This window comes from Pseudanabaena sp. PCC 6802, assembly GCF_000332175.1.
Classification (GTDB): Bacteria; Cyanobacteriota; Cyanobacteriia; order Pseudanabaenales; family Pseudanabaenaceae; genus PCC-6802.
In genome coordinates, this window is the sequence record NZ_KB235914.1 from 3,430,822 (window position 1) to 3,486,755 (window position 55,934).

Consider the following 55,934-nt stretch of genomic DNA (forward strand, 5'->3'; position numbering starts at 1 on the left):
TTCAATTTCGCCATGTTTCCTATGGGGTGAAACAACAGCAAATTCTGCGCAACTTGCATCTGCATGTTTATGAGGGCGAAATGCTGGTTTTGTTGGGGACTAGCGGTTGTGGCAAAACTACGACTTTGAAACTAATCAATCGTTCGATCGAGCCATCGGATGGCGAAGTGATAGTTGAGGGGCGCTCTACGCAACAGTGGCAGCCAATCGCACTCCGCCGTCGCATCGGCTACACGATCCAGGAAACTGGGCTATTTCCCCATTTCAGCGTGGCGCGTAATATTGCACTGGTGCCGACATTAGAAGGCTGGCATCGCGATCGCATTGTCAAGCGCGTGCGCGAATTACTTGAGTTAGTGGGACTAGAACCCCAAAAATTTGCCCAACGCTATCCCCACGAGCTATCGGGCGGGCAGAAGCAACGGGTTGGTGTAGCGCGAGCGCTCGCTGCCGATCCTCCTATCGTGCTGATGGACGAACCATTTGGAGCGCTGGATTTGCTGACGCGATTGGAGATCCAGAAGGAATTTCGCCAACTGCAACAACAACTGGGCAAGACAGTGGTTTTTGTCACCCACGATATCCAGGAAGCATTTTTTCTGGCCGAGCGCATCGGTCTGATGCATGAGGGACAATTAGTAGAGCTAGGTTCTAAACAAGAATTTCTGCGATCGCCCGTTCCAGAAGTACGCGCTTTTGTGCAATGTCTGGAAACACTAAAGCAATCTCTTATATTGCCTGGAGAGTAGAATGATAGTTTATGAGTTGGTGGATGGAGCCTAGTGAACTTTCTAGAATTTTTCTCTCGCTTTGGTGCAGAAATACTCCAACGCAGTTGGGAGCATCTATTTTTAGTTGGGATATCCAGTGGCATGGCAATTCTAATTGGCATACCGCTAGGTATTCTCATTACACGCCAACCTGCTTTGCGGAAAACAGTTATTGGCTTTGCTAATGTCGTACAGACAATTCCTAGTTTGGCATTATTTGGTTTCTTGATTCCCATTCCCTTCATTGGTGGAATTGGTTCGCGCACGGCAATTATTGCTCTATTTCTTTATGCTCTCCTCCCAATTATCCGTAACACATACGTGGGCATCACCAGCGTCGATCCTGCCATTCGCGAAGCAGGCAAGGCGATGGGTATGACTGACTGGCAGCTATTGACGCAAGTGGAAATACCGCTATCCTTGGGAGTAATTCTGGCTGGCGTGCGAGTAGCTGTAGTGATTTCTGTCGGTATTGCTCCCATTGCTGCTGCGATCGGAGCGGGAGGTTTGGGTGAATTTATTTTTAGGGGAGTGGCTGTGGTCGATAATCAACAGATTTTAGCGGGTGCAATTCCGGCTGCGTTGATGGCATTGCTAATCGATCTAGGTTTGGGACAGATCGAACGCCGATTTATCGCTCCTATTTCCAATAAAGTCTAGTGCTCGTCCCGTTTTGCTTTATCCTGCGATCGCGCAATCCGACGCTCCGTGCCATCAACGACAAACTCTAACCCCGGACAGGCTGCCAACACTTGCTTCAGGCGATACGCTCTGCGTTCTGGCAACAGTTGCTCATATCCGAGTGCCTGATTCAACACTCCTGTTAAGCGATGTATCCATTCATGCGCTTGCGCTTGCCCAATCCCAAACAAATATCCTTGCACTGCTTGCGTGGGATACTGCCGAAAGTAAAACAGAATGAACAACAGCTTGTCTTGCGTTTCGAGCAGTTCTGCCTTGCGCCCTCCTCCATATCTGCGCAGGCGATTGTCTCGCTTCTTGTAATGCTGGGTTAGATAGTCTTGCCATGCCCGCTCAAAGCTGACTAGTAATTGCGCAAATTCCGATCTACTCAGTCCGGTTAAGCTCTGTAATATGCGTGGTTTGTTTTGTAATTCTTTGTAGCTCAGCATTGCTTTTGCGACCATTAAGTCAGCAACCTATCTTATCAGCTTCTGACTATTTATTTCCGATTAAGTCTAGTGATAAAAATCGCATCCCCAATCTACAAAACGAAAACTGGCGATCGCTCCCATCTCGATTTCCATCTTGAAATAGCGATCGCCAGAGATTACCACTTTGCCTTAACTACTAGCACTTAGAGTTACTCAGCGATGAGTACTCGCTATTAATCTGTTTGGTTAGCTCGGGTGGGAGTTGCTTTGACTTATCCAGAGCTTGGCGATACTCTTTCTTGGCGGCTTCTACACCGCTACATCCCTTCATCCACAGAATTTGCCCCTTGAGATAACGCAGTTCGGGGTTCTCGGGAGCGGCAGCTAGTGCTTTGTCAACCGCATCAAGTGCTTCTGTGGGCTTTTTAGCATCGCGATATCCCAGAGCGATACCGCGATACTTTAAGTAGTCCGGTGCCGCATTGCGGAGGCTAGATAAAGCTTTTTCCAAATCGGATGGAAAAACAGAGGCAATCAGCATATCCATGTAGCCCTTAATCAGATTCAGTTCCGGATCGTTGGGGTCGATATCCTGGGCGGTTTCGATTTCTTTAAGTAGCTTATCTACCAAGCCCAAGGCTGCGGGCGCACCACTGACCACACCCTGGGAAGTGACTATGTAACCTGCTTCCAGCAGGTAACTCACGCCAGTGTAGAGGTGACCGCGCAGCTTATCAGTGCCCAACAGTTTCTGGGCAGCAGCACGGGTTTTGTTGGTGTAGATCTGCATGCTAGCCAGGTCTTTTTCGATGTAAGCCATCGATGCCCGCATCCCCTGTGCTAAAGGATCGTCAGCCTCATTGCGTAAGGCTTTATTTAATTGTCTAGCAGCAGCATTATAGTCGCCTTGCTTAAACATCAGTTCAAAGGCGGCTTGCGTATCAGACCCGATTGGTTTTGGGTTTCTAGTACGGAAAGGATCGCCGGCTGAGGCGGGTAAGGCGATCGCAGAGGCAAGCAAGGCAGCCAGCAGGGGAGTCGAGACTATTGGCAGAAATCGCTTCATACACTTCATAGAATTTACCTGTTTATACGTTCGGCTAGGGCAATATGTACAGTAGATAGTTTGAGTAGTGATAGGCTGTCTTGAGTCGTGCATACTAAACTAGCCACCCTAGCCTATGCACCCAGTCGCAAGACGCAACCTATTTGTGGGGGTTCCTTTATATTTTATGCTGTCAATTCAAAATCTGATTTACCACCCTCCGGCTACCCCCGAGCCGATTTTAAAAGGAATTTCCCTCGAATTAGCACCGCAGGAGTTGGGGTTAGTTGTCGGTCCTAGCGGTTCGGGTAAAAGTACCCTACTAGAAATTTTAGCTGGTTTTGTGGAGTGGCACAGTGGGGGGATTTATTGGCGCAGTCAAGACTTAACGCCAGATCGCCTGCAACAGTTATGCGGGTTGGTGTTTCAGTTCCCCGAGCGCCATTTCTGCGGCAATACAGTCCTGGAAGAACTGCGGCTGGGGCATATCGACCTGGAGGGCGATCGCCTCGATGCAGCATTGCAAGCGGTTGGTTTAGAGCAGATACCGCTGAGTACGTCTCCAAACTCGCTGAGTGGCGGCCAGCAACGCCGCCTGGCTCTGGCAGTACAGCTAATTCGGCAACCAGCGTTGTTGTTGCTAGACGAACCAACCGCAGGCTTAGATTGGTCGATGCGCCGCCAATTAATCAAATTATTAGAAAAACTTAAGAAAGACTGGACTTTATTAGTAGTCAGCCACGAACCAGAGGAACTGAAGTCTCTGGCAGATCGCAGTTGGCGGATCTCGCATGGCAGCGTTACGCCTTTGGTTGGTAATTCTTAATGTAGGTTTAACATGGGCAAACTGCGGTCTCTGGTATAGAGTTAAATCATGACCCTTTAAGATGAGCAAATTATGACATCCAGCACTGAAACCATGGTAGATACTGGAGCCTCGATTGATTCAGCCAATATTTTCAACCATGCTGAAACAATTCAAACCGTTATTTCCTCGCTAGATACGGAGAAAACCGCCGTAGTTAACCAAACCGGAGATACCTGGAAATTCCAGTACGGCACTGTTGAGGTGATTGTCAATATTACGGGAGAGAGCAACTCAGATATATTTACGGTATTGGCAACCGTACTCACCTACCCGGTAAAGGATGAAGCCAAACTGATGAAGACGTTGTTAGAAAAGAATGCGGCGGAAACCTTTGAGGCAAGGTATGCCATCCAGGGCGATCGCGTCATCGTCATTGCCGCTCGTTCGGTTGAGGACTTATCGCCTAAGGAAATTGCCCGCATTATTAGTATCGTGGCAGCGATCGCCGATGAGAATGACGAGCCTCTGAAGGCGGAATTCGGCGCTTAGGTTCTGTTAAATCCTATCTGAGCCGATGCCAACAAATATCTGGCGACTATTGCCGCAAATTCATGCACCTGGAGCTAGCCAGATGGCTCTGGATAGTTGGTTGCTAGATCGACATTGCCAAGAAGATTTGCCCCAGTCGGTGCTGCGATTTTATCACTGGTCGCCAGGGGCAATTTCTTTGGGCTATCACCAGAGAGAAATTCCCGATCGCTGGCACGATCTAGCGATCGCGTACGGCTTAGATATCGTGCGCCGTCCCAGTGGCGGTCGCGCTGTCTTGCATGGGGGCGATCTAACCTACGCTGTGATTACCAATGTTAATTCTAAAAACCGTCGTGCTGTCTACGCCCATATCAGCGAGTTTTTAGTTAAAGGATTGGCAAGCCTGGGTGTTCGACTCAGTTACGGCCAGCCCAGCTACAACCAGCCCGAACGGGTTTATATTCGCGATCGCAATTGCTTCGCCACCGCTACCAGCGCCGATCTAGTTGCATCCGATGGTCGAAAACTAATTGGTAGCGCCCAGTTATACCGCCATAATTCCGTATTGCAGCACGGGTCGATCGCGATCGCGCCCAACTACGAACTACTCGAACAAATATTTGAATCAAATACCTCTGTGGTGGGCTTAGCGGAGTTGCTCGATGGGACAGCGAACGTAGATGAAAGTGATGTAGAGAATCTGAGCGATCGCTTAATTTCTGCTCTCACCGATGCCGCCGCGCAGCATTTCGATGTTGAGTTTGTGGATATGCTTCCGCCAGCTAAGGGATTAGCGCTTTAATAATGTACCAATCTTGAACCTAGCAATGATGCGTTACGGCTTTCGCCTAACACATCCTACAAATGGTATTTTATTTGCGAGCAAATCCCTAACCTATGCTTTCAGGAGCGCATTCGCGAAGAAATCTAACACGCGCTTAGCATATTCGGCTGGATGCTTTGCTAGCCCTTCGCCATGTCCGACATCTGGAATTTCCCATAGCTGCTTTGGCGCGATCGCGACGGAGTAATACCATCCCACTTGCTGAAGCTCCCGTCCTCGACCAGTTTGTCCAGTTGAAATAAATAAAATTGGATGTTTTGACTGTTGCGATAGGGCGCTGACGACGGACGTAGGTGCTGAGACCTGCAAACGTTGTGCTAAGAACCAATCGGTCATCCGATCGTTCAACCAGTCAGCGATAAAGCGCGGCCATTGACCTGGGTTCTGAGGTGGGAAAAGATCTGCTGAAACTGCGGCACTGGCACCATCTGCCACAATTGCCCGTAGATCGTCAAATTTTGCTGAGGCTCGCAATGCAACCTGCCCTCCCATCGAAAATCCCAAAATCCCAATTCGATCGCGATCGATATCAGGTTGTTGCCGAACATAGGCAAGCATAGTTCCCACATCATCGACCTCCAGCCATCCCCAAGAGCGGTAGTCGCCCGTACTTTCTCCGTGGGCGCGGCGATCGCAGGCAAGTACGCCATAACCCGCCTTCACTAGCATTTTGACGTGCGGCAGCATTGCCAAGCGATTCCCGCCTTCGCCGTGCAGGACGATGATGGCGGCGCGATTGCGAGACGGCATATACCAGCAAGCTAGCTGGACTTTGTCTTGAGTGGTGAGCCGCAGCACCTTATGCGGCAGATTGCGATCTGTTGGTACGGTGCAGCAACCTGGCGATCGCGCCGGCGCAGTAATTTCTGGGATGCGCTTGTAAACATTGATGGCTATACTGGTCAAGCCAATACCTAACAGTCCAAGACTGCCGATCGCAAACCACCATAGGCGCTTGCGCCATCTCCGAACTCGTGTATTTATTGGCATAGCTAACCAGAGGTATCTACAAACGTTTGCCAGTTAATGTTACAGCGATCGCCTGAAAGCAAACTAAGATAGAAATGATTATTTTAGGTGTTAATCGTAGGTAGCGCTGTGACTGAGTTACTGCAAGGTGCAAGAAAATATTGGCGACGGGAAATGCTGCCGTTGCTGGCTAATTTGAAAGTGGCGATCGTGCTTTTGCTTCTAATCGCCTTCTTCAGCATGTCCGGTACGGTAATCGAGCAGGGACAAACGCTGGATTTCTATCGCGAAAACTATCCCGAACACCCAGCTCTGTTTGGATTTCTCACCTATAAAGTTATTTTAGGAATTGGGCTGGATCGAGTTTATGGTAGCTGGTGGTTTTTATCTCTGCTGATCCTCTTTGGTGCCAGTTTAACTGCCTGCACGTTTTATCGACAGTTCCCCATTCTCAAAGCCGCCAAACGATGGAGTTTTTACACCAAGCCACAAAGCTTTTCTAAGCTGGCGATCGCGGTGGAATTAGCAGGGCGATCGCTAAGCGAACTAGAACAACCGCTCAAACAAAAAGGCTATCAAATTTTTCAGGAAAATGAGAAGCTCTATGCTCGTAAAGGCTTAATGGGACGAGTTGGCCCCATTCTCGTCCATGCCAGCATGTTACTGATTCTGGCTGGTTCCATCGGTGGTGCCTTGACTGGATTTATCGCTCAAGAGATGGTGCCCAGTGGCGAAACATTCTCCATCAGCAATATCACGGAAGCAGGTATATGGGCAAAACCACAGATACCCAAGGATTGGTCGGTAAAAGTGAATCGATTTTGGATCGACTACACGCCGAGCGGAGTCATCGATCAATTCTATTCCGATCTATCGGTTTTGGATAAATCTGGGCAAGAAGTAGATCGCCAGACTATTCATGTAAATAAGCCTCTTCGCTATCATGGCGTGACGCTCTATCAAGCCAACTGGGATATCGCAGCGGTGAGATTTACGCTCAATCAAAGCCCAGTTTTGCAGTTGCCCATGTCTAAACTGCAAGCTCGCAGTAACGGCAGCCAGGTGTGGGGAACCTGGATTCCCACCAAGCCCGATCTCAGTGCTGGCGTGACATTGATTACGCCAGATTTGCAAGGTACTTTTCTCATTTATGGCGAGGACGGTCAATTACTTACTACGGTTCGCACCAATGGCAGCACGGAGGTCAATGGCGTAACTCTAACGATTAAGGAAGTAGTGGGTAGTACGGGGCTTCAGATTAAGGCCGATCCCGGTATTCCGATTGTCTATACTGGCTTTGGCTTGCTGATGCTAGGCGTAATGATGAGCTACGTTAGCCATTCTCAAGTGTGGGCACTTCGAGTTGGCAATACTCTCTATGTTGGCGGTAAAACCAACCGTGCCAAGGTTGCCTTTGAATCAGAAATCGTCCAGATTTTGGAGAATTTGCCGAAGCAGGACTTATCTATTGCTACATAAACTTGGCAATATACAAGTTGAAATAGCAGGCTAGAATGTGATGTGAAAAGATTCTCTTACTTTCTGGCGACTAATTTTCCCGGACTCAGTTTTGGGTAGAGCATCTACTAAATACAGAAGGCGCGGCAGTTTGTAGCGAGCGAGTTGATGGGAAGTACAAAATTCTTGCAACTCATTCAGCGCGATCGCCTGCCTGGTGACAGCAACAGCCGTAACTATCTGTCCCCATTCCATATCGTCTGTCCCGATCGCACAAACTTCTACAATCGCTGGATGCATTTGCAAAACCGCTTCTATTTCTGCGGGATAGATATTCTCACCGCCGCTGATAATGAGATCGGTGCGGCGACTGACTACATACAAAAATCCTTCAGAATCGATATAGCCCAAATCCCCTGTGCAAAGCCAGCCAGACTGAATTGTATCTTGAGATTGATGAATGTATCCTTTCATCATATTCGCGCCCCGTACCAGAATTTGCCCGACTTCACCGATCGCGACTTCAGCATGAATATCCTCGATCGCCGTGATTTTAATGCGATCGCACAGCAGAGGCTGTCCCGACGAGCCTGGCTTCCTTGCTAGATCCTTTGGTAATAGAGTCGTCACCTGAGAAGCTGCTTCTGTCAAGCCATAGGTGGGCATAATCGGCAGGTTTAGTTTCAAACATCGCTCGACTAGTAACCGATGGGGAGCCGCCCCGCCGAGTAAAATACCCCGTAGATTTTGCCAATAAGGTAGGGAAGTTGAGAACTCCTCGCAGTCGAGAATGCGCGCCAGCATGGTCGGTACCAGCGAAATCGTAGTTATGGAGTCGGTAGAGATCGCCCGTATAATTGCCTCCGGTTCAAATCTCTGATGCAGAACTACACTCGTTCCTGCGATCGCGCTGCGCCAAACGATCGCTAAACCGCCCACATGATAAAGTGGCAGGCACAACAACCAGCGATCGCTCCTCTCAATGCCCAGGTTAAAAGCGGAGGCAACCGCGCTGTGCCAGTGATTCCCGTAGGTGAGTTGTACGCCTTTAGGATTTCCCGTAGTACCGGAAGTATAGATAATTGACTGAATGGCATCTAGATCGATATCGTTTTGTAGTGGGTAATGGATATTTGTAGTAAATGGATGCTTGAGATCTTCTATGTCGAGCGATCGCCATTTCCGACCTACGCTGTCAGAAGGGATTAGGGTTGCGGTGGTGCGATCGTAAATTAGTAATTCTGCCTGACAGTCTTGCAGTTGCCATGCAATTTCGCGCGGGTTCAGGCGAGTGTTGATTAATGCCGCGATCGCACCTAACCTGGTTAAAGCATGAAGTAGGATTACATAATCCGGACAATTGGACATCAATATGCCTGCGCAGGTGGAGCAAGTAACTCCATGCTGCGCGATCGCGATTGCCATCTCGCTAGCGAGCGCGTCTAACTCTGCATACGTCCATTTCTGCTGGGCAAAATAAAGAGCAGGGCGATCGCCTTTAGTTAAGGCTTGATATGATAACCAATTGGGTATTGATGACATGGATTTAGAAGATTTCCATTAGCCCATATCTTTGAGCATGGTGTACTCCAACGCCATGAAGTCGGGTTGAATTGTAATTTCTTCGTCTGGGGCTAGACTGGAAATATCGATTTGAGAAGATTGTGCGTTGGTATCATAGCGATCGTACTCGATATTTTTGAGATATTCCGGCAATCCCCATTGTTGCAGTTCTTCCCAAGAGAGTTTGTCTCGCGACTCAATATATCCATTCGCGATCGCGTCGTAATGCCCTGCCTCAAGTGCATCTGCATATTGTTCTAAGTATGCCAAATACGATGGGGCAATGACTTGAGACTGACAGGCTTCGGCATCGATCTCGATGACCTGTCCCATAATGCCGCCTTGCGGCGGATCGAAGTCGAGGAAGCGGACGACATCGCCATTTGCATCAGCAAAAGGGAACCACTTGGGCGATCCGATTAGGGGCTTCACCGCTCCCTTAATAAAGATAATGCCATCTTCCACCTGCGACTTCCATTGGGTTGGAGTGTCATCGGTACCGAACAACTCAGCCGCAAGGTCTTTAAGTTGTGCCCAAGCCTCATACGCCTGTTCCAAGGGCATCAACCAAAATCCGTCCGCTAAAACGCCTGGTGGATAGTTATGCTCTTCGCCATCGTGAAGCTGGTAGCTGACTTTCAGAGCTTCTGGCAGCTTCATTTGGATGCGGGATTCAATCGAGGCGATCGCCTCATCGCTAGCAGGCGCGCGCAAATTATCCAAACCTTCAGGGAAATTTTCGCTCAGCCATTTCTCTAGCCGTTGCCATACCGCTTTTGTTCGTTGTGCTTCACTCATATAGATTTGTTGAAATTTTGCTCTAATTTAGCAGTTTTTACTAAATCTGATTCTTAACCCACTGACGGAACGCACCGATTAAGTCTAGATAATCGGCTGTTGTTGCTTGCTCTAAAAAACTCTGAATTTCTAGTAAAGGTAGATTTGGGAACGCTAAACTCTGCGTACAAGCAATATATGCGCGATCGCGTAATTGATAAATCGTAAAAGTTTGACCGTTATAACGCCAGATTTCCGGTACGCCCATATCGGCATAAATAGCGAACCTATTTCTAGAACCACTTGTAATATCAATTTCCACTACTAGATCGGGAGGCGGATCTAAGTCTAGATCCAATCTTTTTTTTCCCTGGATAGCTCTTAAGTTTTTGATGTAAAAGCACTCATCAGGCTCTGCTCCAATAGCTTCTGGCAGTTTGAAAGTGGTCGAGCCAAGCGGGACGATCTTGATTTCTAGTTCCTCAGCTAGAGTTTCTACAAATCTGCCGACTACTTTTTTATAGAACTCATGTTCTGGTAATGGAGCCATAATTTCCAGGTTGCCATGATAGTAAGTAAGGCGCAGTCGGCGATCGCGCAATTCATCGAGCAAAGTTTCATAAGTCTGCCAGCTAATCCCAGATAGCTCAACCTGAGGGAGTGTTTGAGTTGTCATAGAGACTCCAGTTGCCATTCGATCGTAGCTACTCCCTAGTCTACTGCCAAATTTAAACTTTAAGCCCCAAAATCAATTTCTTTAGTAGTAGCGATCGGCTCCTGAATTTATTTCTTAAGGTGGAGATATTGCATAAGTACTTTTGCGCATAATAATTATTACCAACGCATTTGCGAGATCTGGGTGTGAGGAGTGGACGATATACATATGTGCAACAAGCAGTTATCGTGCTTGCAGCTTTTGGTGGCCTGCCGATTTTTTAACGAACTGGTCTTATGAGTCGGCAGTTAACTAATTTACTGCGAGCGATCGCAATTACCTTAGTAGTTGCGATTCATGCCTCTAATAGTTGGTACTTTGGGGCTAATGGGGATGTCTCGCTCGCGCATCTAAATCCGGTGGTTTTCCTAGATACGGCGATCAATCAGGCAGGACGATTTACGGTGCCGCTGTTTGTAATTTTGTCTGGCTTTGGTTTAACCATGTCAGAGACATCGCGCCCTTTTTGTTTTGTGGGATTCTGGCAGCGGCGATCGCTCAGGATTATTCCACCCTACATTTTTTTCTCGCTAGTCAGCATTGCGAGTCAGCCGTTATTCCAATCCGCAAGTTTGCCGGATAAGCTCAACCATCTCTGGCAGGTCAGTCAAGACGGTGCCGCTGACTATCACCTCTACTTCTTGGCAATTATCATCCAATGCTATATTGCCTATCCATTGCTCAGACAGATTCCCTTCTCTACTCGTAATCTTGCCCTGCTTGGCAGTTTTACAATTTGCCTGTTTACATTGCGCTGGTCTGTTTCCCTATTCGATCTATTTCCCGCGATCGCCCCATATCTGTCAGACTCAAATCATTGCATTTTCTGGCTGCCATATTTCCTATTAGGTATGTGGCTGGCGAAAGCTCCCGATTGGTTCGCCAGCCAGGTACGACGGCTAGCCTCCAGGCAATGGGGATGGATATGGGCGATCGCATCTACTATTGAAGTTTCAGAATTCTACTTCGCTGCCCTGAAGATGGGATCTGCGGATGCGGCAGGTCACTACGGACGACCGACCGTGTTGTTAATGACGATCGCTTTTTTATTATGGGCAATGTCCTGGCAGTATCGTCAGCGATCGTGGAGCACTCATCTAAATCTCTCGCACCGTCATAGAGAGATAGCTGCTACTATAATTGGTATCCTGGGAAGTGCAAGTTTTAGTATCTTTTTAACCCATGTCTGGGTATTGCGGCTGATATCTCCCCTGGAGGTAGCTGGCGGTATTGCCTATCTATTCATTGCCGCGATCGCCTCGTGGGGAATAGGTCTTTCGATCTGGCAACGGGTGCGATCGGTCAAGGTCTTGAATCTGATTCTGGGAGCTTAGCCAGCGTTATTGAAATTGCATTTATCATCAGCCCAGGAGCGAAATTCTCCTTGATAGTCTTCGGGAGTATAGGGAGGAGTGGCTTGTTGTGGAGTAATTTTTTTGAGGCAGACCAAGCGATAAATCTCGCGTTTACCATATCTGGAGATTGGATTGAGTTCGTTTTCGTGTTGCTTGCCTTCGATCGCCATTTTCTTGTACCAAAACAAAGCTTGAGGAATATTTGGTGCCGTACCAATCCCTTGCTCGTACATTTCACCAACTTTCTTCCACGTATAGGGGTTATTGCTATCTTGCCACACCTTTAACGCCTCAGCATAACGCTTGGCATCATACAGCGAACTGCCGTAATAATCTGATACTGATGTGTTTTTAGGATTCAAGCTATAAGCCTGTTGGAGATAATTGAGGTGAGCGGTAATATTCCTTGGAATTGATGGGAAAGACACATCGGAATTAGAAGTATTGGGATTACTATAGCGAGCGAACTCCAGCAGAATATCGCTTTTGGCTTTGCCAGCGGACACTTCCAAAGACTTATGCAGCCATTTGGCCGACTCCGTGTAGTCGGCCTTAATGCCCATAAAACCCCAGCGATAGGAATGATACAGGAATTGGATTGCAGGTAGATAATTTAACTCTGCCGCTCGGCGATACCATTTCAACGCCATCGGTCGATCGCTATCCTTCCCTATTCCAAATTCGTACCAATCGTAGGTTTTAGCCAGCCAGTAAGCAGCCACTGGGTCATTGACATCCGCAAGGGGTTGCAGTTTTGCTCGCAGAGCGATCGCCTTTTGAGGATCGAATTTACCAAACTGAAATACCTGCTCGAATGCACGAATCTGAGTAGGTGAGATTTGCGTTTTCAGGGGATAGGCAGTGGCTTGATCGTCAACCGGATAAACAGTTTGAGCAAGACATGGCTGGATAAAGATTATGCCAGCAGCGATCGCGAAAGAAGAGAATAGATGTTTCATAGAATTGCTGTTGTAGGGGCGAACAGCCCGTTCGCCCACTGTTAATCTCCTATGCTCCCTCGCGCAACTTATCGAGAATCGTGCGATCCTCAAGCGTAGAAGTGTCGCTGGTAATTTCTTCGCCAGCCGCCAGCGTACGCAGGAGACGGCGCATAATCTTTCCAGAGCGCGTCTTGGGCAAAGCTTCCGCAAAGCGAATTTCAGCCGGACGGGCGATGATGCCGATTTCCGACACGACATGCTGCTTCAGTTCCTTAGCAAGATCTTCGGTGGGATGCTGTATCCCTTCTAATGTTACGAATGCAACGATCTCTTCGCCCTTGATTTCATCTGGTTTGCCTACTACCGCTGCCTCTGCCACGGCGGGATGCGATACGAGGGCGGATTCAATTTCCATCGTGCCCAGACGGTGACCGGCGACGCTAATCACGTCATCGACGCGACCCATTACCCAGAAGTAGCCGTCATCATCGCGACGCGCTCCATCCCCAGCGAAATAGACGTACTGTCCATCCTTGGGTGGGATATGTTCCCAATAGCTCTTGCGAAAGCGATCGGGATCGCCGTATACAGTACGCATCATCCCTGGCCAGGGATGCTTGACCACTAGATATCCTCCCTCGTTATCGGCTGCGGCATTGCCATTGAGATCGACCACATCGGGAATGATGCCAGGGAAAGGTAGAGTTGCAGAGCCTGGTTTTGTCGGAATCGCACCTGGTAGAGGCGTAATCATAATCCCGCCCGTTTCGGTTTGCCACCAGGTATCGACAATCGGACATCTACTGCCACCAATTACGCGCTGATACCACATCCAGGCTTCGGGATTGATTGGTTCTCCCACCGTTCCCAAGAGTCGCAGCGAAGAGAGGTCGCGGGATTGGGGATGTTGCTCGCCCATTTTAATAAAGGCACGGATTGCCGTCGGTGCGGTGTAAAATATATTCACGCCGTACTTCTGAATTACATCCCAAAAACAGCCAGGGTTAGAAGGTCGCGGCGCGCCCTCGTACATGAGAGAAGTAGCACCATTGGATAGAGGGCCGTAAACGATATAGCTGTGACCTGTAATCCAGCCTACATCGGCGGTACACCAGTAAACATCCGTATCCTGGAGATCGAAAATCCATTTGGTAGTCATGTGGGAATAGAGATTGTAACCACCCGTGGTATGTACGACTCCCTTCGGTTTCCCCGTGCTGCCGCTGGTATAGAGAATGAACAGCATATCTTCGGCATCCATCGGTTCTGCCGGACAGTCTGATGAGACTCCGCGCTGTAATTCGTGCCACCAATGGTCTCGCCCAGGCTGCATGTGGATTTCCTGCTTGCTGCGCTGCACTACCAGTACATTTTGCACAGTGGGAACGGCTCCATCGGCAAGTGCTTTATCTACTTGATCCTTGAGGTGCACGATCGCATCTTTACGCCAACCCCCATCAGCGGTAATTACCAATTTAGCTTTACCATCAACCAGGCGATCGTGCAAAGCCTCGGCACTAAACCCACCAAACACGACACTATGGGGTGCACCAATGCGGGCGCAGGCCAGCATCGCGATCGCTGCCTCGGGAATCATAGGCATGTAAATACCCACAACATCACCCTTCTGGATGCCTAATTGCTTGAGGACATTGGCAAACTGACAGACTTCGCGGTGCAGTTGGGCGTAGGTGAGGGTGCGCGAGTCACCTGGCTCGCCCTCCCAGATTAAAGCAGCTTTGTTGCGCCGCCAGGTCGTGAGGTGGCGATCGAGGCAGTTATAGGTAATGTTGATCTTGCCGCCATCAAACCACTTAGCAAAAGGCGGTTGCCAGTCCAGCACCGTGTGCCATTTTTGAAACCAATGCAGTTCGGTTTCGGCCAATTCAGCCCAAAATTGCTGCGGATCTGACTTGGCCTTAGCATAAATTTGCTGATAGGCTTCTAAGCTTTTGATCTGAGCTTGCTGGGAAAACGCCTCGGAGGGGTAAAATAAACGCTTTTCCTGAAGAATAGATTCAATCGTAGGTTGTGCTTGTACCATAGGACAAAGAGGGGATAATGTATAGCTTTCAGCGGTCAGCTTTTGCAGAGCCTGTGCTGTAAGTGTTCCAGTACTTTAATAGAGGTTAGATTCAGGCGGATGTAATTGCTGACTTGAAAACTGGTGTACTAAATATCCCCTCAACTTGTCACACAACGGCTCAAATGTTAAGGATAAAAATCTTAAATGTGTTACCTATCATCTAAAAGCCATGTATAGCAATCCTATCTGAGTTGTAAAATTTCTTCGCTGACTGCTGACTGCTGACCGCTTAACTTGCACAAATTATTTCGGATTGCTATAGCAGTTTTCACTTGAGAACGGGTTTTATTTTTGGGGTGAAGGGGTTCCACACCTTCACCCCGTTCGATCTCTCGTGTTTACCGTTCAAATTGGTATCAGATCCATAGGTGTTAATCTTGATGAAATTTAATAGGGTGGGCATTGCCCACCCTACAAGTGATTGGGAGTCGTTTTACTCAGGCATTTGCATTACAAGTCCTGACGCTTAGGCATTTATTCGAAGTCATCGTCGTCGCCATCCTCAAATTCATCCTCAAATTCATCTTCATATTCGGCATCATCGTCTACCAACTCATCATCGTAGTCGCCGCTAGGAGGACTGGGGATGGGATAAGTGGGCAGGCTGCGGGCGATGTTGTCGTCGATTACGACATTCTCGTCTTCTTCGTCATAGGCGATCGCCGAGTCATAGGCAGGTTCCATATCGTTGGAGACATTATCGTAGGCATTAAAGCCAGTCCCTGCTGGGATCAGGCGACCGATAATTACGTTCTCCTTCAAACCGCGCAACCAGTCTGATTTACCCTCGATCGCAGCTTCGGTAAGTACTCTAGTGGTTTCTTGGAAACTAGCAGCAGAGATGAAGCTATCGGTGTTCAAACTCGCTTTGGTAATACCCATGAGAATGGGCGTGTATTCGGCGGGGATGCTACCCGTAATTTCCATCGCCTCATTGATTTGTTCCACCTGATGCAGATCTACTAGCTCGCCTGGTAAGCGAGTAGTATCGCCGCCATCGTCAATTCGCACCTTTGAGGTCATCTGTTTGACAACCACCTCAATATGCTTATCGGAAATGTCAACCCCCTGAGATTGATATACTGATTGGACTTCGTTCACTAGAAACTCCTGTACCTGTTGCAGGCTCAGCAGCGCGGATTCTCTCACACCTTTAGTCTCGCGGTGTAATCTAAAGAAGATATCTAGAATATCGTGGGGATTGGCAGGGCCGTCAGTGAGCGGTTCCGCAGCATTCACCATTTGCCCATCGGCTACGATTAAACTTTGGCCGGGGTTAATGGGATAGTCGCTGACATTACCATCTTCCTCTACGATCTTGACTTCAGCATTGTCGTCGGAGTCGTAAACGACCTGGACGCGACCTGCTTTTTGAGCCAGAACGCACATTTCCTTAGGCTTGCGACCCTCTAGTAATTCTTCAATCCGAGGCAAACCCTGGATAATATCCCCGGTTTTGGCTCGTTCAAATACCAGTAGTGCCAGGTTATCGCCCCGTTGCACTAGATCGGAACGATCGATTTGCAACACTGCACCTGGGGAAACTAAGTACGGACGACCGATGCGGATCGTAACATTGCCACTCTCGATCGCTACGACTTGCCCGGATTCGGGTACGGTCACCCCAGAACCTATCGTATCGCCCGAACGCAGCAGATCGTTAACTGCTACATTGGGCTTAGCACAGGGAATTGTCAGGCGATCGGCATCGGTCATGACGAGCACGCGACGTACCAGTTCTGCCCCTTCACGAATACCGCGCACTTCGCCTGCTTGCTTGCAGAGGATTTCGGTGCGCGCCACCACTGCACCTGGCTCGATCTTATCGCCCTCAGAGACGAGAATACGGGTGCGGGTGCTGCCTTGGGTGAGATCGGCTGCAATATCCTGACGAATAACTAGGGATTCCAGAATAACGAGCTGTAAGAGCCAGTTATTCGGATCGGATTTATCAAACTCAATGTCTGCTGCCAGTTGAGGCGCGTCCGTATCAATTTCTAAAATCAATTGCGTCCGCAATAGCTCCAGCCCGTCAATTGACTTGACGCGCTCGCCATCTTTATAAGAGACGCGCTGCACGGCTCTCAAACGAATCGATCTACCCATTTGATTGGTAGACTCCTGGCTGGGTACAGTTGGGCTGTCGGGTACGGCAAATTCCTCGACGGGGCGCAACAGCAAGGCCGATCCTTCTGGGGTTTCCACATATTCAACATAGCGTAGCTCGTTGGCTACAACCCCTGGAATTACTTCCTGGCCGGGATAGGCAAACGTGTCGTGCTTCTGCATGGCTGCTTCCGGGTCATCCACCAGATGTAGATCCCCAGGTTTAATCGCAATTTCCCGTAAAATGTCGTTTTTCTGCGTGACTTCTACTACGCCCGCACTTTGGCAAAAGATGTCTTTCACCACTTCCGTACCAGCTTCGAGATATTGCCCGTCTTCGACCATCAGTAACGAGATATCTTTATTGACCTCGTGAGCTTCTTCGGGTATCCAGAGGAGCGTACCGCCACCGATCACTTCATAGCCTTGCTTGGCTTTGCTACGCTTCGCCACCTCCACGCCGGAATACTTAATGATGCCGCCACTATTGGTGTGATAAGTGTCGTCGATGAGTTCTGCAATTACTTGATTGTTGACTACCTTTGTACCTGGAGCGGCTCTGAGCATGAATCTCTGACCGCCCTGAGCTTCCAGGATATAGTGCTCGCGTCCTTGCGAAACCTCTTCCTCAATCCTGGCTCGATCCAGCACGACAGAAGCAGTAATAATCTCTACTTCGCGGGAGTTACGGGAGTCAGTGGGACTGAGCCGCACCACGCCGCCGTGTTCCGTAATCAATCTGGTTTCAGCCAGGACACCGCCTGCTTCAACGCGATCGCCGTTTCTTACTACGGGTTCAGCACCTGTAGGCAAGTTATAAACTTCACCGGATAGAATCCAGATTAAGCCCCCTCTAGGTGCAATATAGGAGGTATTGCCCTGTCTGTCTTTTTTCTCTTCTGGGACGAGGTTGTCAAAGAGAACTTCACCTGCTAAGTCCGTATTTACATCCTTAGTAGCCTTCTCCGTAGTCTTGCGCGCCGTACGACCAGTCGCAGCAACTTCTGCTAATAACTGGTTCTCAGATACTTTTTGTCCATCTTTCACCAACAAGGTCGAGCCTTGGGTGATGGGAAATGTCTCCTTCTTCCCTTCACTGCCTTCCAGGCTAAATTCGCCATTTGCCTCCACAATAAAGGCATCATCGCCATGACGAGTGCGCATCGGACGCAGGCGCAGCTTTTTCGGCAGCTTGATCGTTCCATTAAAAGCAGCACGGCGCTGCTGCGCTACCTCTCCGGTAAATACACCGCCAGTGTGGAAAGTACGCATGGTTAGCTGGGTACCTGGCTCGCCAATTGATTGGGCCGCAATAATTCCCACCGCTTCACCAATATCTACGATTTTGCCGTGGGCGAGGCTCCAACCATAGCAAGTTTGACAGACGGAACGGGTAGACTCGCAGGTGAGAGCAGAACGCACAGTGACTTCCTCAATTCCTGCTTTGACCACCTTTTTCGCTAGCTCGTCGCTAATCTCCTGGTTGCGTTCCAGGATGACTTCGCCAGTTTGCGGGTCGATCGCTGCCTCGGCAGCAACGCGGCCAAAGAGACGGTCTTCCAGTTTAATTAAGGTGCGATCGCCATCGCGCATGGCTTTAAGCTTAATGCCACGCGAAGTACCGCAGTCCGTCTCGCGAATAATCACATCCTGGGAAACGTCCACCAAGCGCCGCGTTAAGTAACCGGAGTCCGCCGTGCGCAAGGCGGTATCCACCAGACCTTTACGCGCACCGTAGGAAGAAATGATGTATTCAGTAACTGTTAAGCCTTCACGGAAGTTAGTCTTAATGGGCTGGTCGATAATTTGTCCTTGCGGATCTGCCATCAATCCCCGCATACCGACTAACTGACGCACCTGCGAAATATTACCTCTAGCGCCCGAGAACGCCATCATATAAACCGAGTTGAGCGGGTTGCTGCTCTTAAAATTGCGTACCACTTCATCCTTGAGGTTTTCATTCGTCAAGTTCCAAGTGTCGATTACTTTCTGGAACCTCTCTACCTCAGTAATTTCACCACGGGTATAGCGCGACTCCGTCAGTTCGATTTCCTCTTCGGCTGCTGCCAGTAGATTTTTCTTCTCAGGCGGTACTTGTAAATCGTCAACGCTAATGGAAACACCTGCCTGGGTGGCAAATCGAAATCCCAAAGATTTCAATTCATCTGCCATATGGGCGGCACGCGATGTCCCGTAGTGGGTAAAAGCCCAAGCAATCAGTTTCTTAAGTTGCCCCTTATCGACAGTACTGTTGATGAATTTCTTAGGTTGGGGTTTAGGATTAAGTGCTGAACCGTTAACTGTTAGATCTGCCATGGTGTGATTCAGTAGTTAATTGATTGGATATTAGTAATTAATCGATTAGCGATCCGTTATCCTGGCTGCTTTGCGATTGATGGCGACTAAAACAAATAACGCCCGCTAACTAGCTGCCCTAACTGGCTAACGAATGATGAATTGCCTGATTAAAGATGATCCGACCGGGAGTAGTGAGAACGTATTGAGCCAATACGTTGCCATCGGAGTCTTCACGCACCCGTCGCGCCGGATAAACTCTGATCTTAAAGCCGCTTTCATCTACTTTCTCCTCGATTAAGTCATCCCCGTCAGCGCCTTCACCTTCGATTTCACCCTCAAAGCGCAGCCAAATTTGGGAATGCAAACTGACCAGGTTTTGCTCGTAGGCCATGATCGCATCGTCAAAGCTAGCAAAATAACGACCAGCACCGCGCTGTACCTCAGGATTATGGGCGGTGAGGTAGTAGCAGCCCAAAACCATATCCTGGCTGGGCGCGACGATGGGACGACCAGTGGCGGGGGAGAGGATGTTATTCGATGCTAACATCAGCAATCTGGCTTCCGCCTGGGCTTCTAGAGACAGAGGGACGTGTACTGCCATTTGGTCGCCGTCAAAGTCAGCGTTAAAAGCCGGACAAACTAAAGGATGCAGTTGGATCGCTCTTCCTTCTACTAAAATTGGCTCAAATGCCTGAATCCCAAGTCTGTGTAGTGTCGGTGCCCGATTCAGCATGACAGGGTGATCGCGAATGACATCTTCCAGTACGTCCCAGACGGTTGGATCGTTCCGTTGAATCAGCTTTTTAGCTGCCTTGATGTTATTGACCAGACCGGCACGAATCAGGCGGTTAATTACGAATGGCTGAAATAATTCGATCGCCATTTCTCTCGGCAACCCACACTGGTGAATCTTGAGGTTTGGCCCCACCACGATCACCGAACGACCGGAGTAGTCTACGCGCTTGCCGAGCAGGTTCTGACGGAAGCGTCCTTGCTTACCTTCAATAATGTCAGAGAGCGACTTTAGCGGGCGATTATTCGCTCCCACCACAGTCCGACCGCGCCTACCATTATCGATGAGGGCATCGACAGCCTCCTGCAACATGCGCTTTTCATTCCGCACGATAATTTCCGGTGCCAGAATCTCCTGCAATCGAGCAAGGCGGTTGTTACGGTTAATCACACGGCGATATAAATCGTTCAGGTCGCTGGTAGCAAAACGACCGCCATCTAACTGCACCATAGGACGCAAATCGGGAGGTATGACAGGAATTACATCCAGTACCATCCACTCTGGCTTAGAGCCAGTGGCAACAAAGTTATCGACAACGCGCAGGCGCTTAATTAGCTTCGCTCGCTTTTGTCCCTTAGAGTTGGCAATTTCCTCGCGCAGTCTTTCTGCTTCTTCTTCGAGGTTGATGTTGGATAGCATTTTTTGGACTGCCTCGGCCCCAATCATTGCCCAATCCTTTGGCAACTCCAGACCAGAGCCTTCCTCATAGCTCTTGTCTTCAATTTCCATGAACTGGTCTTCGTTCAACAGTTGCTTGTAGGTCAGAGGCGACTCGTTGGGCATCAAATGCTTTAGTGCCGGATCGGCAGCATTGCCCGGGTCTATGACCACGTAAGCATTGAAGTAGACGATCTGCTCCACATCGCGCAGTGGCATGTCTAATAGCGTTGCCATGTAACTGGGAATACCCTTGAGATACCAGACATGGGTGACGGGTGCCGCCAGTTTAATAAAGCCCATGCGATGGCGACGCACGCGAGACTCGGTTACCTCAACGCCGCAACGCTCGCAGACAATCCCGCGATGGCGGACGCGCTTGTACTTACCGCAGTGACATTCCCAATCTTTAGCGGGGCCAAAGATACGCTCGCAAAACAGGCCGTCCATCTCGGGCTTGAGGGTTCGGTAGTTAATGGTTTCAGGCTTGGTAACCTCACCTACTACCTGCATGTTGGGCAGAGTGCGCTCTCCCCATTGACGAATGCGCTCTGGCGATGCTAAACCGATCTTGACGTAATCAAACCGCTGTTCCACTTTTGTCATCAGTAAAACGTCCTAAAATTGTTTTATATGCTTTTGTTATGTGCGATCGATCGCGAGTTGCAAGCAGCTAATTACTGCGAACAGAAGCTAGCGCGAGCAAACTGACTCTAGTCGCTAGCTTCTTGTACTTAATCACCCTATGACTCAGTCGTCTTCAAAGTCCTCATCGTCTTCTCTATAGATAGATTCGTAGGTCGGGCGCGATGGCGTACGACGGGTACCGACATCAACCATTAGATCGACTTCAGTATCCTGATTGTTACCATCTTCGCGAGACTCTAGCTTGTGTACCGAGACATCCAGGCACAGAGACTGTAGCTCGCGTACCAATACCTTAAACGACTCGGGCGTACCAGGACGTGGGATGGCATGACCTTTGACGATCGCATTAAGTGCTTCATTACGTCCGGTCATATCATCGGATTTGACGGTTAGCAGTTCCTGCAGCGTGTAGGCAGCACCAAAGGCTTCCAGCGCCCACACTTCCATTTCGCCAAAGCGCTGACCGCCCTGCTGTGCCTTACCGCCCAAAGGTTGTTGCGTCACCAACGAGTAGGGTCCCGTAGAACGGGCGTGAATCTTATCGTCAACCAGGTGAACTAGCTTCAGCATGTAGGCTTTACCAACGGTGATGGGTTGATCGAATGGCTCCCCAGTACGCCCGTCAAATACCTGCAACTTACCTGGATTGACTGGATCGAACAACCAGTCGTCACCCGTCGCGCGCTGCGATTCTTTCAGCTTGGCATGTACCAGGGCGCGAGATGCCTCCTCGCCATACATTTCATCAAATGGCACCACTTTGAACCGCACGTCCAGGTTTTCGCCCGCCCAGGCTAATAGACACTCAAACACCTGCCCCACATTCATCCGTGAAGGTACGCCCAATGGGTTCAAGACAATATCAATTGGGGTGCCATCGGGGAGAAAAGGCATATCTTCCTTAGGCAAAATGCGGGAAATAATCCCCTTATTGCCGTGGCGGCCTGCCATTTTGTCGCCTACCTGGATTTTGCGCTTTTGGGCGACGTACACCCTTACCACCATATTGGCTCCAGGCGGCAGCTCGTCGCCCTGCTCGCGGGTAAAAATGCGCACGTCCACCACGCGTCCCTTTTCACCATTAGGTACGCGCAGGGAGTTGTCGCGCACATCTCGGGCTTTTTCACCGAAAATAGCGCGCAATAGCTTTTCTTCCGGCGGCTGATCCGATTCGCCTTTAGGAGTTACCTTGCCAACTAGAATGTCACCTGCTTCCACCCAAGCACCAGTGCGAATGATGCCCTGTTCGTCGAGTTGACGCAGCGAATCTTCGCTGACATTGGGAATTTCGCGGGTAATTTCCTCGGGACCTAGTTTGGTCTGACGCGCCTCAATTTCGTATTTTTCAATGTGAATGGAGGTATAAACGTCGTCGTAGACCAGACGCTCGTTGATCAAGATGGCATCTTCATAGTTGTAACCTTCCCAAGGCATGTAGGCAACCAGAATATTTTGCCCCAAAGCTAGCTCTCCACCCTCGGTAGCGGAGCCATCCGCCAGAATTTGACCTGGAATTACTTTATCGCCCACAAAAGCGATCGGACGTTGATTCAAACACGTGTCCTGATTAGATCGCTGGTACTTTTGCAGGTAATAGCGAGTTTCCGAACCATCTTCTGCTCGGACGCGAATTTCATCCGCCGAAACGTAGGTCACTTCGCCATCGGTGCGCGATACGATCACCATGCCTGAGTCGCGTGCTGCCTGTGCTTCTAAGCCAGTTCCTACTAGAGGACGCTCTGGTTTGAGCAGGGGCACTGCCTGGCGTTGCATGTTAGATCCCATCAGGGCGCGGTTAGCGTCATCGTGTTCGAGAAAAGGAATCAAAGAAGTCGCCACCGAAATAATTTGCACGGGCGATACTGCTACGTAGTCAACTTCGTCCGGTGCTGCCGTGCCAAATTCCTGCCGATATCTTACCGGGACAAGCTCGCTGGTAATCGTTCCTGCCTCATCCATCGAGATGTCACCGGGGGCGACGCGAAATTCATCTTCCTCATCGGCAGTCATGTAAACCGGAGCCAAATCGCGTCGCACGCGACCGTTGTCAACTGGATAGTAGGGTGTTTCGATAAAACCATACTGGTTGACCCGCGCGTGGGTGGCAAGGGAACCGATCAAGCCAGCATTAGGTCCTTCTGGCGTTTCAATCGGGCAAACGCGACCGTAGTGGCTGGGGTGAATGTCGCGCACGGCAAAGCCAGCCCGCTCGCGGGTGAGACCGCCAGGACCTAGGGCGCTGAGACGGCGTTTGTGAGTTAGTTCTGCCAATGGATTGGTTTGATCCATGAACTGAGATAGTTGGCTGGAGCCAAAAAATTCCTTAATCGCTGCCACTAGAGGTTTCGGGTTAACCAGAGAAGCTGGAGTGAGGGCATCAGCATCGGAAACCGTCATGCGCTCGCGAATGATGCGCTCCAGGCGATTTAGACCCACGCGCACCTGGTTTTGCAATAGTTCGCCCACGGAACGCACGCGACGGTTACCCAGATGGTCGATGTCATCGGTTTGCCCAACATCAAATTCCAGGTTGATCAGGTAGTTAATCGCTGCCAGAATATCTTCTGGAGTAAGGACGCGCGTAGTTTCTGGTACGGTCAAGCGCAGTTTTTTGTTTAGCTTGTAGCGACCAACTCGACCGAGATCGTAGCGCTTTGGATCGAAAAAGCGAGACTCCAGGAGTTGCTGACCGCCAGTGACGGTCGGAGGCTCTCCAGGTCTGAGCTTGCGATACAACTCCATCAGGGCTTCTTCTTCGCCAAATTGCCCTTCCTTTTCAATTGTCTTCTGGAAGTATTCGGGGTGACGTAGGGAGTCAAAGATTTCCGCATCGCTCAACCCTAATGCTTTCAGCAGGATCTGAGCTGATAGCTTGCGCGTCTTGTCAATGCGCACCCACACCAGGTCATTTTTATCGGTTTCAAACTTAAGCCATGCTCCACGGTTAGGTATGAGACTAGCGTTGTAGGTGCGACGACTATTCTTATCGGTCTCCGATTTGTAGTAAACCCCAGGACTGCGGACAATTTGGTTAACAATGACCCGCTCGGCACCATTAATGATAAACGTACCCCGATCTGTCATCAGGGGAAGGTCGCCAATAAAGACTTCTTGCTCTTTGATTTCTCCGGTTTCTTTATTAATTAGACGGGTGGGCACGTACATTTGGACTGCATAGGTGGCATCCCGCCGTTTTGCTTCATCAACCGCGTATTTAGGGCTTTTAAGCTTGTAATCTTTACCAACAAAATGCAACTCCATTTTGCCGGTATAGTCAGTGATTGGCGAAAAACTACTCAGTTCCTCAATCAAACCCTCTTCTAGGAACCATCGGAAACTCTCCCGCTGAATTTCTACTAAGTCTGGTAGAGCAAAAGCAGGAGTTATGGGTGTTGGTTTGTTCATGCACTAATGACTGCAGTTCTAGTGACAAAATGTATCTCGCCTAGCAAGACATAAGCATTCAATCATATCCGAGTTATTCTTTCTGTGTCAATATTAATTCAGTGGATTAAGCGGATTAAGTATAAATACTAGATCGGATCGCGATGCAGGCTTTGGTTTGCGATCGCCTTTGCAATAGATCTATACTTAATTAGGTCTGCAAGGTTTTATGGGGCTGTGGCTCAGTTGGATAGAGCAAGCGCCTCCTAAGCGCTAGGTCGGCGGTTCAAATCCGCCCAGTCCCGTTCGATATAGCTGTCGCCACCAGGTTGTAGGAGGGGGTGCAGCCAGTTTGTCACAAATTTAGCAGTTAAATAAGTTTTCTAACCTTAATCTTAAATTTTATGTACTTAAGGCTTTAAACTTAACATTGAGCTGTGGCAAGGCTAGGAGTACTGCGAATATTGACTGAGATTTCACAAGCAATTCTAGAAAAAATTTCATTGGTACTGGTAATGATTATCATTCTCGAAGTTATAGTTGCTGACAACAAACCAAAATTTCCTAAATTTCCTACAAGAGGTTTTAGTTAGGGGGAGCGGGTAAAGTGCTGAGACTGAGAAAATTTGGCATAAAAAATTGGCTGTACAGGATCGCGATCGCGCTAACAGCCATGCTGGTTGCGGTGGGCTGGAGTCACTGGAGTAAAGATTCTGCCATCGCGCAAGTAGCCCTAAAGCGTACTGAAGTTAATTCTCCCGAACTGGTTGCAGTTAGATCCGGTTTCTGTCAAAGCTCTTTGGAAGCAGCGATCGAATCAATTATTGGGAGTCCGGAGTTTACAAGAGCTCGATGGGGAATTCAAATTGAACCGCTATCCGACCCTACTGTACTCTATAGCCACAATGGCGATCTCCCCCTAATTCCAGCTTCTAATGTCAAACTGTTGACCACAGCGGCAGCGTTACGGATTATCGACATTCGCACTCCTCAGGATCTTTCGACTGTGGATAATTTGGTTACGGAGATCAATCGCGAGAGTGACAATGAATTAGCTGACTACCTACTACGTCATATCGGTGGTCGAAACGTGGTTAAGCAGCTTCTGGCTTCCATAGGGGTAAGTGCAAATAGCTACGAGCAGGTGGATGGCTCTGGCTTATCTCGCAGCAACCGAGCCGAACCATCCACCTTCATAGCGCTGTTGAAAGCGATGCACGCTCAGAACTTATACAGTGGGATGTTTTACCACTCTTTGTCTGTAGCGGGAGTAAATGGAACCTTGCGAAATCGCTTTCGGAATACCTTCATTCAAGGCAGAGTCCATGCTAAGACAGGAACCTTGAACGGGGTGAGAGCGTTATCCGGCTATTTAGACAATCTCGACTACGGCGCGCTCGCTTTTAGTATTATGGTCAACCAGCCCGGACAGTCTGGGCAAGTAATGGTAGATGCGATCGATCGAATAGTCCTCAATGCCGCCCAGGTAAGTCGTTGTAGTTAGCTGCCTAGTCCTTTTACAGCGTCTTGTGTATTTGCGCCATGCCATAACACTACTTTTCGCTTAATTTGCGCCACCGTTTAAGTCCCAGATATATAACCGTCCAGGCTAGGCAGACAGGGGAAAGCCATTGCAGGTCTGGCAAAGGCAAGCCAAAATTGGGTAGAGCCAGGACAAGCAAATCGTCAACAAAACTGAGGGCAATGGGTAGAGCCTTTTCAACTAGATCTTCTACTACAAAAACTTCAAAGAAGGGTTCCATTTTGCCACATCCTCTAATAGATGTATTTGCTGACTTACAAACTGCTATGTAACAATTAGACTCTGTTAGTCTGAGGTTATCCTGAGAGAAAAATGAGCGTCCTGTAAACTTTACATGTAATCTTGCTTAAGACAGATAGATGATTGTCCAGTATGATTGTTGCTCTAACGTTAAATTACCCCTTACAAGCACTGGAACACTTCACCTTTTTTGACTAACCGCTAGGGTGATTTCCATTTCACCCGCATTGTCAAATTACCGTTGTTGCGTTATAGCGTTTTCACTTGAGAACAGGTTTTATTTTTGGGGTGAAGGGGTAGAACCACTTCTTGGGGGCAACGCCCCCAAACCCCCTACTCTTACCGATCTGAAAAGCGCTATAAACATTGGATTTCGATCGGGTTCAGCTTGGTACGACTGTACTGATAATCAGGAGAGCTGCTGTCGAGATCAGGCAATATTCAACTGTGAACAGAAAGCTTTTGTAGATACTCATGGTCGATCGCAGAATTAATAAAGTATCCGAATCAGGTTAATAGTTGAGCGAGTAGTTAACTTTAGCGAGCAGTTAAAGCGCTAGTTGCCAGCAAAGCAAAGAGGGACACACCATAGAGTTTGAAAATAAAATTAGCAATCTTGTAAATACTCATATCAAATTCCTCTCTCTCATCTGCACTAAATCTAACCTGGCTGCACTTACTAACCAGCGATCGCGATCGCCCCCACTTGTGATTTCGATCGCAGGTGAATTTCCAGCAGATTTTGTTGCCGCTAAAGCTCAAGTCAAGCTTGCCGCCATTCCCCGCCAATCGTGCCAACCCCGAACATAATGTTAAGCTAGTGCACGTAATGTAAGCATACCCACAAAAACTATGTCTACAGACAACAAATACATTTCTTCCGAGCACTATCGCCAAATGCTAGTGCGCGATGGCGATCGCCGCTTCCAAGAATGGCACAGCAAATTTCTGCAATATCAACAGGAATTTATCAACCGCCCCCGCGTTGAGTCCGGCAAGGTTGACATGCCTAGAGATTCCGAAGCATACCGCCAGATGCTAGTGCGCGATGGCGATCGCCGTTACCGCGAATGGCATACCAAATTCCTGCAATCGCAAAAGGAGTTTTTGAATCGCTAGTGGAGTTCTGGCAGTGGTACGAGCGATCTCGCCAGGCGGCAATCGCAGCCAACATTGACAGTCTTGAACTGGACTGGTTGCTAGAGCGAGTGGCTGGTATTGATAAGCTGGCTCTGCGCTTAAGGCAGATAGAGCCGGATGTGTCCGTGCAATTAAAATTAGATAGCTTATGGCAGCAACGTTTGTGCGATCGCTTACCCGTGCAATATTTAGCAGGTGAAACGACCTGGCGCGATTTAGATTTATACGTCACCCCAGCCGTTCTGATTCCACGTCCCGAAACCGAGCTGTTAATCGATTTAGCGTGGGATTATTGCGATCGCACTAAGGCCGATACAGGTGAGTGGGTCGATTTGGGTACGGGTAGCGGCGCGATCGCGCTTGGCTTAGCAAAGGCTTTACCAAAAGCAAATATTCATGCCGTCGATCGCAGTGCCGAAGCATTGGCGATCGCCAAACAAAATGCCTTGAGACATGGTTTGGAGAGTCAGATTAGGTTTTATCAGGGTAATTGGTTTGAGCCTTTAGAAGCAATTAGGGGCAAAGTCGCGGGTATGGTCTCCAATCCCCCTTACATTCCCACTGCAGAGGTCGAGCAACTGCAACCGGAGGTAAGAGATTGCGAGCCGCGCCTTGCCCTTGATGGCGGTAGTGACGGTCTGGAGGCAATTAGATATCTCATCGCTACAGCACCCTTTTATCTGGCGATCGGAGGATATTGGATTGTGGAAGTCATGGTAGGGCAAGCCCCCACCGTAGCAGAGATGCTTGCGCGATCTGGTTTATACGCGCAAATCGAGATTCACCAGGATCGATCCGGCATAGAGCGGTTTGTGGCAGCGATAGTATCGGTAAGATAAGATCGCTTTGCTGCAAGCAATCTCCACACCAAATCCAGTTCTGCACCATCTTCAAAACGATCCTGACGAATTTACCGTCGATCGCTTTAGGGAGCGACTTCAGAAGGTAGTAGAGTTTAAGTCGCAGAGAAATACTCAAATGCTACAATCTAACAGTAGTAACAAATCCACGTTCATTACCCTAATATTGCCTGTATGAAGGCTGCTTTAGCGCGTCATTGAAAAACGCTATATTACCGCAATTGGCTCATGAGGTTTTCGGGAAGCTGGCGATACTCGGCAAACTCCATTGTGAAAGTTGCCATCCCTTGCGAAAGCGATCGCAATTCTGTAGCATAGCCAAACATCTCTGCTAGCGGCACTTCAGCGCGGACGATCGTGTAATGGTTCCTGGTTTCCGTACCCAGTAACAAGGCGCGGCGAGATAAGAGTTTCCCCTGAATCTTGCCCCAAAACTCGCTTGGTGTCTCTACTTCTAGTAGCATCATTGGTTCTAAAATCGTTGGTTTGGCGCGAGCGAAGCCTTGCTCGAAGCCTTGCCTGGCAGCATAACGGAATGCTATCTCAGAAGAATCAATAGCATGGTAAGAACCTCCTGAAAGGATGACTTTGACACCGACGATCGGATAGCCTTTAAGCCATCCTGTTTTCAAGGCATCGCGGCATCCCTGTTCGCAAGCAGGAACGAACTGTGCCGGAATCGCACCGCCACTAATGCGGTTCTCAAACAGAAATGGTTCCGTGCAGGGTTCCAAACTGCCTACAACGTGGGCGTACTGTCCTGCACCGCCCGTTTGCTTCTTGAACGTGTAGTCAAACCCCGATTTGCCAGTAATCGTTTCTCGATAGGCAACCGCAGGCGCGCTGACATAGGCTTCCGCGTGATATTCCCGCTTCATGCGCTCCAAGTAGATATCTAAATGCAGCTCGCCCATACCTGCCATCAAGGTTTTATGCGACTCCGGATCGGTACTGACATGCAAAGTGGGATCTTCCCGCTCGAATCGGTGCAATGCCTTCGAGATGCGATCGATATCCTCCCGACTCTTTGGCGTAATCGCAATGGAGATTACTGGCTCCGGTACGAATATGCCTTCGAGCGCAAGGTTGGTTCCTACGGAACACAGCGTATCGCCAGAGGCGCAGTTAACTCCTACCAATCCGACAATTTCCCCTGCTGAGGCGAACTCAAGTTCCTGTCGTTTATCGACTTCAATTCGCACCAGGCGGTTGACGCGCACCGTTTTCTTGGTGCGGCTATTGAAGAGGCGATCGCCGCGATGTAGGGTCCCGGCATAGAGGCGCGTGTAGGTAAGCTGTCCGAACTCATCTTCAATGAGTTTGAATGCTAGCGCTACAAACGGATCGGATGGTTCGGGAGAAATCTGCACTTCCCGTGCCATAGCGACATCAGTGGCTGTCACGGCTTCCCGTTCGAGTGGAGATGGCAAGTAGAGCGCGATCGCGTCGAGTAAGTTCTGGATGCCCTTATTTTTAAAGGCCGATCCCATCAGGACTGGTACAAATTCGCGACTTAGAGTCAACTGGCGAATGGTGTCCCAGATCGTTTGCTTGGGAATTTCGAGACCATCGAGCAGCTTCGCCATCATCTCTTCTGAGTGAATGGATATGCGATCGAGCAGTCGATCTCGGGCTGCTTGCGCTTCTACCTGTAAATGTGGGGGAATGGACTGGCTCAGAACGCGCTCGCCATTCTCCCCTTCAAAGTAGTTGGCAGTCATTTCGATTAGATCGATAACTCCCACAAATTTATCCTCCATCCCAATGGGATATTGCAGGAGGATGGGATTGAGATCGAGTTTCTCCTTGAGAGTATCGAACACGCGGAAGGGATCGGCTCCCACTCGATCCAGTTTGTTAATAAATACCAATCGCGGTACCTGATAGCGTCGCATCTGCCGATCCACCGTATAGGTTTGAGACTGCACGCCTGCTACTCCATCCAGCACCATAATTGCGCCATCCAGAACGCGCAGCGATCGCTCGACTTCAATTGTAAAATCTACGTGACCCGGAGTGTCGATCAGGTTAATTTGCGTGTCTTTCCAGAAACAGGTAATTGCCGCCGAAGTGATAGTAATGCCCTTTTCGCGCTCCAATTCCATGTAGTCCATCGTGGCACCATCGCCATCGCCCCCGACCTCTTCGATTTTGTGGATCTTACCCGTGTAGAAAAGGATGCGCTCGGAAATCGTCGTCTTCCCAGCGTCGATGTGTGCGGAAATCCCTATGTTGCGTATTTTATCCCGAGGAGTCATGGCAGGCAGTTAGTCTGAGCTTAATTATCCACATGGTACTACCCACAAGCGTACTTGCTACCTGTACGGGTTACCTCTCTGTCGTTTTTCTGGCTTTGCAACGATCTGTAATTAGTCGGCTATCATATGTAATGGACGTACGTTCGTTAAAAATATCGTATGTTGAAATTATTTTAATTTATAATCTCACCTTACGCGGAAGATCCCGAAATCCTCACCCCTAGCCCCTCTCCCTCAGGGAGAGGGAAAACCAGAGCGGGGGCTACGCCCCTGCGACCCTTATTTATAGAGGGTACGTATAGGTTAAAGGAGATAAGGATTCCGCGTAACATCAGCTATTTAATCGTGCTATTTCACTGCTGCTACTGAATCGCTGGGATGAGGGAATCGTAGCACTAATAGATGCGTTCAATCACCACGGTCATGGAGAAGAATTAGCCCCTGAGGGTATCGAGTTGATTCTCCATAATCTATTCGGGATTCAGCAAGATAAAGCAATTTGGTTAGATCGGATAAAAGAAATCATTGCTCGGACGTGGTTAGAGATATGGCAAGAGTTAGTAGGCGATCGCCGCGAATTTCAAATCCCTTTACGCCTTCTCAATGCTGCCGTGCGCTACCGAGAAACAAAAGGCGTTAGCGAAGCTCCTACGAAGGAGGCTCGCCGTGTTTTGCTTGAGCTTCCCGTCGAAGAACGCAACCTGTTGCAGTCCCTATTAGAGGTTGGAGATAACCAATCTGAATTCCAGCCAAGCAAAAACAAAATAAGTGGGAAAATTTTAAGTTTTATGAGCGATCCGAATCGCTGTCTAAACAACCTTGTTCAAATTTTCTCTCCTTGTTTCTAGCCGCTTCATCTTTTGTTCGCGAATATGCTTATCTAATCCAGCCTGTACTTCTTCTAATTGAAACCCAAATTCTTGCAGGTCTAAAACGCCTTGACGCAAATTCTTCAACAAAAGTTTTCTAGTTTCTTCGTCAGGAATACGAGATTTTTCATTCATGATAAGTTTCACTCTATTTTGCCATATGGCCTTTTTAGACTGCGTAAGCAATGGTCTCACAAAGTGGCTTGGCGATCGCCCGCGCTCGATCTCTCGAATAGCGCGATCGCTGACCAGTCTCCGCAAAGCATAAGATCCGCGAAATTTTAAGCTTTATGAGCGATCCGATCCTGGTCAGGCAAGGTTTGGTAGGATCTAAAGTAAGGCAATGAGCCTTTTAGGGGGTACGTTATGAGTAAGTACTTAGTTGCTGCAATCGATGGTACTAAAGCCCGTTTCTTAACTCTGGAAAATGGTGAGTTAGGTGCGCCCGGTCCCCATCCTGTCGAGCATGAAGGGTTGGTCAGCCCTGCTAAAGCAATGCAAGGGCAAGAGCTGTGGTCGAGTTCTAAAACCGGACGCAACCGAGGAGTTAGCGGTCAAGCCCACAGCTACGACGATCGCCGCGAACACCACACGATTGAGTTTGAACGGCGGTTTGCCCATGCGATCGCCACCAGAATTGTCGATTTAGTCCAAACCCACCGCACTGAGCAACTGCTCCTGGTTGCCGAACCGCAAATTTTGGGTTTGATGCGAGAAGCCCTAGCGCCCGCACTACCCAAACACCTCAAGATGAGCGAACTTGCTAAGGATCTTTGCCACTTCAAACCCCACGAACTGCACGAATATCTCGCGAGTAGGGAGTTACTGCCCGCATATAAAAAAGCTGGCGCTACCTAGCGATTCGGTAACCCTTTGAAGAGATAATTTGACGATCGCTTTTATCCCAATTCTTCAAAATCAAATTAGGGCGATCGCCGCTTGCGTGGTTTGGGTAATACTGCACTGAGTGGAATGTCATCGCTTAGTAAATAGGTGACAAATTTACCGCTTAATTGCAGTGATTTTGATAAAAGCGATCGCGCTGTTGTATTACTCTCATGAATCTCCAATATTTTATTTTTCAGTAATGGAGCTTTAGGCTGCAAAGTATTTCTCGACGCGCGCCATTCTAGATCGGAGCGACAAAAAAGGCGTAATGCCAGATCGACGGTGGGTTGGCGGCAATTATCATCATCGCCGTTCAAGAAGGCATAGAGCTTCTCATAGCGGCGACTGATTTCGGGTGCTAGGCAAAGAATTATCAGATCGCGTTCAAATTTGCCCAGGCCTAATTGCTGGCAGAGTGTAGGTGCGTTGAGAACGATACCATGTTCGATGCTGGCGGCAATGCGATCGCCATACCGCCCCAAGGGATGGCCGTAAACTTGAGCGTTGGTCTGCATATTCAGGTCATTGCTAACCTGGCTACCGCCCTTAGCCGGATCGAGGTTGATAAAACCTTGCCACCAATGGCTGGTTGCCTTGTCAGCAGCCGAACGGGCAACGCGACTAACTTCGCGATCGGATTGACGATGTTTCGCCATTGCCCGCATCAGCACGCGGTCTAGCCAAGCTAACTCAGCCTTTAAATAACTCCAGTTATCCTGAAACAGAGCTACCTTAGGCTCTACTTTCATGCCACGCCTCGCCGCAATACTCCTCGAATCGCCATACCCACGATCGCAGCAAATGCGGCTAGGGCACCGATCGCGCCCAGGATAGTCATATCTCCCCAAGGGGCTTCTAACACCACGCTCTGCCAGCTCCAGTCACTATGCCCGTAGACGTATCGAATTGGCGCGATCGCAAATGAAAGCGGATTTAAACTCGCGATCCATTGCAACCAGGCGGGCATAAATGAAAGCGGCGCTAGAGCAATGCTGGAGAAAATGAGCGGTAAATTCACCAGAAAAATAAATGCTAGCAGCTCTTGATGCCCTGGCATCGCAAAGGCCAACCCAAGGCTCAGCATGGTAAACCCAAACACCAGCAGGGCGATCGCTAATGTAGCGACACCTAAGCCAGCTAAATTCGGCAATCCTGCCCCCATCAACGCACTGACAGCAATAATTGCTATGGTTTGAACGGCACTGGTGGCAATAATAAATATCGCCGATGCCAGCACGATCGAGAATCTGGATGCGAGCGGAGCCACCAGGATGCGATTGAGAAAGCCAAATTCCCGGTCAAATAGAACGGGTAGGCCAGAATTCAAGGCGCTACTAAAGGCAGTAAATACAATGATGCCAGCCGCCAGGAATTTGATATATGTCTGACCGTCGCCAAGCAAACCCTCTGGCGCATAGCGAAATAGCGCGCCAAATAAGATCAACCACATCAGCGGCTGGATTACTCCTGCAATCAAGGTTGTAGGGCGGCGACGCAGTTGAATAAACAAGCGTTTTGTGAGGGCAAAGGTCTCCTGGCGAAATTCGGCAGAAAATAAGCTGGGTTGGGCTGTGCGATCGCCTCCAGGAATTTCGGTCAAGGTTGGTGAAATCTGAGTCATCACACACTAAGATTGGTTTACGATGAGTATTACGATGAATATTGAATATTCTAGCCCACACTTTAGCCCGTACTGCCAAGGGCATTGTTAACCACTGCACCCGCTAACTAGCCGCGCAAAAACAAAAATATGGCAATCAGCAATCGCAAGCTCTCATGCTCTTTACCGCATCATCTTTACAATCAGTTCAAGGCATGGAAAGTCAAGCAGGGGATTGCTACTGATAGTAAAGCGCTGATCGAAATCGTAGAGCAATTTTTAAGTTTTACTCCACCAGACAGCAATCCTGGCAGCGAACTTAACGGCGAGTATGCGACTAAAGCCGAGGTACGGTTACTCATGGGAAAATTAATGCCCTGAGTGAAAAGTTGGAGGCATTCACCCAGGGCGATCGCAAGTTAGCCGACAATAAAGTTAACGGCACTGAACTCCCACCCCAACCTGAAGATAGCTCTAAACAAAACGCTGACACTTCTCATTCTAAAGATTCTGCCAATCCATCTCACGATCGAGATGATGACAACAGGGAACTAGATAGCGATCGCCAAGTGCATGACGAAGGTACTCAATCTTCTACTGCTGAAGCCACCGATATCCCAGCAGATAAAGCTCCAGAACCAGAAGCGCCATCGCCAATTGCATGGCAAGTATGGACTTATCTGGAAAGGCATCGCAAAGATACGCTCCAATGCATCGGCACTTTTGATTCGGAATGGAAGGCGCAAAGATTTATCGCCGATGCCGAACGCCAGAATAGGAACCATTTGCGCGTTCACTATGAAATTCATCCCCTTTTAGAATTAGACGAGGAAGAATCGCGTAATGGTACGAGCGATGACACGGGTGATGCGGAAGTGATAACCGATGCGATCGACGTAGAAATAATGTCCGATAGTGGTGCCTAAGGGGGGCGGCACCCTTGCGATCCTTTAATGTGGAGTTACCCCCAGGTTAGGAAAGATTATGGTTCCCCAGCATCGGCGTTATTGAGAAAAGATTAAGATTTGCTGTTTTCCTGGCTAGTTAGAACTAGGGTTTGTATGGTAGTGATTTAAATCACTGGGCGTACCCCCAGCACGCCTTAAAATATGTCTAAAATAAGTTAATCCTTTAGGATAGCTAGTTAAGTCACTGTAAATGAGCGTAAATCTGTCTTGTAGTTTAAGCGATCGCTGTCTTGACAGTTCCCAGGGCAACAGCCAGCAACGTCAATTAGCAATCAAGGTATCGGCAATTAACGATACCCGTATGGGTGGCGCACCGCTCAATCTTTGTCTGGTATTAGATCGTAGCGGTTCTATGGGGGGTAGACCTTTAGATACGGTAAAAGCCGCAGCGATCGATCTCATCGATCGCATGCATTACAGCGATCGGCTGAGCGTGGTGGCATTTGACCATAAAGCCAAAGTAATCGTCGAAAATCAAACCCTCGATCGGCCAGAAATGCTCAAAGACAAAATTCAGTCGCTGAAAGCCTCTGGGGGAACCTGCATTGACGATGCGATCAAACTGGGATTGCAAGAACTTGGCAAAGTTAGAGAGGGCACGATCGCTCAAGCGTTTGTTTTAACCGACGGTGAAAACGAGCACGGCGATAACGACCGTTGCTTGCAGTTCGCTCGCCTGGCGGCAGAATATAACATTACGCTGCATACTCTTGGATTCGGCGATGCATGGAATCAGGATGTTCTAGAGCGCATTGCCGATGCCGGTGGCGGTACTATGGCTTATATTGCCTCCCCGGATCGGGCAGCCGATGAATTTAATCGTCTATTGCAGCGGGTGCAGTCTGTTGGTTTGACAAATGCCCACTTGCTGCTAGAACTGGCACCCAACGTGCGCCTGGCCGAGCTTAAGCCCATTGCTCAAGTGGAACCCGAAGCGATCGAGTTGCCCGCTCAATCGGAAGGCAATCTAGTTATGGTGCGTTTGGGGGATCTAATGACTGAAGCTGAAAGGGTAGTAGTGGTTAACCTTTACATTAACGCTAACTCCCCCGAGGCCGTACCTGGCAGTTTGCCCAATACGATCGACATACTGACTGCCCAAATTCGCTACGACAATCCGGCGATCGCGAAGACAAGCGTCATTTCTGAACCAGTGACTGTAGAAGCGGAGCTAGTTCGGGACTTTCGCGCCCAAACCGATCCATCGGTGCAAAATTACGTGCTGGCGCTTGCCAAATATCGACAGACGCAACTAGCTGAGGATAAGCTTAAACAGGGCGATCGCACTGGCGCTGCCACGATGCTACAGTCTGCTGCTAAAACTGCTTTGCAAATGGGCGATCGACAAGCCGCGACCGTTTTACAAAGTAGTGCTACAAGGCTGCAGTCCGGTAGCAATCTGAGCGAGGCAGAACGTAAGACCACTCGTATTGTTTCTAAAACCGTGTTGCAAAAACCTTCTCACGAATAACCCATGATTACTTGTCCTAGTTGTTCTCACCAAAATCCAGACAACGCAACTCAATGCGAAGCTTGCTTGACACCCTTACCAGTCGTAACCACAATTGACTGCCCCAGTTGTGGCACTTCTGTTCAGTCAGATGCCAGTTTTTGCGGTCATTGCGGGTTTGACCTGCGTGCAATTAGCCATCATGAAGAACATGCCAGTCGTGCGGCAGATGATGCCTCTACTTTTGCCGTAGATCCTGCTGCTTTTGTTCCAGTGACAGAAACTGTTCCGCCTGTAAAGGTAGCTGCTATGCCAGAGAAAACTGAGGTGAGCAATCCATCTGCAGCCAATGTATCGCTGTCGCTTGAAACTTTGCCCGAGCTTCCCAAGGCTCCCATTAATGTCAAAACCCAGCTTCAGAGAATATCCGCTTCCCTACTGCACGTCCAGACTAATGTAACCATGGAGTTACCGACCAATCTGCAGGTGGTTCATATCGGCAAGCCCAATAATATGATCCCGCCAGACATTGATGTATCGGGATTTCCCGACTCAGACATCGTCTCTCGCGTACATGGCGACATTCGCTACGAGGGTGGGGCTTTCTACTTTGAGGATACGGGCAGTTCTAACGGTACCTACATAAATAACATTCCACTGGCTAGTGGCAATCGCCATCGCCTTCGGGCTGGCGATCGCGTCTCTCTAGGTAAAGGCGATAAAGTCAGCTTTATCTTCCAGGTGTCAGAGGGTTAATTGTACCGATAATTGTAGGTAGGGGTTGTAGGGGCTGTAGGGGCAGCGCCCCCGTGCCTGCCACCCACGTCTACCCTAAATCGATCGGGGCGATCGCAGAGATGAATTGTCTCTACGTCGGTCTTGGTGTCATACTGAATAGTAGGCACCTGAACTGCTATTAATTTACGGACGTAACTGTTTACATGTATACCATCGAGTTAACTCTGAAAAGAAATCCCATTGCTCTATCAGTTCAACGTAAGGACAGGGAATCCGCTGAGAGTTTGTACAAGCTAATTTTGTCAGCCATCAGCCCCAACAGCAACACTGTTGTCCTAGAACTGACTTGCGATAAGCAAGAAGATAAAAAGTTAGCAATTATTACCAGCGAAATTTCTGCGGTTCAAATATCGGAGAAAACAGGAGCTTCCGCCAACCTGGGCGCTGGCTTCGTGCGCAATTAAACACAATGGCTACCAATCTCCCAGTAGCAACAAGTGCGATCGCGGTGCAAGATTTAACTTTTGCCTGGAATTCAGGCGAGGTTGTCCTGGACGAGTGTACGCTCAGCGTTCCCAAAGGTGAGTTCTGGATGCTACTGGGGACTAATGGTAGCGGGAAGTCAACTCTTTTAAAACTATTGGCAGGCCTGCTAGTTCCTGCGTCAGGCCATATCGAGATCGAGCGACCCGTGGGTTTTGTATTTCAGAACCCCGATCACCAGTTGGTAATGCCTACAGTTGGAGCGGATGTGGCATTTGGCTTAGTGGCAGAAAATCTCTCTTACCTCAATACCCAAATACGCGTGGATCGGGCACTTAGTGCTGTTAACCTGGATAACTTTCAACGCCGCCCCATCTATGCGCTCAGCGGCGGGCAAAAGCAACGGGTAGCGATCGCCGGAGCGATCGCTCGACATTCCGAAGTATTGCTCTTAGACGAACCAACTGCGCTACTTGACGGCGACAGCCAGATCGACTTAGTTGCCGCTGTCCGTAGCTTAGTCAAAGAAAAATCCCTCACAGCATTATGGGTAACCCATCGACTTAACGAATTAGACTATGCCGACGGAGCCTTCCTTTTGCAAGACGGGAAAGTAATCGACCAGGGCGATCCGATGCGTCTGAAGAGTTTATTGGAGGATGGAGGTTAGAGGCTGGAGTTTAGCATTTGCGACGAATGCTTGCATTTGATGCGACGATTGTCAGACAAATGCTAAACCCTTGCGACGATGAGGGTTAGAGGGAACCCCATCTACCAGCCCATTGTCCCTGGCTCGCCCTTAAAGGGACCTACAATATCTTTAGTAATCCAGCCGCCGTAAAATCCACCTGGCTGCGGTTCTACTTTCTCGCCATCAACATAGCAAGCATCCATCAGATGCGGGTAAAAAGCCACGCAGTCTCTAATGGCGGCAAAAGCAGGGGTTGGGTTGGGATAAAACCAGGCAGCATTTTGGCATTGCTGACCGTTGACGGAAATAGAATAGTAGCCTGCTAATCCTTTCCACTCGCAGAAACTAGAGTTCCGCGATCGCTCCAAATATTCCATCTTGATATCCTCTGGCGGGATGTAGTAGACGGGGGGATGGCTGGTTTCCAGTACTCGTCTGGCATTGCGCGTATCGGCGATCGCCACGTCGTTAAATATGACGCGGATATGCTTAGGCGAAGCCTCCAGGCGAGGCGGACGGGGATAATCCCACACTGACTCTTGACCGGGCTGTGGGGGAATAGGCTGAGGACGATCGAACATATTGCACCTGGCTTTAACCTAAGCTCTTTGATAAATCTCAACCCAGTCTACTTGCATTGTCGTGGGGAATTTAGTTTTAGCATCGGGCGAACCTATGAAGGTATTACCAGGAGCACCCACACCAGTACCGATCGCGATCTTCCATTTGAGATTGGGTGGAATAGCAGAAGGGGTTGCGGTTTTGCGCAATTGCCCGTCAACATACCAACGAATAGAACCAGGTTCGTATTCAACCGTGTATGTATGGAAGGCGGTAGTAAAGTCACTGCCAACATATGTAGTGGCATCATATTGGGGACCAGAACTTCCCTGCGTCCACACTGTCATCACGTTATTTTTGGGGTCTTTGCCCTGTACTTCCATAAATACAATTTCTGGCGGCCATACCGGATTACCTTGGGCATCTTCAGCATAAAGTCCCACATATCCACCTACTCCTATTCCGGCTGGGGCTTTAGCTCTTACGGACCACTTACCGTATTCCTGCTTATAGCCGAAGCCAGTATCGATACCTGCGGCGGAATAATGCTTATCCCCATTCACCTCGGGCTTAATCGTAAGTTGCAGAAATCCGTTAGCAACAGTAGCATTGGCTGGCTTGTTCCATGAATCAATATCTGACGTACTGGGAACGCCGCTGTAGCGATTCCATTCTGGCCAACTCACATCTGTGGAAAAGTCTTCTCGATACTTTAATACCCAAGTTCCAGAATTGACTGTTGTTTTAGTCAAGAGGTTCGCCACGTTCGCCCCCGAAACCACGTTATTAGTTACGAGATCGATCTGTCCATCTCGATTAAAGTCTCCAGCACCCACAGGTTTTGTATTGGGGAGCGTTGGGAGTACTACGATTGGAGAGCCGCTATTAGTGATGTCAACTCGACTTGTGCTATCTGTAGGATTATAGAGAATCAAATCTGGAGTTCCATCTCTACTCAAATCGGCGGCAGCAACAGGGATTAATCCATTCAGATTCGATCGATCTTGCCAACCAATCTGCTGCGTGCCGCGCATCAACCAGATGCCACTCCATTGACCATCACGGTTGTAGATCGCGACATCCGCGTTACCATCTTTGTTGAAGTCTCCAGCCGCTACAGCATTAGAGCCTGCCCAGGTTGGCAAATCGACAAAACGAGAGTAGGTCGTTCCATTCATGTACCAAACGCGATTACCACTGCCATTGGTTTGCGTTGCCACGATATCGACCTTATTATCTTTATTGAAGTCGCCGGTTGCCACTGGTTTCCAGCCAGGAGTACTGGGCAAATTAACTTCTTGCAGCACCGTACCGCGATTCATCAAGGCAATTTTCGTACTGCTTTGTGCTGGGTTATACATCACCAGGTCGGCGTTGCCGTCGCGATTAAAGTCGGCAATCCCGGCAATTTGCCATCCCCCGAGCGATGAAGGTAAATTAATTTCCCCCGTGTAACTAAATGCATCCATGTAATTTTTTCACTAATAGAAAATACCCCCAGGTAAGATTACCCAAAGTAACTGTGAAACTAAGCACGGCTGCTCAAATATAAATATAAGCTTTACTTATAGATGTCTCCGCAACTGCATTTAGTTTCGATTATAGTTATATAGTGGTTTTCAGATGAAAACGAGAATTGGGTTTGGGGGCAACGCCCTATGTGACGTGAACTAGTCGCTCTAGCTTTCCGAGATCGCAGCAAGATAACTAGAGATTAGTACTCAAGGAGAAGTATAAACCAGAATCTTGAAGGTTGTTAGGACTACTGGAGTTATTAATTTTAATCAGAGGGATACCATAATCAATCCGAATTGTAAAATTGCGACTGGGTTGCCATAGCAATCCGGTGCCAAAACCTACGATGGTTTGAGACAATCCACTGGTTTCTCCATTGGCATTCCATACAGTGCCAGCTTCGATAAATGGCAATATCTTTAGAATACTCGTACCCTCGTTATCCCTTACTACCGGAAACTGAAATTCTAAAGATCCCTGAATGCCACTATCGCCAGTAATTTGATTCTGGCGGTACCCTCTAACTGACTGCGGTCCACCTACACTGAAACGATTGGGTGGTAACAGCGAATCTCCGGTTAGTTGAGCGCTTAATCTCAGTAGGGCTAGTGTATCGCGATCGCTCCCCAGTCTTTGCACGCGCAAAACTTGTCCGTTCCAAGCAAAGAATCTCCCATCTGGGGCATCGTTTCTCACAGTGGCACCGAGCGCGTCGATACCAAAGTTAAATAAAGAGCGGAATGCCCAGGCTCCACCGGGATCGCGGCTGATAAAATCCTGCCCAAATTGCAAGATTGTAGCCTGAGACCCCCCATCATTAGAGTTCCCAGTTTGCAAATTAAAAGGTATGCCTTCGACAAAGAAGCTGCTTTGCTCGATTGCCAAACCGAAGCTGAGCGCAAACTCCTCTCTCAAAGTACGCACGAGTGGCTGCCGATAGTTAAGTTCGTAAATCTGAGTATCTGCCCTGATATCTATGGTTGCGGGGGAGTTAATTGCCGTAATCTTAGCGGGATTCCTGTCAAAAGCGAAACTCAATCCCAATGTACCGCCTTTGGGATTGAGCGGCAATTGATAATCAAAACTAAAAGCATCCGCACTACCCGATCGCGTGTAGTTAGCTGCAAGGCGATCGCCTATGCCTGAGAGATTCAGCAATTGGGGAGTCACGCCAAAACGATATATACCCGTAGCAGAGTTGCCATAATTATCGAGCGATAGTCCTAGATTCAGTAATTTTGCTTCTTTAACAGTTACTTCCAGGATGCTGCTACCTCCTCCCTCCCCCGCCGACAGATTTGCTTTAATCTCAGCAATTAGCGGATCGTTGCGCAGCAGTTGGAGTTCCTCTTCGATGCGGGCAAAGTTGAGCGGTACGGTGACGGCTGGAGCAATGCGATCGCGAATGTAGTCTTCTGATAACCTGGCTGACTCGTCCTTTTTAATATCTATGCGTTCCAGTTTCCCTTCAATTACCTGGATGACAATTTCACCATCGTTAATATCTTGGTCGGCAGGCAGAACCGCACGGGATGTAATATAGTTATTCTCTTGATAGAGTTTGGTAACTTTATTTGCAAGCTCTTGTAGCTCGACTAAAGTAACCGAGCGGTTGAGGAGCGGAGCAACCAAAACTTGTAGCTGTTCGTCGCTAAAGACCGTACTACCAACAATTGCGATCTTTTTAACCGGAATCAGCGGCTCTGAAGTGGCTTGGGCTAACTGTGAAGTTAGATCGGGATTACCACCAGTCTTGGGAGAGGGTGTAGGGGGGAACAGCCTGCTATCTGCCCAGCTAGCTGAGTTTGCGGGCAGACACACAAAACTTGTTACCATGACAGTACTGCCCAGCAATAAAAAATGTCCGATTTTGCTTTTTGCAGACTTGTCTACAAGGTTATGCAAATCCACATCCTCACACTACATATAGCGGTCAGCGATCGGCAGTCAGCGATCGGTTTGGAGCATACGGCAATTACCTCGAAATAGAAATATATGTTATGTCAACAAACCAACATAGGAGTTTAGCTTATATTCCGATTTATTGCTTTATTAACGATCGAGATCTTCGATTAGATGTTTTTCTGTCTCAGGTTTTGCAAAGCCAGCTTTTTGGCGGCGGCGGCTTCATGAAATTCTGGCTTGGCGTTAATGGCGCTATCAAAACAAACAATCGCGTCTTGATAGCGTTCTAATTTAGCCAGGACGTTACCGTATTGGTACCAGGCATCACCATAGTCTGGTTGCAATGCTACTACCGCCTCAAAGCAAGCGATCGCCTCTCTGTATAAAGATTGCCTTGCCATTACCAGTCCCTTGTTATACCAAGCTGCACAATAATTGGGTTTTAATCGCACTGATTCCGTATAGGCGGCGATCGCATCCTCGTAACGCTCTAACCTGCTGAGTACGGTGCCTTTATTGTTCCACGTCTCGTGCAAATTGGCTTTGCATTTAAGCGCTTTGTTATAGGCGCGTAAAGCTGCTTCGTACTGGTGCAATTTGCGCAGGACATTACCCTTATTATTCAAAGCCTGATAAAAATTAGACTTCAGCGTAATTGCTTGTTCGTAGGAGGTGAGTGCTTCGTCATAGCGTTGCAGTTCGCTCAGGGCAATACCTCGGTTATTCCAGACATGATAGGACTTGGGGTTACTAATCAACGCTCGATCGAAAGAAGCGATCGCTTCCTCATAGCGCTTAAGCTCGGATAACACCATCCCGCGATCGCTCCAGGCTTCACAGTAATTGGGCTTAAGCTCAGTGGCAATATCAAAAGCATCAATAGCTTCTTGGTAGCGATGCAATTTGCGTAACGCATTGCCTTTATATCGCCATGCTTCATAGAAATTGGGCTTAAGTTGGAGAATTTGGTCAAAAGACAGCAGGGCATCTTCATAGCGCTTTTCCTGCATGAGCATGATGCCCTGGCTGTACCAAAGCCCACGATCGGTGCCTTGTCCGCCTTGCCGAAGATTTGCCAACCATTGCGCGTACTTGTGCAAGCCCACAGGCGACCGTCCGGCACTATCATCGCTGGGGCGATCGCCACCCGCCGGTAAGTTTTTATTAGTGTTATCGCTATTTGAGGTCACAAGTATCAACCCCTATTGCTTTCAAGTCTCAGGATATTAGCATAGACTTACCGTAAGCCTTAATTGACTGCACCTGCAACTCAAATAACCCTGCCCTAAATTTAGGGTTGAGATCGCCATCGTACTCAAATTTACTGAGCATGAGTTGCAGAGCATAGATGTTTTGTAGCTCCAAGGGGGGAGCATCGCTGACCGTCCGCGCTCGAAATACAGGTACGAACGACGTAAAAGGAATGCAGACATCAATCCAGTTGCGATCGAGTGTATCAAATGAATAGCAGTAAGCAACACCATCCCATTTGGTTGAGGTACGCAGCATGAACTTATAACGCTGCCCATCACCCTTAACCCTCAGTTCAATGCCATCATAGCCTGCTAAATTAATGGGCATCTCGAAGTTACGAGTGCGAACGGAAGCAAATCCGCCCGAGTTATTCGTCGATACATTGCCAGAGAATACCGCAATTCCATCGACAAGTCTAATCCCGCTCTCACTCACACCACCCATCACGACATCGTCGAGCGCGCCCCAGATCTCGCTTATATCTTCTGATATTTGGCTGAAGTCAAACACCACTCTTGATGTCGAGCGATCTGTAGGTACCTCTGGATGAGGATTAGAGATGCTTTGCTCGCCCATTGAACTGCCCGATCGATTGTCCGCACGAGCGAACTGAAATAATCTGTAAACTGGATTGGATGTCCCTAACCCAGGAATAGCTTCAAAGTAACACAGAGTTCTGAGGAAGCGTCCCAAGTCCCAGCGATTGGAGTTTTGCTGTGCCATATTCCACTGAGAAGATAAAATATGTTTGTTCAAGCTTAATTTTAGGACAGCCGCTTCATCATGGAAATTAATGCCTACGCTCCAGATTTTGAGTTGCCCAGTACCACAGGTGATGTAGTCCACTTAACTCCTTACCTGGAGAAGTATAGTGCAGTAGTTGTCGTCTTTATGTGCAATCACTGCCCCTATGTTAAAGCTTATCTAGAACGCTTAAAAGATATTCAAAACGACTACCAGGACAAAGGCGTTACTTTAATTGGGATCAATGCCAATGACGAGCGCAAATATCCTGAGGATAGCTTCGAGAAGATGAAAACCTATGGCCAGGAGTGGGGCTTAAATTTCCCCTACCTGCGCGATCGCACTCAGGATGTGGCCCATGCCTTTGGTGCTTCCTGCACGCCCGAACCCTTTGTCATCGATCGACAAGGCATTCTGCGCTACCGAGGTCAAATTGATGACAACTATCGCGATCCCAGTGCAGTTACCAGTCGCGATCTGCGCGATGCGATCGACTGCGTATTGCGCGGCGAAACCGTGACCAAGCCCATAGAACCAGCAATTGGCTGTTCGGTCAAGTGGAGCGCTTAAGGCGATCGCTACACAATTCGCAGCACAGATCGTTAACAGCTAAAAGCCCAAAGCTAAAAGCTAAAAGCTGTTACAAATAGGTTTACAATTATGCTAAGACCTCAATATATAAGATTTAATCTATGCCTCTAAAGTCAACTACCCGACATATTCAGGTTTATGCTGCTACCGTGGAGGACAATGAGCTAGTCGATAGTGAGTCCGCATTGACCTTAGACGTTGACCCCGATAACGAACTGAACTGGAACGATAGCGCCCTCAAGCAGGTCTATGCCAAGTTTGAGGAATTAGTAGCTAGCTATAAGGGTGCGGATCTGACGGACTATAACCTCCGCCGCATTGGTTCAGATCTGGAGCATTTCGTGCGATCGCTCCTGCAAAAAGGCGAAATCTCCTACAATCTCAAACATCGTGCTTTGAACTACAGTTTGGGACTACCCCAGGTCGTCTCGGCAGAGTCGGCGGATTAACTGTTTACTGACTTCATAGGGAAGAAGCCTTCAACCCTCAACTCTAACCCCTCCCCATCAGGGAAAGGGGGAACAGAACCAGAACGGGGGCTGCGCCCCTGCGACCCTTAAATTAATTGTAAGGATTATACGTAATATAAAATCCCTTATTCCTACACGTAAAATCATGGCAGAAGAAACTACACCCGAATCTAAAGTCAAAACTGGAGAGAAGCCCAAGGCTAAGGCTAAGGCCGAAAAAGTCAAGGAGCCTACCATCGAGGAATTGCCCTTTGCCGAGTTTGTGGGGAAACACTACGTGCCTGCTCTGGCTAAAGCTTTGCAAGCCAAAGGCATTGGGGATCTAGACCTCAAGTTCGAGCAATCTCAGGTGCAAGGGCGCTGGTTTAACGGCCTGCGTTCCTTTACTATTTATTTTACCAACCAGGATATTAATGCCCAGAAAGCATTTTCCTGTGCCGATGGTGGGCTGAAGCCCAGCACGATCGAACCATTTTTGATTGACGAGCGCAAAGCCACCCTCGACTTATTGGTATTTGGTGTAGTACAGAGACTAAATGCGCAAAAATGGTTAATGGCTAACTAAATTAATTTGGTACCCTTGCCTTGAAGCGCTTTATTCTGAGCATCTTAACTTTTCTGGTTGCATTTTTTGTGGTGCAGACGCTGGCAGATAGCTGGAGTATTCCACAGGAGATGTCCGGTCTCGATCTGTTTCAAACTGACTTAGAATTACAGGCTTTGGAGCTGCAAACTGGCACGAATGATGCAGCTTTGAAGTCTTTACTTTTGGGAGGCGAGGGCACCCAAAAAGCAACCGAACGAGCCCTGAAGAACTACCAGGAAGCTCGCAAGAATAATTTAAGAGTAATTGCCACGCTTGCCGATCGCACCGACCGACGCGACCCTGCCATCGCCAATGCGATTCAACAAAAACTCCGCAATATTCAAGACCGCAATCAACAGTTAGATTTACGCATAGGCATACTTCAGACCCAGTTGGGTCAGCGGACTGAGGCGATCGCCACATGGGAGACTGTAACTGCCTGCCAGGGCGACACGATCTCGATCTGCGTAGAGGCAACACCTACGCGCTGGACGATGACCGCCAGGATATTGCAAGGTCTGTGGTCGGAGCCAACCGCAATTTTCCCCGATGCCGAAGCGCAAATCCGTCAAACCCTGGATGGCTGGTTTCGCGATCGCGCCCTGGAACAGTTATATCAATCGCAACAACGACAGGAAAGCATACTTGAACTGAGGGATCGAGAACAAATTGCTGCCGTAGAAGCGGTTTCTCGCTTAGCAATTGCTAGTTCTATCCTCATTATTGGAGGGATCCTCGGCATTATAGTCTGGCTGTTTTTGGGCGTGCAGCGGTTGTTTTTCGCCGATAAATCTCCCTTCAGTCCCAAATCTCCGCCTCAAGCATGGACAGTGACTTGGCCCTCAGAAACCACTTGGGAAGTCATGATTCTGTGGAGCACGGGGTTTATTGCGATCTCTAAAATATTATTGCCACTTACCTTACAACAGCTAGGCATTATTCCTAATGAGAGTTGGAGCTACAGGGATCAGGCTCTAGCCGTATTACTGCCCTACGTCATCTACATGGCACCCATGCTGCCTATCCTCGCGGTTTCACTTAAGCCTTTTGCCCCCTTAGCCAAACCCTGGTTCCAGATAAAATTCTGGCCGCTAACCTGGCTCAGAGACGCGATCTTGGGTTACTTAGCTGCCGTGCCTTTGGTATTTCTGGTTTCCTTGTTGAGTCGGCAGTTATTGCAGGGCAATGGTGGTGGCAATCCATTACTGCCGATTTTGGTGGAAAGCCAGGATAGCATTGCTAAGTTAATCTTGTGGTCAACTGTTGCGATCGCGGCTCCCTTTTTTGAGGAAATTCTGTTTCGCGGCTTCCTGATGCCGTCTTTAACTAAAATCGTGCCATTCTGGTCGGCGATCGCCATTAGCGGCTTCTTATTTGCCGTAGCCCACCTCAACCTGGCCGATCTAATGCCGCTGACCGTATTGGGAACGATCTTAGGGTTTGTGTACGCGCGATCGGGCAATTTACTCGCCCCCATGTTTCTCCATGCCCTCTGGAATAGCGGTAGTTTTCTGGCTTTAGTGGCGCTGGGCGGTAAGTAGCAAGTATCCTAATTGCTTGTCGGACTAGGCGCAGGAGTTGCGGTCGGACTAGCGGTAGGCGTAATTTCGATCGTGCGCGTTGGCGGTGCGTCTGGCTCGGTCAACAGTACTTTTAGCTTGTAGTTGCTTTCAGGATTATCTTTACTGGCTTTTAACTGAATCTGGTAAGTCCCGTTAAAGCGTAACTTACCGCTCCAGGACAAAGTTTGAGTCGCTAAATATTCCTTATCTGGGCCAACTACACTCATGGTGATATGTTCGCCTGTCAATTCTGTTTTTAGCTCCTGACCTTCCTTGGCATCGAAGGTATAGCTTTTAATCAGATCGGCTTTCAGACTGCCTTCTTCTAGTTTTTCCTCGCTGACTTTTAGGGTCAAGCTCTGGCTAAAGGAGGGTGTCTGTGTGGTACTGCCTGGAGAGGCAGTTGGGCTGGCTTGGGAATTGGGGGTTGCTTGGGGGTTGGGGGTTGGACTGGCTTGGGGGTTGGGGGTGTTTGCTCCGATGGTAGGGGCTGGTGTGGTGGTGATACTAGACTTCTGCGGTCTGAGGAGGAGGGGAACTGTAAACGCGGTAACGCCTACCACGAGTAGTAAAACACCTAGTAATAAACCAGAGCTTGTATTCGATCGCGGTTGAGGTTTGGTCGTCCTGGCCGCTGCCATACCGCCAGCCTGCGAAGTGGCAGACGCTTTCACCATCGCAGAGGAACCAGCCGCATCCTTATCCTTTTGTTTTTGTTCTTCTGTAATCGTAAACGCAGATAGAGCCTGTTGTACTTCCTTAACCGATTGATAGCGCTGGTTGTAGTGGTAGCGCACCATGCGCGTCAGTACCATCGCCAGGCCATTGCTCACCTTAGTGCGATCGCGCCAAACTAGCTCGCCTGTATCGGGATCTGTGGGTAAGTCAGTAGGGCTAAATCCAGTTAACGCCTTGATTGCCAACATGCCAACTGCATAGATATCGCTACTAAAGTTGGGCCTGCCCGCGCACTGCTCGCTGGGCATGTAGCCAGGCGTACCGATCGTGACGGTAAACCGCGATTCTCCATTTGTTGATGTTTCTAGTTTCGAGCCAGGTTCTTGCAGGGCTTTCACCGCCCCAAAGTCGATCAGGACTAACTTGCCATCGCTTTTACGCCGAATCAGATTTTCTGGCTTAATGTCGCGGTGGATTACCCCTTCAGCATGGACGAACTCCAGAACGTGCAATGTGTCCTGGAGCATGGCAAGCACTTCCGGCTCGGATAGCTGTCGCTCCTGTTGCGGTGTCGAACTACTATTGGCATTACTGGCATTACCTTTAGGAGTATCTTCTGGTTCTGCTTCCTCCAATTTCAGCGGCTTCATCTCCTCGTACAGCGACTTACCTTCAATAAATTCCTGTACCAGGAAAAACTGATTTTCTTCCTCAAAATATGCCAATAACTGGGGAATGCGATCGTGCTTGCCCAGTTTTTCTAAGGTTTCCGCCTCTGTATTAAATAATCGCCTGGCTTCTCGAATAAAGGTCGGATCGTCGCTGGCGGGCTTGAGTTGCTTGACCACGCAGATAGGCGACCCCGGACGGCGCATATCGCGGGCAACATAGGTGCGACCGAATCCCCCCACACCCAATACTTTGATCAGTTTATATCTGCCATCTAATACTTTTGCCGCCATCTCAGTCACCTAGCTACGAGCTACTCTCAATTTTAAAAACAACATACCCATTCTTGTAGTCAATTTAGTACCGCTGGGCAATTAATTATTTAACGTCAGTTCGACAGACCTCACGTTAATAAGCGTGAAGCAGGGCATCTCCTGACTCGCGATCGAATAGGTATAACTTGCTGCTATCTAAGCGCCAGCCGGATTTTTCAGCGATCGCATAGGTAAGATCGGCAGAGACTTTGGCATGGACAGAGAGATCGTCAATCGCGATCGCTAAATTAGTTTCCGAACCCAGCGCTTCGACTAACTGCACGAATCCACACAGATGGGCATCCTGGAGATCGGCGGGTTGGAGGTGTTCGGGGCGAATACCGACCATCGGTAACCGTTTCTAGTCCGGCAATCAGGCGCAGGAGCGTACTTTTGCCGCAGCCTGACGGCCCTACCAGCACCATAAACTCGCGATCTGCGATCGTCAGATCTATATCCTTGAGAACCACATGTTGCCCAAATGCTTTGGACACACCACACAAGCGCACCGTCGCCATGAAAACCTTTTACATATTAATCAGCCTTAAATTTAGCACGTTGCCTTGAGTAGGCTGAGCCTATGCATCTAGCGGGCTGCGTACGCCTCGCCCCCCGCGATTGAGGACGTGCGTGTAGATCATTGTTGTGCGAATATCTTTGTGCCCCAATAATTCCTGTACGGTGCGGATATCATAGCCATCCTCCAATAGATGCGTAGCAAAACTGTGTCGGAGAGTATGACAACTGCCATGTTTAGTAATTCCTGCTTTTCTAATTGCCGCTTTCATAGCACGTTGTAGTGAATCTTCGTAGATATGATGGCGGCGGACTATCCCAGTGCGGGGATCGATTGAGCGCTTTGCTGAGGGGAATACAAATTGCCACGACCATTCGCGATTTGCATTTGGATACTTTTGTTCTAATGCATTGGGTAAATATACTGCTCCAAATCCTTGTGCTAAATCCCTGTGATGTATGAGTTTGGCTTTTTCCAGTTGCAGCTTGAGCGGGATAATTGTTGAGGTTGGCAGCATTGTCATGCGGTCTTTATTGCCTTTACCGCTACGTACTATAATCTGTCGATACTCAAAGTCGATATCCTTTACCCGTAGATTTAAGCACTCTGTAAGACGCAGTCCTGACCCGTAAAGCAAACTCGCCATCAGGTGATACTCATCCTCCAAATTGTCTAGAATAGCTTTCACTTCAGTGCGGGTAAACACGACAGGAAGTCTTTGCGGACGTTTGGCAGGCTCAATTCCATCCAAGAAGGGTAAGTCAATTTGTAAAACTTGCTGATACAAAAACAAAAGTGCATTCCGTGCCACATTTTGCGTTGATGCTGCTACATTCTTGTCTATTGCCAAATGAGAAAGGTAAGACCGAATTTCAGGTACTCCCATATCCTTGGGGTGGCGTTTGTCATGGAAGAGGATGAAGTCTTTAGCGTAGTAAACATAAGATTTTTCGGTCTTTAAGCTCATGTGCTTGAGACGAATAACTTGACGTACGCGATCGAGCAATCGTGGTGGTTGTGGCTCAGTCATCTTAAAATGCGGTAATACATGCTTTCTAGCGGTACTAGACCGCACTAAGCTGTATTATTCCCAAATTCCGATGTGTTATACCGCACTGTGCGGTTAAAGATTCTTTACACAACTATTAGACCGCAATATGCAGTAAAACGCATACTAAACAGCAATATGCTCTAAAGACTGCTCTCCAGCATTACTAGACTGCTAAATACGGTAATATGCTCCAATTCAGTGTGCTATACTACACTTGGCGGTTTAATATATAGTTAGCCTGCTTTGTCTCTGGTCGAGGCAGTATACCAAGGTTGGTTGTCAGTGCCTAAGAATCAGTCATTTTAGAGTTGTCCATAGCATAATAAAGTATTAGTACAACCAGCAAAATTTCAAAAGTGCTAAGAAAGGACGGGAAAAAACTTGAGGAGCTTGTTGCTGAAATTGAGAAAATTGTGGCAAGAGCTGGGAAAACCGTAGAAGTCAATAAACGTTTTTATGATGATCAAGGTGTTCAAGTAGCTGAATTTGATATATTTATCACTTTTTTATCAGATCTAGGTGGTCACAAGTGGCTAATTGAATGCCGGGATCGTCCTTCTCAAGGTGCTGCCCCCGGAAGCTGGATAGAACAACTCATTGGGCGGAAATTTTTGCACCAATTAGATCGTGTCATTGCTGTCTCAACGACAGATTTTTCTCCTGGGGCAAAACACTGGGCAGAGGAAGGAAGTATCGAATTAAGAACGGTCAACCAAGTAGAAACGCCAGAAAGCTGGCTATGTAATGCTGTAACTTTCCTGAGTAGAACAGGTACTTTTAATAATTGCAAAGTGAACTTACTCAATAGAGGATTAGAGCAGAGCTATATTGACAATATTGTAGAAAATATGCCGTCTAATCCAGACGAGATACTCATATCTTTTGAGAAAATAGATACTCGTCTACTTCCAAGAGAGTTGTTTCAAAACCTTTGCTTTGATGATAAAAATATGATTTATAAAAATATAACTCCTGGAACATCTAAATCGATTCATATCACTTGTCCTCCTGACCTCGAAAGAACTGGACTGATGTTCATAGAATTTGACAATTTTAAAGTCCCGTTGGAAAACATAGAGTTTTCTGGCGAGGCAAGAATTGAGATGAATACAGTTCCCTTTGACAAGATAGAAATTTATAAGCACAGCAAGGAAGCGGGGTTTATTGGTCAGAGAATGACTTGTTTGTTTGAAACTGATCAAGAAAAAATGAAGTTTCAATTCTATGATGTTCAAGTAGAGGAGGGTCGCCAAATTGCAATAAAAGCGGATAAGGAATCAAAAAACTAAAGTTGGTTTGCTAGCAGTCTTCAATAGTAGTAGTTGTCGCAGGCTAACAACCCTGCTGGAGCGGACTGACGAGAGATCTTGGTTGTGTTGTAGAGGTCACTTTCAGCCGCTCAGCAGGAACGTTATACGTACCGATATCGCCGATTGAGTCCGTTGAGATTGTCTGAGTGCGATCGCAAACAAGCAAACAAGACGTATCGGTTACGTTTGCAAGTCCCAACAGGGGATCGGCGATCGCATAGATAAGCAGTTCGAGATTAGGCAAGCATAACGGGTCTGTTTTCTGCTCAAGTTCGGACAGTGGATCGGGGCGATCGCAAGAGATAAATAATTGTGAAGCGATCGGTGTATAACACATCATTGGAGCGGAAAATATTGAGATATTGCGGTTTTGAGTTGGGGGCGATCGCTTACCGCTCAATTTAGCCGTTAGGCAGAGTTTGTGAGAGCTTAATGGGAGATTTTTGGGGTGATGGAGAAGTTAGTGGAAATAGATAAAACAAAATTAATCATTCGCAAAGGAAATAGAAATGATATAGATGCAATAACCAAATTTAATATTTATGGTTCCGAAGAAACTACTAATCAATCCCCTCCTGTTGATGACATTAAGGTTGGTGTTTCATTTGTTTTGCGTGGTCATCAAGACTTTTATCTAGTAGCAAAGTACGAAAATGAATATGTTGGTCAATGCAAGGTGCACCACCATTGGTATGACTGGTATGATGCTTCCTTCTGGTGGGTTGAGCATTTATATGTAGCAAAGAAGTACAGGAAACAGGGGATAGCATCAATGATTTTAGACGAGGTTTCTAAGCTTGCAAAAGAAAATGGCTATGTAAAAAAAATTCTTTTACATGTACATCAAGATAATCATCTTGCTATAAAGGCATATGAAAAATGGGGATTTGACATCCATGACAATAAATTGATGTATTGGAGTATCACTAATGGTCTAAGTTAAACATAAATATCCTGCTTGTTTTTATGCTTTTGAGGTGCCTAACAAGCGCGTGCACTCGGAACGGAGGTTTAAGCTATCGGTTATGATGCAAAAATTGTCGCCGTCCGGTGACGCGCAGGGCGTTATACGTACCGATATCGCCGATTGAGTCCGTTGAGATTGTCTGAGTGCGATCGCAAACAAGCAAACAAGACGTATCGGTTACGTTTGCAAGTCCCAACAGGGGATCGGCGATCGCATAGATAAGCAGTTCGAGATTAGGCAAGCATAACGGGTCTGTTTTCTGCTCAAGTTCGGACAGTGGATCGGGGCGATCGCAAGAGATAAATAATTGTGAAGCGATCGGTGTATAACACATCATTGGAGCGGAAAATATTGAGATATTGCGGTTTTGAGTTGGGGGCGATCGCTTACCGCTCAATTTAGCCGTTAGGTGGCTTCAATCCTTGGTGAAGACTTAACTTCATAGTTATCGATGAGCGTCCTGCATTAAGATATCGAATATACTTCTCTGTAGGCTTTCTGAAGGAACTTTCTGACTAGATGCAGTTACTTGAGCACAAGTTAAATATCTCGGATCTCTTGAATGCTCTTTGGCATGAAACTTTGGGGAATCCCAATATTTGCATCGCTGTTCTAGATGGATCCGTCGATCTGTCTCATCCTTGCTTCAAGGGTTCTGACCTGACTGAGATACAAACTTTGGTGTCGGAGCGTTCCGGTACAGGCTATGCTTTGCAACACGGGACTCACGTTGCCAGCGTCATCTTTGGACAACACGATAGCCCTGTACGGGGAATTGCCCCTCAATGCCGGGGCTTAATCGTTCCGGTGTTCGCCGAGGGAGTAAAAGGTTCGCTTGCCCCCTGCTCCCAGCTTGACCTGGCAAGAGCCATTACCCAAGCCGTCGAGCAGGGAGCCAACATCATTAATATTAGTGGCGGTCAGATGACCCAATCGGGTCAGGCTGACTCTTTATTGGTTCGAGCCGTCCAGTTATGCGCTGAGAACAACGTGCTAATCGTGGCAGCAGCAGGCAACGATGGCTGCCAGTGCCTTCACCTGCCAGCAGCTTTGCCGACGGTTCTGGCTGTAGGGGCAATGGACGCTCAGGGATTGCCTCTCGATTTTAGTAATTGGGGCGATGCCTATCAAAACCAAGGTATCCTCGCCCCAGGCGAAAACATTTTGGGGGCAGTTTCTGGCGGCGGCACAGCCCTGAAAAGTGGCACTAGCTTCGCCACTCCCATCGTCTCTGGTATTGTTGCCCTGCTGTTGAGCCTCCAACTCAAACAGGGAAAACCGCCAGATCCTCAAGCCGTCCGCACAGCCATTCTCCAGAGTGCTTTGCCTTGCAACCAGCAAATTGCCGAAGATTGCCGCCGCTTTTTGGCGGGGAGTCTCGATCTTGCCGCCGTAGAAACTATAATCCTTAAAGGAGAGAGAACCCCTATGTCAGAGCTAAATTCCCAAGAAATGCCCCAACCAGCAGAGGCGAACAGCACGGGTCAGGTGGAGGCTTCAACTGCCCCGCCAGTCCTAGAAAAACCGATGGTGACTGCCTCAGCCGCCATTTCTTCGCCCACCCAGACAATTTCAGCCAACGTACCTGCCGTTACCCCTAGCAGTAGTTCAACTTCGGTTACACCCTCAGAAGGGTGTAGCTGTGGCGGAGGCGGGCCAATGCAGTTAGTTTATGCCCTCGGAGAACTGGGTTTCGACTACGGTACCGAAGCTCGTCGAGATTCCTTTACGCAAGCCATCCCGCCTACCACGAACCTACTGGACTATCTCGCTCAGAATCCCTGGGAGGCACAGTCGCTGATTTGGACACTCAATCTGGATGCCACGCCAATTTACGCGATCATGCCGAAAGGTTCCTTTGCCTCTGAAACTTACGCTCGGCTTCGCGAATTTTACAGAAACCAAACAAATCCCGTCGAGGAGTCTAATCGCGTTGAGCGAGTCTCAATTCCAGGTTATATCGGAGGTAGTATCAGGTTGCTTTCGGGGCAGACCGTTCCCGTTATTATCCCGGAAGTGCGAGGTATGTTCAGTTGGACTGTTCCAGCCTTAATCAACTCGTTAGTGCCACTTGCAATGCAAGCTGCAACGCAAGCTGCAACAGAATCGGAGAGGACACCACCAACGCAGGAGGAGGTGACAGGTAATCTGACACGTAAGCTTCAAGAGTATCTGGAGCGTATCTATTACGACTACCGTAACCTGGGCATTACCCCACAGGAACGGGCGCTAAACTTCTCAGCGACCAATGCCTTCCAAGCGACAGTGGTGATGCTTGATGCAGGAATAGGCGATCTAGCGCTTGACAGCATTACGGTAGAGAAGAGTCCTATTTGTCGTCCCGATTCAGATTGTTACGACATAAAGCTACAGTTTTTTAACCTAGTGGATAACCGAAGATCTGGAAAAGTCTATCGATTCACCATCGATGTCAGCGACGTGATTCCAGTCACTATCGGTACGGTCCGCTCATGGTCTATAGCCAGCTAATAAAACCGTAACCGTTCACTCCCCCCCTACTTATCAACGAGAGAATAAGACGTTCGCCAATTTTTCAGAGGGGGGTGTGAATAATTGCAATAAAACCCCATTGGGAGGAGAATCAATAATGCTATTGCCAATACAAGCACCACCAAAAATCAGAAAAGT

General features: G+C 48.5%; 56 protein-coding genes, 1 tRNA gene and 1 pseudogene (2 of these 58 only partly in view). 28 read left to right on the top strand and 30 right to left on the bottom strand.

Annotated elements, in window-relative coordinates:
• Both PSE6802_RS0121720 and PSE6802_RS0121725 read left to right on the top strand, forming a co-directional pair.
• Positions 1 to 749, top strand: the 3' portion of a protein-coding gene (locus PSE6802_RS0121720) for an ATP-binding cassette domain-containing protein (RefSeq protein WP_019502144.1). The gene continues 55 nt to the left of window position 1, outside the view; only the last 749 of its 804 coding nucleotides appear in the window; the start codon falls outside the window, past its left edge; its stop codon occupies positions 747 to 749.
• Positions 750 to 782: 33 nt separating this feature from the next.
• Positions 783 to 1,430 carry an ABC transporter permease gene (locus PSE6802_RS0121725; protein ID WP_019502145.1) on the top strand — a complete coding sequence of 216 codons (648 nt, stop codon included), beginning with the start codon at positions 783 to 785 and terminating at the stop codon, positions 1,428 to 1,430.
• Here the strand turns inward: PSE6802_RS0121725 and PSE6802_RS31410 are convergent.
• On the bottom strand, positions 1,427 to 1,918 hold the full coding sequence (locus PSE6802_RS31410; RefSeq protein ID WP_019502146.1) for a helix-turn-helix domain-containing protein: 492 nt from the start codon (positions 1,916 to 1,918) through the stop codon (positions 1,427 to 1,429). The genes PSE6802_RS0121725 and PSE6802_RS31410 overlap by 4 nt on opposite strands.
• A 163-nt stretch (positions 1,919 to 2,081) precedes the next feature.
• On the bottom strand, positions 2,082 to 2,960 hold the full coding sequence (locus PSE6802_RS0121740) for a Sll0314/Alr1548 family TPR repeat-containing protein (protein WP_225902693.1): 879 nt from the start codon (positions 2,958 to 2,960) through the stop codon (positions 2,082 to 2,084).
• 157 nt (positions 2,961 to 3,117) lie between these two features.
• On the opposite strand from PSE6802_RS0121740, the gene PSE6802_RS0121745 reads away from it, so the two are divergent.
• The 3 genes from PSE6802_RS0121745 to PSE6802_RS0121755 all read left to right on the top strand — a co-directional run bounded on the left by PSE6802_RS0121745 (position 3,118) and on the right by PSE6802_RS0121755 (position 5,071).
• Positions 3,118 to 3,756: an ABC transporter ATP-binding protein gene (locus PSE6802_RS0121745; RefSeq protein ID WP_019502149.1), complete on the top strand. Its 639-nt coding sequence runs from the start codon at positions 3,118 to 3,120 to the stop codon at positions 3,754 to 3,756.
• 72 nt (positions 3,757 to 3,828) lie between these two features.
• Positions 3,829 to 4,287 carry a YbjN domain-containing protein gene (locus PSE6802_RS0121750; RefSeq protein WP_019502150.1) on the top strand — a complete coding sequence of 153 codons (459 nt, stop codon included), beginning with the start codon at positions 3,829 to 3,831 and terminating at the stop codon, positions 4,285 to 4,287.
• A 25-nt stretch (positions 4,288 to 4,312) separates the two neighbouring features.
• Positions 4,313 to 5,071 (top strand): lipoate--protein ligase family protein, encoded by a 759-nt coding sequence (locus PSE6802_RS0121755; protein WP_036945709.1) that lies wholly within the window; start codon positions 4,313 to 4,315, stop codon positions 5,069 to 5,071.
• A 93-nt stretch (positions 5,072 to 5,164) separates the two neighbouring features.
• On the opposite strand, the gene PSE6802_RS0121760 is transcribed toward PSE6802_RS0121755, so the two are convergent.
• The gene (locus tag PSE6802_RS0121760; protein ID WP_019502152.1) at positions 5,165 to 6,103 is read right to left on the bottom strand and encodes an alpha/beta hydrolase; all 939 of its coding nucleotides are present in this window, start codon (positions 6,101 to 6,103) and stop codon (positions 5,165 to 5,167) included.
• A 153-nt stretch (positions 6,104 to 6,256) separates the two neighbouring features.
• On the opposite strand from PSE6802_RS0121760, the gene PSE6802_RS0121765 reads away from it, so the two are divergent.
• Entirely contained in the window at positions 6,257 to 7,561 is a 1,305-nt protein-coding gene (locus PSE6802_RS0121765) for a cytochrome c biogenesis protein (protein ID WP_083901774.1), read from the top strand.
• Positions 7,562 to 7,591: 30 nt separating this feature from the next.
• On the opposite strand, the gene menE is transcribed toward PSE6802_RS0121765, so the two are convergent.
• From menE to PSE6802_RS0121780, 3 genes are read right to left on the bottom strand one after another with little or no spacing between them, the layout of a single operon-like run.
• The gene (gene menE, locus PSE6802_RS0121770; protein WP_019502154.1) at positions 7,592 to 9,082 is read right to left on the bottom strand and encodes an o-succinylbenzoate--CoA ligase; all 1,491 of its coding nucleotides are present in this window, start codon (positions 9,080 to 9,082) and stop codon (positions 7,592 to 7,594) included.
• Between the two features lie 18 nt (positions 9,083 to 9,100).
• On the bottom strand, positions 9,101 to 9,901 hold the full coding sequence (locus tag PSE6802_RS0121775) for an SMI1/KNR4 family protein (RefSeq protein ID WP_019502155.1): 801 nt from the start codon (positions 9,899 to 9,901) through the stop codon (positions 9,101 to 9,103).
• A gap of 40 nt (positions 9,902 to 9,941) precedes the next feature.
• The gene (locus PSE6802_RS0121780) at positions 9,942 to 10,556 is read right to left on the bottom strand and encodes a Uma2 family endonuclease (RefSeq protein ID WP_019502156.1); all 615 of its coding nucleotides are present in this window, start codon (positions 10,554 to 10,556) and stop codon (positions 9,942 to 9,944) included.
• A 275-nt stretch (positions 10,557 to 10,831) separates the two neighbouring features.
• On the opposite strand from PSE6802_RS0121780, the gene PSE6802_RS0121785 reads away from it, so the two are divergent.
• A complete protein-coding gene (locus PSE6802_RS0121785) occupies positions 10,832 to 11,929 on the top strand; it encodes an acyltransferase (RefSeq protein WP_019502157.1) in 1,098 nt (365 codons plus the stop codon).
• On the opposite strand, the gene PSE6802_RS0121790 is transcribed toward PSE6802_RS0121785, so the two are convergent.
• The 5 genes from PSE6802_RS0121790 to rpoB all read right to left on the bottom strand — a co-directional run bounded on the left by PSE6802_RS0121790 (position 11,926) and on the right by rpoB (position 24,884).
• Positions 11,926 to 12,909, bottom strand: a complete 984-nt coding sequence (locus tag PSE6802_RS0121790) for a tetratricopeptide repeat protein (protein WP_019502158.1) — start codon at positions 12,907 to 12,909, stop codon at positions 11,926 to 11,928. The two genes, PSE6802_RS0121785 and PSE6802_RS0121790, sit on opposite strands and share 4 nt — an antisense overlap.
• 49 nt (positions 12,910 to 12,958) lie before the next feature.
• Positions 12,959 to 14,935 carry an acetate--CoA ligase gene (gene acs / locus PSE6802_RS0121795; RefSeq protein ID WP_019502159.1) on the bottom strand — a complete coding sequence of 659 codons (1,977 nt, stop codon included), beginning with the start codon at positions 14,933 to 14,935 and terminating at the stop codon, positions 12,959 to 12,961.
• A gap of 516 nt (positions 14,936 to 15,451) precedes the next feature.
• A complete protein-coding gene (locus PSE6802_RS0121800; protein ID WP_019502160.1) occupies positions 15,452 to 19,399 on the bottom strand; it encodes a DNA-directed RNA polymerase subunit beta' in 3,948 nt (1,315 codons plus the stop codon).
• Positions 19,400 to 19,517: 118 nt separating this feature from the next.
• A complete protein-coding gene (locus tag PSE6802_RS0121805; protein WP_019502161.1) occupies positions 19,518 to 21,437 on the bottom strand; it encodes a DNA-directed RNA polymerase subunit gamma in 1,920 nt (639 codons plus the stop codon).
• 144 nt (positions 21,438 to 21,581) lie between these two features.
• On the bottom strand, positions 21,582 to 24,884 hold the full coding sequence (gene rpoB, locus PSE6802_RS0121810) for a DNA-directed RNA polymerase subunit beta (protein WP_019502162.1): 3,303 nt from the start codon (positions 24,882 to 24,884) through the stop codon (positions 21,582 to 21,584).
• A gap of 210 nt (positions 24,885 to 25,094) precedes the next feature.
• Between rpoB and PSE6802_RS0121815 the strand changes: the two genes are divergently transcribed.
• Both PSE6802_RS0121815 and PSE6802_RS0121820 read left to right on the top strand, forming a co-directional pair.
• Positions 25,095 to 25,168 (top strand) — tRNA-Arg (locus PSE6802_RS0121815).
• 302 nt (positions 25,169 to 25,470) lie between these two features.
• Positions 25,471 to 26,367: a D-alanyl-D-alanine carboxypeptidase gene (locus tag PSE6802_RS0121820; protein ID WP_225902694.1), complete on the top strand. Its 897-nt coding sequence runs from the start codon at positions 25,471 to 25,473 to the stop codon at positions 26,365 to 26,367.
• Between the two features lie 49 nt (positions 26,368 to 26,416).
• On the opposite strand, the gene PSE6802_RS0121825 is transcribed toward PSE6802_RS0121820, so the two are convergent.
• Positions 26,417 to 26,626, bottom strand: a complete 210-nt coding sequence (locus PSE6802_RS0121825; protein ID WP_019502164.1) for a hypothetical protein — start codon at positions 26,624 to 26,626, stop codon at positions 26,417 to 26,419.
• A gap of 557 nt (positions 26,627 to 27,183) precedes the next feature.
• A complete protein-coding gene (locus tag PSE6802_RS0121830) occupies positions 27,184 to 27,444 on the bottom strand; it encodes a hypothetical protein (RefSeq protein ID WP_156815618.1) in 261 nt (86 codons plus the stop codon).
• Between the two features lie 54 nt (positions 27,445 to 27,498).
• Between PSE6802_RS0121830 and PSE6802_RS0121835 the strand changes: the two genes are divergently transcribed.
• Genes PSE6802_RS0121835 through PSE6802_RS33785 form a run of 3 tightly spaced genes read left to right on the top strand, consistent with a single transcriptional unit; the run spans position 27,499 to position 28,824 of the window.
• A complete protein-coding gene (locus PSE6802_RS0121835) occupies positions 27,499 to 27,765 on the top strand; it encodes a hypothetical protein (RefSeq protein ID WP_019502166.1) in 267 nt (88 codons plus the stop codon).
• Positions 27,717 to 28,625, top strand: a complete 909-nt coding sequence (gene prmC, locus PSE6802_RS0121840) for a peptide chain release factor N(5)-glutamine methyltransferase (RefSeq protein ID WP_026103471.1) — start codon at positions 27,717 to 27,719, stop codon at positions 28,623 to 28,625. The genes PSE6802_RS0121835 and prmC overlap by 49 nt, the downstream gene beginning before the upstream one ends.
• Positions 28,626 to 28,632: 7 nt before the next feature.
• Positions 28,633 to 28,824, top strand: coding sequence for a hypothetical protein (locus PSE6802_RS33785; protein WP_156815619.1), 192 nt, complete (start codon positions 28,633 to 28,635; stop codon positions 28,822 to 28,824).
• A gap of 34 nt (positions 28,825 to 28,858) precedes the next feature.
• Here PSE6802_RS33785 and fusA read toward each other — a convergent pair whose 3' ends face one another.
• A complete protein-coding gene (gene fusA, locus PSE6802_RS0121845; protein ID WP_019502168.1) occupies positions 28,859 to 30,904 on the bottom strand; it encodes an elongation factor G in 2,046 nt (681 codons plus the stop codon).
• A gap of 455 nt (positions 30,905 to 31,359) precedes the next feature.
• On the opposite strand from fusA, the gene PSE6802_RS0121850 reads away from it, so the two are divergent.
• Positions 31,360 to 31,752 carry a hypothetical protein gene (locus PSE6802_RS0121850; protein ID WP_019502169.1) on the top strand — a complete coding sequence of 131 codons (393 nt, stop codon included), beginning with the start codon at positions 31,360 to 31,362 and terminating at the stop codon, positions 31,750 to 31,752.
• Here PSE6802_RS0121850 and PSE6802_RS32200 read toward each other — a convergent pair.
• Positions 31,714 to 31,908: a hypothetical protein gene (locus PSE6802_RS32200; RefSeq protein WP_071592313.1), complete on the bottom strand. Its 195-nt coding sequence runs from the start codon at positions 31,906 to 31,908 to the stop codon at positions 31,714 to 31,716. The two genes, PSE6802_RS0121850 and PSE6802_RS32200, sit on opposite strands and share 39 nt — an antisense overlap.
• Positions 31,909 to 32,139: 231 nt before the next feature.
• On the opposite strand from PSE6802_RS32200, the gene PSE6802_RS0121855 reads away from it, so the two are divergent.
• Entirely contained in the window at positions 32,140 to 32,631 is a 492-nt protein-coding gene (locus tag PSE6802_RS0121855) for a host attachment protein (protein ID WP_019502170.1), read from the top strand.
• A gap of 65 nt (positions 32,632 to 32,696) precedes the next feature.
• Here the strand turns inward: PSE6802_RS0121855 and PSE6802_RS0121860 are convergent, their stop codons facing one another.
• Both PSE6802_RS0121860 and PSE6802_RS0121865 read right to left on the bottom strand, forming a co-directional pair.
• A complete protein-coding gene (locus PSE6802_RS0121860) occupies positions 32,697 to 33,410 on the bottom strand; it encodes a hypothetical protein (protein WP_019502171.1) in 714 nt (237 codons plus the stop codon).
• The gene (locus PSE6802_RS0121865) at positions 33,407 to 34,282 is read right to left on the bottom strand and encodes an ABC transporter permease (protein ID WP_019502172.1); all 876 of its coding nucleotides are present in this window, start codon (positions 34,280 to 34,282) and stop codon (positions 33,407 to 33,409) included. The genes PSE6802_RS0121860 and PSE6802_RS0121865 overlap by 4 nt, the downstream gene beginning before the upstream one ends.
• Positions 34,283 to 34,411: 129 nt before the next feature.
• Between PSE6802_RS0121865 and PSE6802_RS0121870 the strand changes: the two genes are divergently transcribed.
• The 4 genes from PSE6802_RS0121870 (at position 34,412) to PSE6802_RS0121885 (ending at position 37,435) form a co-directional block, all read left to right on the top strand.
• Positions 34,412 to 34,642 (top strand): hypothetical protein, encoded by a 231-nt coding sequence (locus tag PSE6802_RS0121870; RefSeq protein ID WP_019502173.1) that lies wholly within the window; start codon positions 34,412 to 34,414, stop codon positions 34,640 to 34,642.
• Between the two features lie 8 nt (positions 34,643 to 34,650).
• Positions 34,651 to 35,187 (top strand): hypothetical protein, encoded by a 537-nt coding sequence (locus PSE6802_RS0121875; RefSeq protein ID WP_019502174.1) that lies wholly within the window; start codon positions 34,651 to 34,653, stop codon positions 35,185 to 35,187.
• Positions 35,188 to 35,419: 232 nt separating this feature from the next.
• The gene (locus PSE6802_RS0121880; protein ID WP_019502175.1) at positions 35,420 to 36,700 is read left to right on the top strand and encodes a vWA domain-containing protein; all 1,281 of its coding nucleotides are present in this window, start codon (positions 35,420 to 35,422) and stop codon (positions 36,698 to 36,700) included.
• A 3-nt stretch (positions 36,701 to 36,703) separates the two neighbouring features.
• Positions 36,704 to 37,435, top strand: a complete 732-nt coding sequence (locus PSE6802_RS0121885; RefSeq protein WP_019502176.1) for an FHA domain-containing protein — start codon at positions 36,704 to 36,706, stop codon at positions 37,433 to 37,435.
• On the opposite strand, the gene PSE6802_RS33790 is transcribed toward PSE6802_RS0121885, so the two are convergent.
• Positions 37,432 to 37,584, bottom strand: a complete 153-nt coding sequence (locus PSE6802_RS33790; RefSeq protein WP_156815620.1) for a hypothetical protein — start codon at positions 37,582 to 37,584, stop codon at positions 37,432 to 37,434. The two genes, PSE6802_RS0121885 and PSE6802_RS33790, sit on opposite strands and share 4 nt — an antisense overlap.
• A gap of 36 nt (positions 37,585 to 37,620) precedes the next feature.
• Here PSE6802_RS33790 and PSE6802_RS0121890 point away from each other — a divergent pair, with 36 nt between their 5' ends.
• Both PSE6802_RS0121890 and PSE6802_RS0121895 read left to right on the top strand, forming a co-directional pair.
• A complete protein-coding gene (locus tag PSE6802_RS0121890) occupies positions 37,621 to 37,881 on the top strand; it encodes a hypothetical protein (protein WP_019502177.1) in 261 nt (86 codons plus the stop codon).
• 5 nt (positions 37,882 to 37,886) lie between these two features.
• Complete coding sequence (locus PSE6802_RS0121895; protein WP_019502178.1) at positions 37,887 to 38,570, top strand: energy-coupling factor ABC transporter ATP-binding protein; 684 nt, start codon at positions 37,887 to 37,889, stop codon at positions 38,568 to 38,570.
• A gap of 101 nt (positions 38,571 to 38,671) precedes the next feature.
• Here the strand turns inward: PSE6802_RS0121895 and PSE6802_RS0121900 are convergent, their stop codons facing one another.
• The 3 genes from PSE6802_RS0121900 to PSE6802_RS0121910 form a co-directional block, all read right to left on the bottom strand.
• The gene (locus tag PSE6802_RS0121900) at positions 38,672 to 39,172 is read right to left on the bottom strand and encodes a DUF427 domain-containing protein (protein WP_019502179.1); all 501 of its coding nucleotides are present in this window, start codon (positions 39,170 to 39,172) and stop codon (positions 38,672 to 38,674) included.
• A gap of 18 nt (positions 39,173 to 39,190) precedes the next feature.
• Positions 39,191 to 40,621 (bottom strand): FG-GAP-like repeat-containing protein, encoded by a 1,431-nt coding sequence (locus PSE6802_RS0121905; RefSeq protein ID WP_019502180.1) that lies wholly within the window; start codon positions 40,619 to 40,621, stop codon positions 39,191 to 39,193.
• Positions 40,622 to 40,859: 238 nt separating this feature from the next.
• Complete coding sequence (locus PSE6802_RS0121910) at positions 40,860 to 42,503, bottom strand: ShlB/FhaC/HecB family hemolysin secretion/activation protein (RefSeq protein ID WP_019502181.1); 1,644 nt, start codon at positions 42,501 to 42,503, stop codon at positions 40,860 to 40,862.
• A 24-nt stretch (positions 42,504 to 42,527) separates the two neighbouring features.
• On the opposite strand from PSE6802_RS0121910, the gene PSE6802_RS35510 reads away from it, so the two are divergent.
• On the top strand, positions 42,528 to 42,656 hold the full coding sequence (locus PSE6802_RS35510; RefSeq protein WP_019502182.1) for a hypothetical protein: 129 nt from the start codon (positions 42,528 to 42,530) through the stop codon (positions 42,654 to 42,656).
• Between the two features lie 83 nt (positions 42,657 to 42,739).
• Here PSE6802_RS35510 and PSE6802_RS29970 read toward each other — a convergent pair whose 3' ends face one another.
• Positions 42,740 to 43,762: a tetratricopeptide repeat protein gene (locus PSE6802_RS29970; protein ID WP_019502183.1), complete on the bottom strand. Its 1,023-nt coding sequence runs from the start codon at positions 43,760 to 43,762 to the stop codon at positions 42,740 to 42,742.
• 28 nt (positions 43,763 to 43,790) lie between these two features.
• Positions 43,791 to 44,549, bottom strand: coding sequence for a CIA30 family protein (locus PSE6802_RS0121925; RefSeq protein WP_019502184.1), 759 nt, complete (start codon positions 44,547 to 44,549; stop codon positions 43,791 to 43,793).
• 60 nt (positions 44,550 to 44,609) lie between these two features.
• Here PSE6802_RS0121925 and PSE6802_RS0121930 point away from each other — a divergent pair, with 60 nt between their 5' ends.
• The 4 genes from PSE6802_RS0121930 (at position 44,610) to PSE6802_RS0121945 (ending at position 47,758) form a co-directional block, all read left to right on the top strand.
• Entirely contained in the window at positions 44,610 to 45,140 is a 531-nt protein-coding gene (locus PSE6802_RS0121930) for a thioredoxin family protein (protein WP_019502185.1), read from the top strand.
• A gap of 122 nt (positions 45,141 to 45,262) precedes the next feature.
• On the top strand, positions 45,263 to 45,610 hold the full coding sequence (gene ndhM, locus PSE6802_RS0121935; protein WP_019502186.1) for an NAD(P)H-quinone oxidoreductase subunit M: 348 nt from the start codon (positions 45,263 to 45,265) through the stop codon (positions 45,608 to 45,610).
• A 166-nt stretch (positions 45,611 to 45,776) separates the two neighbouring features.
• Complete coding sequence (locus PSE6802_RS0121940) at positions 45,777 to 46,196, top strand: DUF2996 domain-containing protein (RefSeq protein WP_019502187.1); 420 nt, start codon at positions 45,777 to 45,779, stop codon at positions 46,194 to 46,196.
• 20 nt (positions 46,197 to 46,216) lie between these two features.
• Positions 46,217 to 47,758 carry a CPBP family intramembrane glutamic endopeptidase gene (locus PSE6802_RS0121945; RefSeq protein ID WP_019502188.1) on the top strand — a complete coding sequence of 514 codons (1,542 nt, stop codon included), beginning with the start codon at positions 46,217 to 46,219 and terminating at the stop codon, positions 47,756 to 47,758.
• An 8-nt stretch (positions 47,759 to 47,766) separates the two neighbouring features.
• Here PSE6802_RS0121945 and PSE6802_RS34535 read toward each other — a convergent pair whose 3' ends face one another.
• The 4 genes and pseudogenes from PSE6802_RS34535 to PSE6802_RS0121960 all read right to left on the bottom strand — a co-directional run bounded on the left by PSE6802_RS34535 (position 47,767) and on the right by PSE6802_RS0121960 (position 50,987).
• On the bottom strand, positions 47,767 to 49,419 hold the full coding sequence (locus tag PSE6802_RS34535) for a serine/threonine protein kinase (protein ID WP_019502189.1): 1,653 nt from the start codon (positions 49,417 to 49,419) through the stop codon (positions 47,767 to 47,769).
• Between the two features lie 115 nt (positions 49,420 to 49,534).
• Positions 49,535 to 49,780: a TOBE domain-containing protein gene (locus tag PSE6802_RS35000; RefSeq protein WP_225902742.1), complete on the bottom strand. Its 246-nt coding sequence runs from the start codon at positions 49,778 to 49,780 to the stop codon at positions 49,535 to 49,537.
• A 4-nt stretch (positions 49,781 to 49,784) separates the two neighbouring features.
• Positions 49,785 to 49,958, bottom strand: a pseudogene (locus tag PSE6802_RS35970) (ATP-binding cassette domain-containing protein); the annotation flags it as partial.
• A 60-nt stretch (positions 49,959 to 50,018) separates the two neighbouring features.
• Entirely contained in the window at positions 50,019 to 50,987 is a 969-nt protein-coding gene (locus tag PSE6802_RS0121960) for an integron integrase (protein WP_019502191.1), read from the bottom strand.
• Positions 50,988 to 51,364: 377 nt separating this feature from the next.
• On the opposite strand from PSE6802_RS0121960, the gene PSE6802_RS0121965 reads away from it, so the two are divergent.
• On the top strand, positions 51,365 to 52,297 hold the full coding sequence (locus tag PSE6802_RS0121965) for a restriction endonuclease (protein WP_019502192.1): 933 nt from the start codon (positions 51,365 to 51,367) through the stop codon (positions 52,295 to 52,297).
• A gap of 43 nt (positions 52,298 to 52,340) precedes the next feature.
• On the opposite strand, the gene PSE6802_RS0121970 is transcribed toward PSE6802_RS0121965, so the two are convergent.
• Positions 52,341 to 52,658, bottom strand: a complete 318-nt coding sequence (locus tag PSE6802_RS0121970) for a hypothetical protein (RefSeq protein ID WP_225902695.1) — start codon at positions 52,656 to 52,658, stop codon at positions 52,341 to 52,343.
• A 111-nt stretch (positions 52,659 to 52,769) separates the two neighbouring features.
• On the opposite strand from PSE6802_RS0121970, the gene PSE6802_RS0121975 reads away from it, so the two are divergent.
• Entirely contained in the window at positions 52,770 to 53,261 is a 492-nt protein-coding gene (locus PSE6802_RS0121975; RefSeq protein ID WP_019502194.1) for a GNAT family N-acetyltransferase, read from the top strand.
• Between the two features lie 73 nt (positions 53,262 to 53,334).
• Here the strand turns inward: PSE6802_RS0121975 and PSE6802_RS0121980 are convergent, their stop codons facing one another.
• Complete coding sequence (locus tag PSE6802_RS0121980; RefSeq protein ID WP_225902696.1) at positions 53,335 to 53,622, bottom strand: hypothetical protein; 288 nt, start codon at positions 53,620 to 53,622, stop codon at positions 53,335 to 53,337.
• 182 nt (positions 53,623 to 53,804) lie between these two features.
• Here PSE6802_RS0121980 and PSE6802_RS0121985 point away from each other — a divergent pair, with 182 nt between their 5' ends.
• Positions 53,805 to 55,775 (top strand): PatA/PatG family cyanobactin maturation protease, encoded by a 1,971-nt coding sequence (locus PSE6802_RS0121985; protein WP_019502196.1) that lies wholly within the window; start codon positions 53,805 to 53,807, stop codon positions 55,773 to 55,775.
• 33 nt (positions 55,776 to 55,808) lie between these two features.
• Here the strand turns inward: PSE6802_RS0121985 and PSE6802_RS0121990 are convergent, their stop codons facing one another.
• On the bottom strand, positions 55,809 to 55,934 hold the 3' portion of the coding sequence (locus PSE6802_RS0121990) for a hypothetical protein (protein ID WP_019502197.1). The gene runs 108 nt beyond the window's last position; only the last 126 of its 234 coding nucleotides appear in the window; its start codon lies off the right edge, out of view; its stop codon occupies positions 55,809 to 55,811.

Coding starts and splice junctions, on each gene's coding strand:
- PSE6802_RS0121880 (WP_019502175.1), top strand. CDS start 35,420: ATGAGCGTAAATCTGTCTTGTAGTTTAAGCGATCGCTGTCTTGACAGT.
- PSE6802_RS0121910 (WP_019502181.1), bottom strand. CDS start 42,503: ATGGTAACAAGTTTTGTGTGTCTGCCCGCAAACTCAGCTAGCTGGGCA.
- PSE6802_RS0121975 (WP_019502194.1), top strand. CDS start 52,770: ATGGAGAAGTTAGTGGAAATAGATAAAACAAAATTAATCATTCGCAAA.
- PSE6802_RS35510 (WP_019502182.1), top strand. CDS start 42,528: ATGTCCGATTTTGCTTTTTGCAGACTTGTCTACAAGGTTATGCAAATC.
- PSE6802_RS0121805 (WP_019502161.1), bottom strand. CDS start 21,437: ATGACAAAAGTGGAACAGCGGTTTGATTACGTCAAGATCGGTTTAGCA.
- PSE6802_RS31410 (WP_019502146.1), bottom strand. CDS start 1,918: ATGGTCGCAAAAGCAATGCTGAGCTACAAAGAATTACAAAACAAACCA.
- PSE6802_RS0121980 (WP_225902696.1), bottom strand. CDS start 53,622: ATGATGTGTTATACACCGATCGCTTCACAATTATTTATCTCTTGCGAT.
- PSE6802_RS0121970 (WP_225902695.1), bottom strand. CDS start 52,658: ATGATGTGTTATACACCGATCGCTTCACAATTATTTATCTCTTGCGAT.
- PSE6802_RS0121740 (WP_225902693.1), bottom strand. CDS start 2,960: ATGAAGTGTATGAAGCGATTTCTGCCAATAGTCTCGACTCCCCTGCTG.
- PSE6802_RS0121760 (WP_019502152.1), bottom strand. CDS start 6,103: ATGCCAATAAATACACGAGTTCGGAGATGGCGCAAGCGCCTATGGTGG.
- PSE6802_RS0121905 (WP_019502180.1), bottom strand. CDS start 40,621: ATGGATGCATTTAGTTACACGGGGGAAATTAATTTACCTTCATCGCTC.
- PSE6802_RS0121925 (WP_019502184.1), bottom strand. CDS start 44,549: ATGGCACAGCAAAACTCCAATCGCTGGGACTTGGGACGCTTCCTCAGA.
- PSE6802_RS0121835 (WP_019502166.1), top strand. CDS start 27,499: ATGTCTACAGACAACAAATACATTTCTTCCGAGCACTATCGCCAAATG.
- PSE6802_RS0121895 (WP_019502178.1), top strand. CDS start 37,887: ATGGCTACCAATCTCCCAGTAGCAACAAGTGCGATCGCGGTGCAAGAT.
- PSE6802_RS0121775 (WP_019502155.1), bottom strand. CDS start 9,901: ATGAGTGAAGCACAACGAACAAAAGCGGTATGGCAACGGCTAGAGAAA.
- PSE6802_RS0121900 (WP_019502179.1), bottom strand. CDS start 39,172: ATGTTCGATCGTCCTCAGCCTATTCCCCCACAGCCCGGTCAAGAGTCA.
- acs (WP_019502159.1), bottom strand. CDS start 14,935: ATGGTACAAGCACAACCTACGATTGAATCTATTCTTCAGGAAAAGCGT.
- PSE6802_RS34535 (WP_019502189.1), bottom strand. CDS start 49,419: ATGGCGGCAAAAGTATTAGATGGCAGATATAAACTGATCAAAGTATTG.
- PSE6802_RS0121885 (WP_019502176.1), top strand. CDS start 36,704: ATGATTACTTGTCCTAGTTGTTCTCACCAAAATCCAGACAACGCAACT.
- PSE6802_RS32200 (WP_071592313.1), bottom strand. CDS start 31,908: ATGAATGAAAAATCTCGTATTCCTGACGAAGAAACTAGAAAACTTTTG.
- PSE6802_RS0121930 (WP_019502185.1), top strand. CDS start 44,610: ATGGAAATTAATGCCTACGCTCCAGATTTTGAGTTGCCCAGTACCACA.
- PSE6802_RS0121790 (WP_019502158.1), bottom strand. CDS start 12,909: ATGAAACATCTATTCTCTTCTTTCGCGATCGCTGCTGGCATAATCTTT.
- PSE6802_RS0121825 (WP_019502164.1), bottom strand. CDS start 26,626: ATGGAACCCTTCTTTGAAGTTTTTGTAGTAGAAGATCTAGTTGAAAAG.
- rpoB (WP_019502162.1), bottom strand. CDS start 24,884: ATGAACAAACCAACACCCATAACTCCTGCTTTTGCTCTACCAGACTTA.
- PSE6802_RS0121865 (WP_019502172.1), bottom strand. CDS start 34,282: ATGACTCAGATTTCACCAACCTTGACCGAAATTCCTGGAGGCGATCGC.
- ndhM (WP_019502186.1), top strand. CDS start 45,263: ATGCCTCTAAAGTCAACTACCCGACATATTCAGGTTTATGCTGCTACC.
- PSE6802_RS0121755 (WP_036945709.1), top strand. CDS start 4,313: ATGCCAACAAATATCTGGCGACTATTGCCGCAAATTCATGCACCTGGA.
- PSE6802_RS0121860 (WP_019502171.1), bottom strand. CDS start 33,410: ATGAAAGTAGAGCCTAAGGTAGCTCTGTTTCAGGATAACTGGAGTTAT.
- PSE6802_RS0121800 (WP_019502160.1), bottom strand. CDS start 19,399: ATGGCAGATCTAACAGTTAACGGTTCAGCACTTAATCCTAAACCCCAA.
- PSE6802_RS0121745 (WP_019502149.1), top strand. CDS start 3,118: ATGCTGTCAATTCAAAATCTGATTTACCACCCTCCGGCTACCCCCGAG.
- PSE6802_RS0121940 (WP_019502187.1), top strand. CDS start 45,777: ATGGCAGAAGAAACTACACCCGAATCTAAAGTCAAAACTGGAGAGAAG.
- prmC (WP_026103471.1), top strand. CDS start 27,717: ATGGCATACCAAATTCCTGCAATCGCAAAAGGAGTTTTTGAATCGCTA.
- PSE6802_RS0121785 (WP_019502157.1), top strand. CDS start 10,832: ATGAGTCGGCAGTTAACTAATTTACTGCGAGCGATCGCAATTACCTTA.
- fusA (WP_019502168.1), bottom strand. CDS start 30,904: ATGACTCCTCGGGATAAAATACGCAACATAGGGATTTCCGCACACATC.
- PSE6802_RS0121780 (WP_019502156.1), bottom strand. CDS start 10,556: ATGACAACTCAAACACTCCCTCAGGTTGAGCTATCTGGGATTAGCTGG.
- menE (WP_019502154.1), bottom strand. CDS start 9,082: ATGTCATCAATACCCAATTGGTTATCATATCAAGCCTTAACTAAAGGC.
- PSE6802_RS0121890 (WP_019502177.1), top strand. CDS start 37,621: ATGTATACCATCGAGTTAACTCTGAAAAGAAATCCCATTGCTCTATCA.
- PSE6802_RS0121750 (WP_019502150.1), top strand. CDS start 3,829: ATGACATCCAGCACTGAAACCATGGTAGATACTGGAGCCTCGATTGAT.
- PSE6802_RS0121765 (WP_083901774.1), top strand. CDS start 6,257: ATGCTGCCGTTGCTGGCTAATTTGAAAGTGGCGATCGTGCTTTTGCTT.
- PSE6802_RS0121960 (WP_019502191.1), bottom strand. CDS start 50,987: ATGACTGAGCCACAACCACCACGATTGCTCGATCGCGTACGTCAAGTT.
- PSE6802_RS0121855 (WP_019502170.1), top strand. CDS start 32,140: ATGAGTAAGTACTTAGTTGCTGCAATCGATGGTACTAAAGCCCGTTTC.
- PSE6802_RS0121870 (WP_019502173.1), top strand. CDS start 34,412: ATGGCAATCAGCAATCGCAAGCTCTCATGCTCTTTACCGCATCATCTT.
- PSE6802_RS0121985 (WP_019502196.1), top strand. CDS start 53,805: ATGCAGTTACTTGAGCACAAGTTAAATATCTCGGATCTCTTGAATGCT.